A 57671-nucleotide genomic window follows, 5' to 3' on the forward strand; every position below is an offset into this window, starting at 1 on the left:
TGATGTACAAGCATTGGGATGAGTGGGTTACAACCGCCCCGCATCCTTTCGTCGCCGAGTTTGACGGCAATGGTATCAGCAACGTAAGAGATATCCTCGAAGGACTTCCCTACGAAAGCCCGATGAAGCCTTTCGGCGGCATCGAGCAACTGGTATGGAGCCCCACATCGGATAAAGTGGCTTTCACCTGCCGCATGAAAACCGGACTGGCATATGCCATCTCCACCGACTCGGACATTTACGAATACGATGTACAGAAAGGCGGCTTCATCAACCTTTGCAAAAAGGATGCGAAAGCCTCCAACGGGCAAGCTGAAATGGCAGGCTACGACACCAATCCGCAATATTCTCCGGACGGCAAATACATCGCATGGCAGAGTATGGAGCGAGACGGCTATGAGGCAGACCTCAACCGCTTGTGTGTAATGGACCGTACCACCGGAGAGAAACGTTTCATCAGTCAGGGATTCCCGTCCAATGTAGACGCTTTCTTATGGAACAAAGATTCGCAAAGCATCTTCTTCTTGGGCGTATGGCAAGGCAGAACCCAAATCTACAATACCAACCTGAAAGACGATTGGATATACCAACTGACCAACGGTATGTACGACTATGCTTCGATGGCCTTATGCGGCAACAGCATGATTGCCAAACGTCACTCCATGTCTGCGGGCGACGAAATCTTTTCCATCGGACAATTGGACAGCAAACCTTTCCCCGTCTGCATATTCCGTACGGATGTGTGCAACAATTACAACAGCACCGATTCCGTAAAAGAGATTTATCCCGTAACGCAACTCACCTTCGAGAACAAGCAAATCTACGACCAACTGGAAATGGGCAAAGTGGAAGGACGCTGGATGAAAACCACCGACGGCAAGCAGATGTTGACATGGGTTATCTATCCGCCCCACTTCGACCCCAACAAGAAGTATCCTACCCTACTCTTCTGCGAAGGCGGTCCTCAAAGCCCCGTCAGCCAGTTCTGGAGTTATCGTTGGAATTTCCAGATTATGGCTGCCAACGACTATATCATCGTGGCTCCCAACCGTCGCGGTCTTCCGGGCTTCGGCGTAGAATGGAATGAAGCCATCAGCGGTGATTACGGCGGTCAATGTATGAGAGATTATTTCACCGCCATTGATGAAATGTCCAAAGAACCGTTTGTAGACAAAGACCGTTTGGGTTGTGTAGGCGCCAGCTTTGGCGGCTTCTCCGTTTACTGGCTTGCCGGACATCACGACAAACGCTTCAAGGCGTTTATCGCTCACGACGGTATCTTCAATATGGAAATGCAATATCTGGAAACAGAAGAAAAATGGTTTGCCAACTGGGATATGGGCGGTGCATACTGGGAAAAGAACAACGCTACAGCCCAACGTACATTTGCCAACTCTCCCCACCTTTTTGTAGACAAATGGGATACTCCTATCCTCTGCATCCACGGTGAAAAGGATTTCCGTATTCTTGCCAACCAAGCTATGGCAGCTTTTGATGCCGCCATTATGCGCGGTGTTCCCGCCGAATTGCTTATCTATCCCGATGAGAACCATTGGGTGCTGAAACCGCAAAACGGTATTCTGTGGCAGCGCACATTCTTTGAATGGCTGGACAAATGGCTGAAGCCGGCTAAATAACAAAGATAAAAGAGAACATAAAAAAGGAAGTTAACATCATCGCAACAATGATGTTAACTTCCTTTTTCTATGATGTTAACTTAGTGTAAGCTATCCTGTTAACTTCATATCTGCCATAATGTTAACAAGATATTATTCCACCTGTCAAACCAAGATACCCAATATCGGAAACGTCGCCCCCTGCATTGCAAAACAGATGCCAAAAACAGCCGCACTTACAATCCAAAGGATAACCAAAGTCCATTTCAGTCCGGAAGCCATGGGCTGCCACTTAAATAGCTGGCTGAATATTGCCCAAACAAGGCTTACCAATGGAATACCCACCAACAGAATACCCGCAATATACATGACGATAGCTGATAACGGAGAAGTAGGCAACACCACATCAAAAGTAGGGAACATCGAAATAAGCGCAGCCCCGCCGCCGATAGCCACCATTATAGCCGCAAAAAGCAAAGCGACAAATACCACTCCGAATACAAATAACAACGGGCTGCAGATGATAGCGAATATCACCAAACAGATTTTGAAAAACCAACCGGCAACCATAACCAATGCATCACCCAACTTCTGCAAGACAGTACGGGGTTTATCAGATTTCACATAATCGTTCACACCATTGGCAACCTTTTCAAAACCGTCAGTCACGGTTTTTCCTATATTCTCCACTGTAACAGCTTCGCCGCGCATATTCAGTTTCTCGGCAGCCGTACGCGCTTCGGGGATAACCAACCAGCAAACAATATAAACCGGTATTAACGTTCCCACTCCACAAATCAATACAACCAGCAATAACAGACGTAACAGAGTCACATCCCATCCCAAATACGCTGCCATACCACTGATAACACCACCCAGTAACTTATCATCCGGATTACGGTAAAGACGACGATGTGTTGTAGTACGGGTTGTGTTTCCGGTGCCGGCAAAAGGCTCATTATCGTTCTCCGCTTCCATATCTTCCGGTTTTCCCATACGGGTAATCACCTCTTCCACATCAGCGATGGTAATCACTTGAGAACCTGCAATAAGTTTCTCCGCAAAGAGTTCGGAAATACGACGTTCAATGTCATCGATTATCTCGTCCGCACCGGCTTCCTTACGGAAATGAATCTTTAAATTACTTAAATAATTATCCAAAAGGCGGTAGGCATCTTCATCAATATGAAAAACAGTGCCACCTAAATTTACCGTTAATGTCTTCTTCATTGTTGTATGTTTTTTACTTTTTCATTTATTACTTATATATAGCTATCAGCAACTAATTATTGGCAATATGGTTGACCGTGTCACTTAATTCCTGCCAAGATACTTCCAATTCGCCCAAAAAGACCTCGCCTTTCTCTGTAAGCTTGTAGTATTTACGCGGCGGCCCCTGTGTAGACTCTATCCATTCGTAACTCAACAAATCATCGTTCTTCAAGCGGGTGAGTAACGGATAAAGCGTACCCTCTACCACAATCAGTCGTGCCTCTTTCAGCTTCTGTATAATATCCGAAGCATAAGCCGGTTCCTTATGGAGCAATAGCATGATGCAATATTCAAGCATGCCCTTGCGCATTTGCGACTTTACATTATTAACGTCCATAATCCATATATTATTAAATTATTTTACTAAGTACAACAAAGATGCCATACCTACATCCTTTGCATGGCACAAATATATGTATTATATTAGTACTATGTATTACAAAGTACTTTATATTTATATTAATTAACAATAAAGTCGTATTTTGTACCCATAACACCTAAGGTTTATACCTTTTATATCTTAAGTTTATACTACTAATTCACAAAGCATACTATATTTGTATCCGATTAACAATATAAACGCCACAAATATGTTTACTATCAGAAAAGCAACAAGTGCTGATTGTGAGTTGATTCACAAACTTGCCTGGCAGATATTTCCCGAAACTTATAAGGAAATACTTTCAAAAGAGCAAATCGAATACATGATGGAATGGATGTACTCTGTAGAGAATATCCGCAAACAAATGGAAGAAGAAGGGCATGTGTACCTTATAGCCTATGAAGAGTGTGAAGCGGCAGGATATGTATCCGTACAACCGGAGGGCAAGGACCTGTTTCATCTGCAAAAGATTTATGTACTCCCCTATTATCAAGGAGCACACTGCGGAAGTTTCCTGTTTCGTGAAGCTATAAAATACATCAAGGAAGTACACCCGGAGCCATGTATGCTGGAATTAAACGTAAACCGCAATAATAAGGCAATGCACTTTTACGAACACATGGGAATGAGAAAACTGAGAGAAGGGGATTTCCCGATAGGAAACGGATATTATATGAATGACTATATAATGGGAAAGGAAATTTGAATTTAATGAAGAATAAAGAATGAGGGATGAAGAATAAAGAATGAGGAACAAAAAATTCTTCATTCTTCATTCCTCATTCTTCATTTAAATAAGTTTTCTCATTTATTTTGCCACTCTCTCCAGCCACTTAACCATCGAGAGCATTACAATCATAGAAGCACCTGTGGCACCCACAAAGACTAACCAGCATGCCCAAATTGGAACGGTAGTATAAAGAATACCGCCAATGAAAAGCAACGAGTTGCCTACTGCAGTTGCAGCCAGCCAACAGCCCTGCATCAAACCTTGCAAATGAGGAGGAGCCACCTTCGACACGAAAGACAAGCCCAACGGTGAGATAAACAATTCGGCAACCGTAAGGATGAAGTACAAGCCAATCATAATCCACGGGGTTACACGGATAGCATTAATTTCGGCCGCACTCATTGTACTCAGCGCATCTTTGGCGGGCAGAGTGAATGAGAATACCATCAGGAACACATAAGCCAATGCCGCAATACCCATACCGATAGCAATCTTCATCGGAGTAGAAGGTTCCTTGCCGTTTTTCTTCAACGAACCGAACAACCACATGATAAACGGAGTGAGGAATACCACAAAGAACGGATTTACACATTGGAATATTTCAGCACCCTTGATACGGGTAAATCCGAGGTCGATATCGATTACACTCAAATCCACATAGTCGCGCGCAAAGTAAGTCAGCGAATAACCATTCTGATGGAATGACAACCAGAAGAAGATTACTACACCGAATACAGCGAACAAAGCATAGATACGTTGCTTGATTTCTGCTGCACTCATCTTGATTTCTTCCTTACTTACAGTAGCACTTTGTTCTGTGGCAGCTACCACTTTCTTTGCCGGGTCGGGGAAACGGTTCTTATTGACCAGATAGATTACCAATGAAATCAACATGGCAACAATAGCTGCCATGAAAGCATATTGGAAACCACGGTTAAACACATCCAGATAGTTGTTGACAAATGCGCCCATATCAGTCACATGGCTGCCGTTGAGTGTAACTTTATCTGCCAACGACGCAAGATTTTCCATTGCCTGAGGAGCCATCTTATCACCTTCCTTAAGGAATTGGTGACAAAGTTCGGGCAAAGTGGCATCATAGTCGAAGTTATTGACCTTCAACCACCAGTTACGCACACCGATAGCAATCCACGGAGCAAAGAAACCGCCGATATTAATAAACATATAGAAAATCTGGAAACCGGAGTCGCGCAAGCTTGAATACTTGGGGTCATCGTACATCTGACCTACCAGTGCTTGAAGATTACCTTTGAACAAACCGTTACCGAAAGCAATTACCAAAAGTCCGAAACAGGTCAATCCCAAGTAAAGCGCCATACTGGGAACCGGCGTAGGAGTAGGAATGGCAATAATCAAATAGCCGACAGCCATCATCACCAAACCGGCAAGAATAGTGCCTTTAAAGTTTTTAGTTTTGTCAGCTATAATACCGCCTGCCAATGCCAAGATATAGATGGATGCATAGAATGCGGAATAAATATATCCGGTAGTCGTTTCAGACAACCCGAACTTAGCCGAGATAAACAATGTAAGGATTGCCATCATAATATAGAAGCCGAAACGCTCTCCCATATTAGCCAAAGCGGCAGCAATCAAACCATTAGGGTGTTTGCTAAACATAAAAATAAGTTTTTGTAAATTAGTAATTAGTATTAGTTTATTTATATTTTTTGCAAATATATGCTTTTCATCGAGATTTTCGGTAAGAAAACAGAATATCTCTTACCCGAACCGAGCTTTTATGACTCAAAAAGAGTACAAACCTCGGCGCGTACTTCCTTTATCAAATCTTTCGGATTCAACTTAAGCTGCAATCCGCGTTGTCCGGCACTGATATAGATATGGGAGAATTGCAGGCAAGTCTCGTGAATATAAGTGGGAAAAGGCTTTTTCATACCGATAGGTGAACAACCGCCGCGAATATACCCCGTCAGCGGAAGCAGCTCCTTCATAGGGATGAGGTCACACTTCTTGTTTCCGGAGATCTTAGCCGCCAATTTCAGGTCGACTTCATGCTCTCCGGGAATGACGCACACGAAATAGCCGGTCTTGTCACCATGCAATATCAGTGTTTTGAAGACCTGTTCTATATCCTCTCCCAAGCTGGCGGCAACGTGTATGGCACTCAAATCTTTCTCATCCACTTCGTAGGGGATGAGTTCGTAGGCTATCTTTGCCTTATCAAGCAGCCGGGCTGCATTCGTTTTATTAATCTTGGATTCTTTCATTGCAAATCAGGACTCTTTTATTACAAATCATGAAGCTCTTCTTTCAGAAACTTCGGCGTATATCCCCTCGTACTCTTCGCTACTTCCTCAGGCGTGCCGCAGGAGAGAAGTTCTCCCCCGCCCTTACCTCCTTCGGGACCCATGTCGATAATATAGTCCGCCATTTTGATAACATCAAGATTATGCTCGATAACGATAACCGTATTACCCTTATCGACCAGTTTATTCAATACGTTCATCAAAACGCGAATATCCTCAAAATGTAGTCCGGTAGTAGGTTCGTCAAGAATATAAAGTGTCTTGCCCGTATCCCGTTTGGAAAGTTCGGTAGCCAATTTCACACGCTGGCTCTCTCCACCGGAGAGTGTGGTAGAAGATTGTCCCAACTTGATATACCCCAAGCCAACCTCTTGTATAACCTTAATCTTATTCAATATCTGAGGTACGTTTTCAAAAAACTCCACTGCACGGTTTATTGTCATATCCAGCACATCGGCAATGGATTTCCCTTTAAAGCGCACTTCCAACGTCTCTCGATTGTAACGCTTGCCGTGGCAAACCTCACAAGGAACATAGACATCGGGCAGGAAGTTCATTTCAATGGTTTTGTAACCATTACCCTGACAGGCTTCACAACGTCCGCCACTGACATTGAACGAGAAACGTCCCGCTTTGTAGCCGCGGATTTTGGCTTCGGGCAAGCCTACAAACAAGTTACGGATATCGGAAAAGACCCCCGTATAGGTAGCCGGATTGGAACGGGGGGTTCGTCCTAATGGTGACTGGTCTACATTCACCACCTTATCTATATACTCCAATCCTTCGATACTGCCGTACTCCAAAGGATCTTGAAGAGAACGATAAAACTTCTGTGAAAGAATAGGCTGAAGCGTTTCATTAATCAATGTAGACTTCCCGCTACCCGACACGCCCGTTACACAAATCAGCTTGCCAAGCGGGAACTCTACATCCACATTCTTCAGATTATTGCCTTTTGCACCACGCAGCCAAAGACTATGTCCATTGCCTTTCCGGCGTTCGGCAGGAATTTCAATGGCACGTTCACCGTTCAAATATTGAGAAGTCAGCGTATGCGTTTGCAGCATCTTCTGCGGAGTTCCGGCAAACACGACCTCACCACCCAACCTGCCCGCTTTGGGTCCCATATCTATAACATAATCCGCAGCGAGCATCATGTCTTTATCATGCTCCACCACGATAACGGAATTACCCATATCACGCAATTCTTTCAGCGAATGGATGAGCCGCTGATTATCACGTTGATGCAATCCGATGCTCGGCTCGTCCAGAATATAGAGCACATTTACCAACTGCGAACCTATCTGCGTAGCCAACCGGATACGCTGGCTTTCACCACCGGAAAGACTGACAGCGCTACGGTCCAATGACAAATAATCCAATCCCACATCCAACAAGAACTTCAGGCGGGTACGGATTTCTTTCAATATTTCTACAGCAATCTGTTGTTGCTTATTGCTAAGATATTGGTCTACATTCATCAACCAGTCATATAACTCGTTGATATCCATTGTGGAGAGTTCGTAGATATTTTTATCATGAATGCGAAACGACAAGGCTTCCTTATTCAACTTTGCGCCATGACACTCAGGACAGACAGCCGTTTTGGCAAACTGCTCCGCCCACTTCTGTGCCGTGGCAGACGCATCCTTTTCCTGTAACATCTGGATGTACTTCACCACTCCCTCAAAAGTAACAAAGTAGTCGGAAGATGTACCGATAAGCGAACTCTTTATCTTTATACGCTCGTCCGAACCGTACAGTATTTCATCAATGGCATCGTCCGGAAGTTCCTTGACAGGGGTTTTCAGCGTAGCTTCGTATTTCTCCAACAATGCGGTAATCTGCCAAAAAATCATGCTGTTTTTGGATTTTCCCAAAGGAATGATGGCTCCCTCTCCGATGGACAGTTCGCGGTCGGGGATAATCTTGTCTATATCAATCTGGCTCACCACACCCAGACCTTTACACTTGGAACAAGCCCCCTGCGGGGAGTTGAAAGAGAAGTTATGGGGAGCGGGGTCACGATAGGACAACCCGGTTACAGGGCACATCAGGCGCTTGCTGTAATGACGAACACTCTCACTTTGGGCATCAAGAATCATCAGCAATCCGTCACCCTGACGCATGGCAGTGGCAACGCTGTTCTTCAAGCGGGTGTCATCCTTATCCGTTACCACCAGCTTGTCAATGACCACCTCCACATCGTGGCTCTTGTAACGGTCCAGTTTCATGCCGGGCATTGCTTCGCGCACCTCACCGTCCACACGGACATGGAGATAACCTTTTTTGCGAATTTGCTCGAACAATTCCTTGTAATGACCCTTACGACTACGCACCAACGGAGCAAGAATGTAAATACGTTTCCCTTTATAATCATTCAGAATAAGCTCAAGAATCTGTTCTTCGGTGTATTTCACCATTTTTTCACCGGAAAGATAAGAATAAGCTTCACCGGCGCGGGCATACAGCAGACGAAGATAATCGTATATCTCCGTTGTCGTACCTACGGTAGAACGTGGATTTTTATTGGTTGTCTTTTGCTCTATGGAAATCACAGGGCTCAATCCTGTAATTTTATCCACATCAGGGCGTTCCAAGTTGCCCAAGAAGTTACGGGCATAGGCTGAAAATGTTTCAATATAACGGCGCTGGCCTTCGGCAAATATCGTATCGAATGCGAGAGATGACTTGCCGCTTCCACTCAACCCGGTGATAACAGTCAGGCTGTTGCGGGGGATTTCAGCATCAATGTCTTTCAAATTATGTACACGCGCTCCGTATACATTGATATATTCTGTTTCTTCTTGCATACTTTAATTAATGAATTTGTGCAAAAATAACGGTTTCCCACCGAATATCAGTCGAAAAGATGTATTTTTCAGTTTTGAAATGCACAATATTATTTCTTAACGCAATCCTTTGGTTAAAATAGGACAATATTGCTAACTTTGCAGCTACTTTGGGAAATTGTAAACATAAACCAACGATTACTGAATGAAAACAATCAACCGTATTTTTTGCTCCCTACTGTTTGCCGGCGCATGCAGTTTCGGTGTAAATGCACAAGAAAACCAGTCATATTTTCTGCATACAATAGAAAAAGGTCAAAGCTTATATTCCATTGCCAGCATGTACAACATCAGCCAAGCGGATATAGTACAACTAAATCCCGGCAGCGATGACAAAATATATGTGGGACGCACCTTGCGCATTCCGCGTACGGATGCCAATTCGCAAAAGGAAACTTTTCATACCATAGCTCCCGGTGAGACTCTATATCGCCTGACCGTGAAATATAACGTATCCGCCAAAGCCATATGCGATGCCAATCCCGGACTGAGTGCCGAAAACTTCCGCATCGGGCAGGTAATTCAGATACCTTCTTCTACGGACGCGACAACCGCCACCGAAAACGCACAGGAACTTTCCGACACATCTGCAGGGACTGTATCTGTTCAAGCTCCGGTACAATCACGTTGCCGCGATATGCATAAGGTAAAACGCAAAGAAACGGTATTCAGCATCAGCCGCGAATATGGCATCACTGAGGCCGAACTCATTGCCGCCAATCCGGAGTTGCGGGGTGAGAATAAAATAAAGAAGGGATCATTCCTCTGTATCCCCTATCCATCTTCCCAAACGCAGCAAAGCACACACCCCCAAACTGTGCCAAGCAACAGCGAACTATTCAGTGAAAACAAAAAGAGCAACGAGCGCATCAATGTTATCAAAGCTGCCGTTATCCTTCCGTTCCTACCCGACGGGGCAAGTAAAAGCGAATCCGCAAAAATGGTGGAATATTATGAAGGTTTCCTCATGGCGGTAGACAGCTTGAAGCGTACAGGCACTTCCATCGACCTTTATACTTACAGTACCGGTCCTGCCACATCATCCCTGAACGCCATACTTGGAAAAAACGAGATGAAGGATATGGATATTATTTTCGGTCCGCTACACCAGCAACACATCAAGCCGCTGGCCGACTTTGCCGACAAGCATGATATACGTCTGGTCATACCGTTTACATCCAAAGACAATACCGTATTCCGTAATCCGTCGGTGTACCAAATCAATACGCCCCAATCCTATCTCTATTCAGAAGTGTACGACCACTTTGTCCGCCAGTTCCCTAATGCCAATGTCATCTTCATCGAAGCCAGCCAAGGCACTAAAGACAAAGCGGACTTTATAAAAGGGCTGAAGGAGGAACTGCGCAACCGCTCCATACCGATGAAATCTTTGAAAGAAGATGCTACCGTAGAATCATTGAAAGCCGTACTGCGTGACGACCGCGAAAATATCTTCATCCCCACTTCCGGAAGTAACGTCACACTGATTAAGATACTTCCGCAGTTGACGTTATTGGTACGCGAAAAGCCCGACAACCGCGTACATCTGTTCGGCTACCCGGAATGGCAGACTTACACAAAAGATCATCTTGAAGCCTTCTTTGAACTCGATACATATTTCTATTCATCTTTCTATACGAACAATCTGTTGCCGGCAGCTATCAACTTCACCAAGAGTTATCGCAAATGGTATGGAAAAGAAATGGATGAGCGTTATCCCAAATTCGGCATGTTAGGTTTCGATACAGGTTATTTCTTCCTCAAAGGGTTGTCCCGATACGGTTCCGGATTTGAAAAGAACTTGAACGGAATGGACCTCGTTCCCATTCAGACCGGATTCAAGTTCCAGCGCGTAAATAACTGGGGCGGATTTATCAACCGGAAAGTATTCTTTGTGCATTTCACCAAAAACTTTGAATTGATAAAGCTCGATTTTGATTAAAGAGACGGCACTACAGCCATTAGGTCATAGCAATTCGCAATTTTAGGAAAATGAAACTAAAAACAATTATAGGAACAGCACTCTTGGCAGGTATGTGTGCCTTGCCGGCAAGCGCACAGGTGGGCGAACAACGCCATAACTTTTCTGTGGGCATCAACGGCGGTATCAACCTGAATAGTGTAAGTTTCTCTCCCAGAGTCCGCCAAAGCAATCTGATGGGCATCAACGGAGGACTGACAGCCCGTTATATTTCCGAGAAGTACTTCAGTATGATATGCGGTGCGCAAATAGAACTTAACTTCTCCCAGCATGGCTGGGATGAATTTTACCAGGACTATCCCGAACTGCAATACACACGCAAGATGAACTATGTAGAAATTCCTTTCCTTGCGCATCTGGCATTCGGAAAAGACAGGGGGCTGCAATTCTTTATTCATGCCGGGCCGCAGATTGGCTTCTTCTTAGGAGACAGTTATACAATAAGCGGTGACTGGGACAATGATACGGGAATAACCGTTGAGCAACACGACAAAGCTGTAGATAACAAGTTTGACTATGGTATTACGGGCGGGGCCGGTATAGAGCTTCGTACCAAAGCTGGAAACTTTTTGGTAGAAGGCAGATATTATTATGCTTTGTCCGACTTTTACAGTAGTACTAAGAAAGACTATTTCTCCCGTTCAGCCCATGGAGTTATCACGGCTAAAATCACTTATTTATTCGATTTAAGAAAATAACGGTTCAGTTGTAGTTCTTGGGGGATTAACATTTTCTAATTCCCCTTTATGTATACACATTCGCTAATCTGAAGAGGAAGTGATGTACATCATAATTCATTTTGATATACATCAAAACGGATTATGATATACATCAAAACAGGGAATATTCTTGGATTTCAGTTTGCGCCTGTACCCCTTCCACCCTTCCGAATCCTCCTGTTTATACGGGATAGCGGGTGGAACCCGCTTTTTACTTCCCCAATGACACATCTCAGCTCTCTAAACCACACACTTCAGCTCCCTAAACCACGAGCATTTGTCCTGCAAACCACAGGCATTTGAGGAGCTGAGGTGTGTGGTTTAGGGAGCTGAGATGCGTCATTGGAATTGCCGGAATATGCAGTCTGTGATATGGGGTTCCACCCGCTATCCCGTATAAACAGGAGGATTCGGAAGGGTGAAAGGGGGTGGCATGAAAGCAACACGGCTTCTGCCAACAATTGCAATTGATTTGTTTGTGCCACAAGACAAAGCTCGAACTTTTATTACACTAAACAAAATCTCCACGAATTCTCTACCGCTCCGTTTTTTACCAAGCTCTCAAGTTTTCAAACTGAGCCAAAATAACGACAGGTCTGATAAATAAAAGAGGTGTCAAAATGTAAAAGTCCTATCATTAGCTTCGCTCAAAACATCTTTTGATTTTTACGCTAAGGTATAATCTGTCATTCAGAGGAGCTTGCGACGAAGAATCTCCTCTCTAATGTATGCAGAGAAGAGATTCTTCACTGCGTTCAGAATGACAGAATGATAGGACTTCTATATTTTGACAACCCCTTTATTATTTCAATCTCCGCTTCTTATCGAAACAGACTCATTATCTCAATCTATCCGCAGCTTTCACCATCAGTTCGTCACGATAGATAGCACGGAAAGCCAAATAATTCAGTATGATACATACGGCAGGTAAACATAAAGCCCAACCCAACTGGAAACTCATTGCATTCAAATCGCCTTTCAAGATAAACATGAATACAAAGAAAGCAATGTAATAGCCTATCAGTAAAAGACTGCCGAATATCGTCATACGAACTTGCAGCATACGGTTACGGAACAGGAATATAGTGCATAGCGCAATGATTGCACTCAATAAAAGAATACCAAACAAACCCCATGTAGACTGAAAACTCCCGTCGGCCAAAGTTACCCCCAGTGGTTTGAAAACATGAGCGGATATCCCATCCGAACCAATGAACTCTCCCACCGGCAAGCAGATAGCCACAACCAGCAGAATTGCTACTAACAATAAATAAACGGATTGAATACGTTGTATCATTACTGCAATTTCTCTTTTTCCTTAGAAGGATTACGATAATATACCTTACCTTCAAGATACTCCTGAGTAGCAATCAATGTAGGTTTCGGTAATTTCTCATAGTAACGGGAAATCTCAATCTGTTCGCGATTCTCGAATACTTCTTCAAGATTGTCATTATAAGAAGCAAACTCAGCCAGCTTCTTAGAAAGATCATTCTTGATTTCAACACTGATTTGATTGGCACGCTTACCAATAATCGCTACTGTTTCATATACATTACCGGTATCCTCACACAACTCCATCATATCGCGGGTCACCGTAGTAACAGGAGCATTTGTCTTTCTGTAATCCATAAATTTCTATCTAAATTAATTTTATTCTATAACGATGATAATCTCTCTTTCTATCAGTCTTTCAAAATCTTCTGCGCTTCCTTGAAAATGCGATCGGCATCTTTCATGTATTTGCTTTCAGGAAATTCATTTTTAAAAGCATAGTATTCATCTACCGTCTCGCGATAACGTTCGGCTCTCTTATCCTCCACACTATACACTGCCATTTCATATTTGGCACGCAGGATAAGAATAGACAAATCTTCACGCATATTGGTATAAGGGTAATCCTTCAACGCATTTTGTGCAGTGATAACGCAAGACTCATAGTTATTTCCCAAATAATTTCCTAAATTATAATAGAGTTTGGCCGAAAGATATTCTTTCATAACCAGCTTGTCCTGCAATGCGAAAATCATGCTTTGAGCCTCATCTTTTTTTGAACTGTTCGGGAAATATTCAAGAAACATCTGCAATTGCTGAATTGCATTATATGTACTGGACTGGTCCAAACGGGGTTCCGGTGTATCCAAATACAACGCCTTTCCTGCATGGAAACGCGCCAATTCAGAAAACGTACCACGCGGATACACATTGTAATATTGGGTAAATGTCTGTGCGGCAGTCTGATAATCATTCTGGTTATAATAGCTCATACCCAGCATATAAAGTGATTCTTCCGCTTTATCAGTACCTTTAAGAATAGCAATCAATTCATTCAGCAAAGTTGCAGCACGATTGTACTGGCCTTTTGCAAAGTAATTCTTTGCCGCTTCGTACTTGTATTCGTAGTCTGTGCTTTTCAGCAACTTGTTGTATTCTCCACATGAGGAGAGCAGCAGTGCTGCAAGCAAAGTTATAAGGATGTTCTTCTTCATTACTTTTATTCAAATAATGCGCAAAGATAGAGGTTCGCATCGAATTAAACAACGATACGCACCTTAATTTTTCAAAAACAAAGACGAAGGGAGAAAGATAATCGATGAATAGGGAAAGAAAAAAATAATAGAGTGACAGAAGGGTAAAGTGATGCAAGATAATAAGATGACAGAGCAACAGAGTGATGAGGTACTGAAATTATACCCTATCACTCTGTTATTTTTCTTCCTTTTTACAGTTTATATAAATCGCTTGCAGCGAGTAAATCCACCTTTTTCTCCGTCAATACCCGGATACAGTTTTCCATATCATTGGGACGGATAATAACATTGGCAGTCTGTCCGTTGGCAAAAGAGTACATATATTCAATAAATACACCTTCATCAGACAGGCAACGAAGCACTTTTGCCAATGAACCCGGAACATTGGGACAGCTGATTCCCACCACATCTGTTACGTTTACGGCAAAATGATTGTCCTTTAAAGCCTTATACGCTTTATCCGGTTCGGAGACGATGCCGCGAAGAATACCGAAATCGGCATTCTCGGCTATGCAGAGAGCAGAAAGATTAACACCTTCTTGGGCAAGAACTTCCGTTACCTCCGTAAGGCGACCGGACTTATTTTCCAAAAAAATAGAAAGTTGTTTTGCTACCATAAGTTTACTATTTGAGGATTTACAATTTACGATTATCTATTACGCGTTTCGCTTTACCTACACTGCGTTCAATACTGCGTGGCTCTACCAAACGGACGTCTACGCCCAAGCCCAATACACTCTGCAAACGTGCAGTAAGTTTCTTCTTCAAAGCCAGCATCTTGTTAATCTCATCGGAGTAATATTCCGGACGGACTTCCACTTGCAGTTCCATGGTATCCGTATTATTCTTACGGTCGACAAGCAACAAATAATGCGGTTCAAATTCAGGCATTTCAAGAATAACAGATTCAATCTGTGTGGGGAATACATTCACACCGCGTATAATGAGCATATCATCACTACGCCCGAGAATACGATCCATACGTACCAGTGTACGTCCGCAAGCACATTTTTCATAGTGCAAAGCCGTAAGGTCTTTGGTGCGATAACGCAGCAACGGCATACCTTCTTTGGTTAGGTGAGTAAATACCAGTTCGCCTGTTTCACCCGGTGCAACCGGTTCAAGCGTTTTCGGGTCTACTATCTCCGGGAAGTAATGATCTTCATTAAGATGTGTACCATTTTGGCATTCGCATTCGTATCCCACACCCGGACCCGCTATTTCGCTCAATCCGTAAATATCATAAGCCTTTATACCCAACTTCGTTTCAATATCCCGACGCATATTCTCCGTCCACGGCTCTGCACCGAATGCCCCGACTTTCAACTTGAACTCTTCACGCGGAAAGCCCGAATCTTTAATGGCATCCGCCAGATACAGCGCATAAGAGGGCGTGCAGCAGAGTACTGTCGAACCGAAATCATGCATCAACGTAATTTGCTTCTCCGTATTACCGCTGGACATAGGAATAACAGAAGCGCCGATATTCTCGGCACCGGCATGAGCGCCTAATCCACCGGTAAAAAGCCCATATCCGTAAGACACTTGAAAAATATCCGAGCTGCCTGCGCCATAAGCTGTAAAAGCACGTGACAAACATTCCGACCAAGCTGAAAGGTCTTTACGCGTATATCCCACCACGGTAGGCTTTCCGGTCGTACCGGAAGATGCATGGATACGCACTATCTGACTCATAGGAACGGCACAAAGCCCGAAAGGATAATTGTCCCGTAAATCGTATTTCGTAGTAAAAGGAAGTTTCACAATGTCGTCAATGCTGTTGATGTCATCGGGAGTAATTCCCAGTTCCTGCATTTTCTTGCGGTAGAAAGGAGTATCATGATATACACGTTCCACTGTCTTTTTAAGACGAATGCTCTGAATTTTACGAAGGCTTTCGCGATCCATGCATTCGATACTTTCGTTCCAAATCATGTTTTTGTTGTATTACATTAATGGTTGTTATTAATTTGATACCGCAAAGATATGTTTTACTTACGAATTCACAAATTTTCGATGTAACTTTCCTATCTTTGCCCTACAATTCTGATGAAATGAACAAATTCGAGTTAACATCCGCCTATCAGCCCACCGGCGACCAGCCGGAAGCAATTGCGCAGCTTACCGAAGGTGTGCGTGAAGGAGTCCCTGCACAGACATTACTGGGTGTGACAGGTTCCGGAAAAACATTTACCATTGCCAATGTCATAGCCAACATCAACAAACCTACGCTCATATTGAGCCATAACAAGACGTTGGCAGCGCAACTATACAGTGAATTCAAAGGATTCTTTCCAAACAACGCGGTAGAATATTACGTATCCTATTATGATTATTATCAACCCGAAGCCTATCTTCCTTCTTCAGACACTTATATAGAGAAAGACCTCGCCATCAATGACGAAATTGACAAACTTCGGCTTGCCGCCACTTCCGCCCTGCTTTCCGGACGCAAGGACGTGGTAGTGGTATCTTCCGTATCGTGCATCTACGGTATGGGAAATCCGGCGGATTTTTATAATAACGTCATTGACGTGCAACAAGGGAAAAATTACAGCCGCAACGTATTCCTGCGCCGGCTTGTAGACAGTCTTTATGTCCGCAACGACATCGACTTGAACCGCGGTAATTTTCGCGTAAAGGGTGATACCGTAGACATTTACCTTGCCTATGCCGACAACCTTCTGCGCATAGTTTTTTGGGGAGATGAAGTAGACAGTATTGAAGAAGTGGACCCTATAAGCGGAGTTACAATCGCCCGGTTCGATGCCTACAAAATATATCCCGCTAACCTCTTTATGACGACCAAAGAAGCCACCCTGCGGGCTATCCACGAGATAGAGGACGACTTGCACAAACAGGTGCAGTGGTTTGAAAACGAGGGACGTCCTTTTGAAGCCAAACGCTTGCAGGAGCGGGTCACCTATGACATGGAAATGCTACGCGAACTGGGTCACTGTTCGGGCATTGAGAACTATTCGCGCTATTTTGACGGACGTGAGGCGGGTACTCGCCCTTACTGTCTACTGGATTTTTTCCCCGATGATTTCCTGATTGTCATTGACGAGAGCCATGTCAGTGTTCCGCAAATACGTGCCATGTATGGCGGTGACCGCGCCCGAAAGACCAATCTTGTAGAATACGGTTTCCGGCTTCCCGCCGCAATGGACAATCGCCCGTTGAAATTTGAGGAATTTGAATCAATGGCCAAGCAAGTGATATACGTCAGTGCCACCCCCGCCGACTACGAACTGATGCAATCCGAAGGTATTGTAGTGGAACAGGTGATTCGCCCCACCGGTTTGCTGGACCCTATTATCGAAGTGCGTCCCAGCCATAACCAGATAGACGACCTGATGGAAGAAATCCAATTGCGCATAGAACGCAATGAACGTACGCTCGTCACCACTCTGACCAAACGTATGGCGGAAGAGCTGACAGAATATCTTCTCAATAACAGCGTAAAGTGTAATTACATACACAGTGATGTAGACACGCTGGAACGCGTAAAAATTATGAGTGATTTACGTGAAGGTGAATATGATGTGCTTGTCGGTGTCAATCTTTTGCGTGAAGGACTGGACTTGCCGGAAGTTTCTCTTGTGGCTATCTTGGACGCGGACAAGGAAGGATTTCTCCGTTCTCACCGTTCGTTGACTCAGACAGCCGGACGTGCCGCCCGTAACGTCAACGGTATGGTTATCATGTATGCCGACAGAATTACGGACAGTATGCAGCTCACCATTGACGAAACCAACCGCCGCCGCGAAAAACAATTGAAGTACAACGAAGAACATGGCATTACTCCCCAGCAAATAAAGAAAGCAAAGAATCTCAATGTATTTGCCGGTACGGAAGGACTCGCCGAAAGCGGAGCGGGTAAAGAAAAATCTTCCGCAACCACTCCCCGTCCCTATGTGGAACAAGACAGTACCGCTACACTCGCTGCAGACCCGATTGTTCAGTACATGAGTCGCGCCCAACTTGAAAAGAGTATTGAGCGTACCAAAAAACTCATGCAGGAAGCCGCCAAGAAACTCGACTTCATTGAAGCCGCTCAATATCGTGATGAAGTGCTGAAAATGGAAAACCTTCTGAAAGAAAAAACAGAATAGAGCCTAAAAAGCCGGTCTGCATCAAACTGTTTGATGTTGTTTTTGTTACTCTTTGTATATAAATCATTTAACAAATAAAATTATGAATACAAAAAGAGGAACGGTAGCATTAACAGCCTTAGCTGCCCTGTTTTCATTAGGCATACAACAAGCGGGCGCATGTACGCGCGCTACTTACATCGGACCGGACAATATGGTTATCACAGGCCGTACGATGGACTGGAAAGAGGATATCATGAGTAACCTCTACGTATTTCCTCGGGGAATGGAAAGAGCCGGATACAATAAAGGTGAAACAGTGAAATGGACCTCCAAGTATGGCAGTGTCATCGCAACAGGTTATGACATAGGTACGTGCGACGGCATGAACGAAAGAGGACTGGTAGCCAGTTTGCTGTTCCTGCCGGAGTCCGTATACGACCGTCCCGGAGATACCCGTCCGGTAATGGGCATCGGCATTTGGACGCAATATGTACTTGACAACTTCGCCACTGTACGCGAAGCTGTAGACGAACTGAAAAAAGAGACCTTCCGCATTGATGCTCCCCAAATGCCTAACGGCTCGGCTTCCACCCTCCATCTGGCTATTACAGACGAGACGGGAAATACCGCTATTCTGGAATATCTGGACGGAAAACTGAGTATTCACGAGGGTAAAGAATATCAGGTAATGACCAATTCACCCAAGTATGAAAATCAATTAGCTATAAACGACTATTGGAAAGAAGTCGGCGGATTACAGATGCTGCCCGGAACCAATCGTTCCAGTGACCGCTTTGTACGCGCATCATTCTACATCCATGCCATTCCGCAGACGGCAGACGCAAAGATTGCAGTGCCCAGTGTATTGAGCGTGATGCGTACCGTATCCGTTCCGTTTGGAATCACTACACCGGACAAGCCCCACATATCTTCTACCCGTTGGCGTTCGGTCTCCAATCAGAAAGACAAAGTCTATTATTTCGAATCGACCCTCACTCCTAACCTGTTCTGGCTTGATTTGAAGAAAATAAATTTCAACCCTAAAGCCACAGTAAAAAAACTCTCGCTGACCAACGGAGAAATATATGCCGGAGATGCCGTAAAAGATTTGAAAGACAGCCCCTCTTTCACATTCCTGTTCCAGACACCCATTCTTTGATAAGAGCGTATAAATCTTTATTGAAAATACATATTTAAAGGGCTGCACCGTACGGACAAAAGGGTGCAGCCCTTTTTTGCATACCTGTTTTTCACGTTATCCTTAAGCCTTTCTCATGATTTTTATGTATGTTTGTAGTCAAACTTCAAAGCTGCATATCCAATGGAACTATTAGTATATAAAGCCTCAGCCGGTTCGGGAAAGACCTTCACACTGGCTGTGGAATACATCAAACTTCTGATTATCAATCCCCGTGCCTACCGTCAGATACTTGCCGTAACCTTTACCAACAAAGCTACGGCGGAAATGAAAGAGCGCATTTTAACACAACTGTACGGCATTTGGAAGGAGGACCCTGCATCGGACGCTTATCTGAAACGCATCAAAGAGGATTTGAATCCCTCTCCCCCCCCTGACAAAGAACTGCGCCAACGGGCTGGAATGGCATTGCAATATATGCTGCACGATTACAGCCGTTTCCGTGTAGAGACAATCGATTCGTTTTTCCAGTCCGTCATGCGCAACCTTGCCCGCGAACTGGAACTCTGCCCAAACCTTAACATCGAACTGAATAACGCCGATGTGCTGAGTGACGCTGTCGACAGTATGATTGAAAAACTGACTCCCTCTTCGCCCGTACTTGCTTGGCTGTTGGATTACATCAATGAGCGCATTGCCGATGACAAGCGTTGGAATGTCTCCAGTGAAGTCAAGAGTTTCGGACGGAATATCTTCGATGAAAGCTATATAGAACGTGGTGAAGGGCTTCGTCTCAAACTTCGTTCTCCAGAAACGATAAAACTCTATCGGGATGTGCTACGCGAAATGGAAACCGACGCATTGGAACAGATGAAAGGCTTCTACGACCAATTTGAAGGCGAGTTGGACGGTCACGCCCTCGTACCCGAAGACTTGAAAGGCGGTGCACGCAGCATAGGCAGCTATTTTCGTAAACTGCGTGACGGGCGACTGACGGACAAGGACGTACTGAACGCTACCTTACAAAACAGCTTGGCAGATGCCAAGAACTGGGCAACAAAAACATCCTCCCGCAAGGATGAGATTATCCGTCTTGCGGAAACCAGCCTGATACCCTTGCTTCAAGATGCGGAAAGACTGCGTCCGCAGAAAAGCCGTACGATAAACAGTTGCCGTCTCTCGTTGCAACATCTCAACAAATTGCAGTTGCTCAATCATATTGATGAAGAAGTGCGCACACTGAACCGCGAACATAATCGGTTTCTGTTGTCAGACACCAACGCCCTGTTACACAAATTAGTGCACGAAGGCGATTCTTCTTTCGTATTCGAAAAAATAGGCGCCAACATCCGCAATGTTATGATAGACGAGTTTCAGGATACAAGCCGTATGCAATGGGATAATTTCCGGCTACTGTTGCTCGAAGGGCTGTCGCAGGGAGCAGACAGTCTGATTGTGGGTGATGTGAAACAGTCCATTTACCGCTGGCGCAACGGTGATTGGGGAATATTGAACAGCTTGGGAAGTAACCAATCCAAATCTCAATTCTGCGACACCAGTCCCCAACTCTCTTTTCCTTTCCCGGTACGCGTGGAAACATTGAAGGTAAACCGCCGAAGTGAAACGAATGTCATCAATTTCAACAACTGTCTTTTTACCGCTGCGGTCGATTACCTGAACTCTTTGCACTTGGAAGAACTGAAAGAAGAATGCTTCCCGCTGAAACGCGCCTATGCCGATGTAGTCCAAGAATCTCCTAAAACAGACAGCAAGGGTTATGTCAAAGTCTCTTTCATAGAGCCTGACAAAGAACAGAACTATACCCAAAAAACTTTATCCGCTTTGGGCGAAGAAGTACAAAGGCTACTCTCGGAAGGTGTGAAGCTGAATGATATTACCATTCTTGTACGCAAAAATAAAAACATACCGCCTATTGCGGACTATTTCAACAAAGAGTTACACCTTCCCGTTGTATCGGATGAAGCGTTCCGCTTGGATGCGTCTCTTGCCATCTGTATGCTGATAGATGCTCTACGCTATCTGTCGAATCCGGAAGAAAAGATAGCGAAAGCTTCGCTAATTACAAATTACAAATTACAAATTACAGGTGGAGATAAGGCAGAACCGGCAGACTGGCACGACATATTAACGGCTGATGCACGAACAGCACTCCCTGCAGAATTCGTCTCCCGTATGGATGAACTACGCCTGATGCCTCTATACGAGCTATTGGAAGAACTGTTTACACTATTCAACATGGGCAGCATCGAAAAGCAAGACGCTTATCTGTTCTCTTTCTTCGATGCAGTGACGGAATATCTGCAAAACAATTCCTCCGACCTCGATGGCTTTATCCGTTATTGGGACGAAACACTTTGCGCCAAGACAATCCCCAGCGGAGAAATGGACGGCATACGCATCTTCTCCATTCATAAGTCCAAAGGATTGGAATTCCATACCGTCCTCATCCCCTTCTGCGACTGGAAACTGGAGAATGAAACATATAACCAGCTCGTGTGGTGCACCGCCCCTGAACCACCTTACAACGCAATAGACCTTGTTCCCGTCAACTACTCTTCTACAATGGCGGAGTCTGTTTACCGTCAGGATTATCTTAACGAACGCTTACAATTATGGGTGGACAATCTAAATCTGCTTTACGTAGCATTTACCCGTGCCGGAAAAAACCTGATATTATGGAGCAAGAAAGACCAGAAAGGCACAATGGCAGAACTTCTTTCCGCCGCACTGCCTCAAGTTGCCCAAGCGGGTGAAGGCAGTTGGGATGAAGAAGAGAGCATTTATGAAAGTGGAGAGGTATATCCGTCGGAAGAAGAGAATGACAACAGCCAAGCCCTGAACAAGCTTGCACAGAAGCCCGTTAAACTTCCGGTGCATATGGAAAGTATGCGCCACGACATCGAGTTCCGCCAGTCCAACCGTTCCGCCGACTTCATAGCCGGAGTAGACGAAGCCAAGTCCAGCCGGCGTTTCATCAATCGGGGACGTCTGTTGCACACTTTATTCTCTGCCATCGAAACGGAAGAGGATATTGACGATGCCATCAGCCGTCTGGTATTCGAGGGTATCATAGGGCGCACCGAAACAGAAGAGGAAATACGGGAACTGACCCTCAGGGCGTTCTCGCAACCGCAAATCAAGGATTGGTATTCGGGTAGTTGGCAGTTATTCAATGAATGCGACATTATTTGGCAGGAAAACGGAGAACTGCGCAACCGCCGTCCGGACCGCGTGATGATGCGTGGCGGAACAATCGTGGTTGTAGACTTCAAGTTCGGCAAACCCAACAAAAAATATAACAAACAGGTACAAGGATACATAGATTTACTCATCCGTATGGGGTATGATGCAAATACTATCAGCGGGTATCTGTGGTATGTAGAAGAAGAAATAATAGAGAAAGTATGAAAACGTTCCTTCAATTAGTAGCCCAAGACCTATATTCCAAAATAGGAAACGATCTGTCACGCACAGCTATCGTATTTCCCAACAAACGCGCCAGCCTGTTCTTTAATGAATATCTGGCTGCCCAAAGCGATCGCCCGTTATGGTCTCCCGCATATGTCAACATCAGCGAACTGTTCCGCCAGCTTTCGCCCTTGAAACCGGGTGATCCTATCCGACTGGTGTGCGAGCTGTATAAAGTATTCCGTGAAGAGACTCATAGCGAAGAACCGTTGGATGACTTCTATTTTTGGGGAGAACTGCTTATCAGCGATTTCGATGACGTTGACAAAAACCTTGTAGATGCCGGCAAACTGTTCAGCAACCTGCAGGAGTTGAAGAATATCATGGACAACTACGACTTCCTCGATAAAGAGCAGGAAGAAGCCATACAACAATTCTTTCAAAACTTCTCCATCGACAAGCGCACGCAGCTCAAAGAGAAGTTTATCTCCCTTTGGGACAAGTTAGGAGATATTTACAGGAATTACCGGAAGAATCTCTCCGAACTGGGTATCGCTTATGAAGGTATGATGTACCGCCATGTCATAGAACAGCTTGACACAGACCGGTTGCGTTATGACCGCTACGTATTCGTCGGCTTCAATGTGCTGAATAAAGTAGAAACCCGCTTCTTCCGGCTTCTGCAAGATGCGGGAAAAGCCATGTTTTACTGGGATTATGACATATTCTACACCCGTCTGCCCCACGAACAGCAACCTCCATACATCCACGAGGCAGGCGAATTTATTCTGCGCAACTTAAAGCTGTTTCCCAACCAGCTGCCCGAAACAGCCTTTGACGTCTTGCGGCATCCCAAGAAAATCCGTTTCATCTCTGCTCCGACAGAAAATGCACAAGCCCGCTACCTGCCCAAATGGGTGCGTACTGTCATGAAAAACGACACCGAGACGAGTAAGGAGAAAGAAAACGCCATTGTATTGTGCAACGAATCACTGTTATTGCCCGTACTGCACTCTATCCCCCCGGAAGTGGAAAACGTCAATATAACTATGGGATTCCCATTGGCGCAGACACCTATATACAGTTACATCAACGCTCTTATGGAGTTGCAGACCACGGGATACCGCAGAGATACGGGACGCTATACATACGAAACAGTACTTGCCGTATTGAAACATCCCTATACCCGGCAACTGTCTACCATCTCCGAAGACTTGGAGAAACAACTCACTAAAAACAACCGCTTCTATCCTCTTCCATCGGAACTTAAGAAGGATGCTTTTCTTGAACAGATATTCACCCCGCAAAGCGGCATCTCTTCCATCTGCCGTTACCTCACCGAACTGCTGCGCGAGGTAGCCGTCGTTTACCGTCAGGAAAAGGACAAAGAAGATATTTTCAACCAACTTTACCGGGAATCACTATTCAAGAGCTACACTCTCGTCAACCGCTTGCTCAACTTGATAGAAAGTGACGGACTAAACTTGCAGACAGATACCCTGAAACGTCTGATGAACCGTCTGCTCACCTCGACAAACATCCCGTTTCATGGCGAGCCGGCTATCGGTATGCAAGTAATGGGAGTATTGGAAACGCGTAATCTTGACTTCCGCAACCTTATAATGCTGTCCCTTAATGAAGGCCAGCTTCCAAAATCCGGCGGCGACTCGTCTTTCATACCTTATAACCTGCGCAAGGCATTCGGTATGACTACCATTGAGCATAAGAACTCGGTATATGCCTATTATTTCTACCGCTTGATACAGCGTGCGGAAAATATCACCTTATTATATAATACGGCATCCGACGGCTTAAACCGAGGTGAAATGTCACGTTTCATGCTGCAGTTCCTTGTAGAATCTCCACACGACATCTCACGCGAATATTTGGAAGCGGGACAATCTCCCCAACACAGCCGTGAGATAGAAATACGTAAAACAGATGAGGTATTGCTACGGATGTACAACACATACGACATCCGGCGACATCCGAATGCACTCTTTTCTCCTTCGGCGCTCAACACCTACCTCGATTGCCGGTTAAAGTTCTACTACCGCTACGTTGTCGGGCTGAAAGCACCCGATGAAGTCAGTGCAGAAATTGACTCCGCTCTGTTCGGAACCATCTTCCACCGTTCTGCCGAACTGGTCTATCAAGACCTTACTGCCAATGGAAAGGAGATACGCAAGGAGGACTTGGAACAGCTGCTTCGCAATGACGTCAAACTGCAAACTTACGTAGATACCGCCTTCAAAGAAGAGCTTTTTCATGTACCCGCCAACGAACAGCCCGAGTATAACGGCACACAACTTGTCCACTCCAAAGTCATCGCATCCTATTTGCGGCAGCTGCTTCGCAATGACTTGCAGTATGCTCCTTTCCGCATGGAAGCCATGGAACAGAAAGTAACGGAAACCATCGAAGTAAATACCCCCTTAGGAATCCTGCCTTTAAATATTGGCGGAACGATAGACCGTATGGATAGTAAAAACGATACCCTGCGTATTGTGGACTATAAGACAGGCGGTACTCCCAAAACTCCCGAAAATATAGAACAACTGTTCACCCCTGCCGATAACCGCCCGAACTATATTTTCCAGACTTTCCTGTATGCCGCCATCATGTGCCGCAAGCAAACATTAAAAGTGGCTCCATCCCTGCTGTATATTCATCGTGCAGCGTCCGAAAGTTACTCGCCCGTTATAGAAATGGGTGCACCGCGCCAACCTAAAGTACCGGTCTATAATTTTGCATTTTATGAAGATGATTTTCGTGAACGGCTATTGGCACTATTGCAGGAGATATACAATCCTGAAGAGCCTTTCACTCAAACAGAAGACACGAAAAAATGTGAATACTGCGACTTCAAAAGACTATGTAACAAGTAAAGCGATGGGAATGTGTCAAAACAAAAACTCGCTTACTGCTTGTTTCTTTTTAGGCACGGATTACACGGATTTCACAGATTTTCTTTATTCTTTTTCCGTGAAATCCGTGTAATCCGTGCCTAAAAGAAATGTTCAAGTGTATTTTGACACACCCACACCACTTATCACCTTTTTCATTTATTTCTTCAACGGTATGGAGAAGTAGAATGTAGATCCTTCTCCCTTCTTGGATGTGAACCACAGCTTACCGCCATTCTTTACTACAAAGTCCTGACATAACAACAATCCCAATCCGGAACCTTCTTCGTTGTTTGTACCGAAAGTACTGAAATGCGTGTCGGTATGCAGCAATTTCTTCTGCCCCTCTTCGTCAATGCCGCAACCGCTATCCTTTACGCTGACTACTACCACATCTCCTTGTTCCTCCATTTTCACCAGTACTTCGGAATTCTCGTTACTGAATTTAATGGCATTGCTCAACAGATTGCGAATAACAGTTTTCAGCATATCAATATCGGCGCAGACGGGTAACTTCTCCGGCTTCTCTTCGCGAATGGTAATCTTCTTCAAACCGGCTACCATATTGAATACATCAATCACGCTGTCTACCACCTCCACTACATCAATATCCTGATAAACCACACTCAGACTGCCTATTTGACTTTTTGTCCATTTCAACAGATTATCCAGTAATGAGAATACATCTTCCGTTGTCTGGTTTGCCATTGTCAGCAGTTCGTACATTTCACTGCCAATCTTCTCAACAGGCAGATTAAGAATCAGCATATTCAGCACCATTTTGATAGAACCCATCGGAGAACGCAAGTCATGGGCTATTACAGAATACAGCTTGTCGCGTCCGGCAATGGTACGCTGCAACTCTTCCGTCTTCTTCAAAATAATACGTTTGGCTGCCACCAATGAAATCTGGTGAGTTACACGAATTATCAGTTCTTCCTTATTGAAAGGTTTGGATATAAAGTCATTAGCCCCTACTTGGAAACCCTTCACAATATCTGTCGTACTGTTCAGCGCAGTCAAAAAGATGATTGGAATATCTGCCGTGTCGGGATTGGACTTGAGACGCTGTGCGACCTCAAACCCGCTTAAATCCGGCATCATTACGTCCAGCAGCACCAAGTCCGGATGTTCTTTATCCACCTGCTCCAAAGCCTGCTGTCCGTTGTTTGCCGTAGCAATCGCAAACTTCTCATTTGTCAAGAGTACTTTCAACAACAATACGTTGGACATCACATCATCTACGATGAGGATTTTGTACTCAGAAGGATTTATTTCCATGTTCATCTTTATATTATATTTTTCCCGCTATTGATACTATATTTATTCAAGAACGATATCTACTGAAATATTCAATCATATGGCGTAACCCTTCTTCCAATTCAATAGTGGGCTGCCAATCCAATTTGTTTTTTGCCAACGTAATGTCCGGTCTTCGCTGCTTAGGATCATCGTTCGGCAATGGATTGAATATCAATTTCGACTTAGAACCTGTCAGCTTAATAACTTTTTCCGCCAAATCAAGAATAGAGAACTCGTTCGGGTTACCCAAATTGATCGGCCCCACAAATTCATCTTCCGTATTCATCATGCGTACCATTCCTTCTATCAAATCGTCCACATACTGGAAACTACGAGTTTGGGCACCTGAACCGTAAATCGTAATGTCCTCGTTCCGCAATGCCTGAACCACAAAATTAGAAACCACTCGCCCATCGTTAGGCAACATACGCGGACCATATGTATTAAAAATACGTATAATCTTAATGCGTATCCCGTTCTGGCGGTGATGATCCATAAAAAGCGTCTCGGCACAACGCTTGCCTTCATCATAGCAAGAGCGGATTCCGATTGGGTTTACATTCCCCCAATAACTTTCTACTTGAGGATGTACGACAGGATCACCATAGATTTCGCTGGTTGACGCCTGCATAATCTTTGCATTTGTCTTTTTCGCCAGCTCCAACATATTAATAGCTCCCAACACGGAAGTCTTTATAGTCTTTATCGCATCGTGCTGATAATGTATCGGAGATGCGGGGCAAGCCAAATTATAAATCTCATCGACCTCTGCCTTATAAGGAAACTCAACATCATGAAGTACAAACTCAAAATGGGAATTCCCTTTCAAATGCTCTATATTCTCCTCTGAACCGGTAAAAAGATTATCCAAGCATATTACCTTGTGACCGTCCTTAATCAACCGAGTACACAGATGGGAGCCTATAAAGCCGGCACCGCCGCTAACTAATATTTTTTTCATGCAGCACTATATTCTACGTCCGAAGACTATACAACCAGTTTATTCTGTTTATGTGCTGACAAATGTAGGCGATTTGGTTAAATTATGCAAGTTTGCAAAAGAATTATTTTGAATGTTAAGGAATATATTCCGGCTTATTATCAGGAATACTGAAATCTTTATTGGCAAATAAGTCCGCCAACCCTGAAATTTGCTTCAAACGAAGTAATTCGTCACGATCCATTCCTATATTTTTCATTATCCACTGATCGGACATCCCGGCATGATCCAATTCGGCAACAATGTTGCACATTAGTTCGATGTTATGCGTTCCGCGCGCACGATTATGGCGAATGGTGGATGCCATACGGTTAGACAGTTCCTTGTCTATCACTACAACCGGCAACAAACCGTTTTCACGCTGGTAAATCCGCTGGGAAGTCTTCAACACCTGATAACGATGGTATCCGTCCACTAAAATATAATTATCTTTCTCCTTATCATAATAGCAGACGCAAGGCATCGTAAAACCGTCTTCCCAAATAGACAGTTCCAACAATTTCATTTCGGGCGGCGCCACTACATTCGGGTTGTAATCATTAGCTTGTATTTTCTCTATAGGAACTGCTTTCACACCATATACCGGACTCTTATCTACACTCATAACATCATATTTTTGAATTGTTCCATTATTTTGTCTCGTTTGTATATCTCTTCTTTTGTCAGTGCAAATCCCATGTACTTACACGCATGGTCATTCTTCAGGATGCAAATGCACATACGTTTATAGGTAGGTATTTCCCGGAATTCTGCAATATCAATATCGTCCAGATAATCCATACGGACGGGTTTCTTGTTTGTTTTGTAATTGGTATAGTTCACCACTTCGATAGGGATGCCTGCGTCTTGCAGTTTCTTGATAGTATTCTCGCTAAGGCACCCTCCTTTAGTTCGCCAGAATTCGATGCTGACAGTCAGCTTTTTCAAATAGTTGCGCCGGGCTTCTTCGGGTAACGTAGAGAGCAGGAATTGCATAAAACTCTTCCAAGTATACCCCTCAGGTATCCGTACACTCTGCCATCCCATGGCATGGGTTCCACCGTAAATACCCGTAAAATTCACGCCATTGACACGTCCTATCATCTTTCCCCAAGTATTAGGGTCTATCACTTTATACAACGCCAAACTTTCCTGTGCTTCGCAAAGGAACGGACTTGCCACACGCTGACGTTCTATATTGACTCCCGCCTTATAATACAAGTCGTATAAATGATTGTAATCGAAACCAAACTTTCCATTGGCCGTCCAAATGTCCGTCGTTTTCCAATCGTATATGGGGTACGCATTATATATGTCATTACCGATTTTAGAGGTCCACCTGTAATTATGGTACATTTGGTATTTGCGATTTAAATGGATGCTGCGCCAACGGTTAAAGCTCTCCTGCGTACGGATGCCTATAAGGAAACAAGTACGCACCGCATCTTTTCGCAAATGCAACCATTTGGCAAAATGCATTTGGTATTCGTAATCCCACATATTCTCCGTATAGAAAGGGAAAGCCTCCTTTGTATAGGACCCCGGGGGCATCTGGCGTACCCAAAGCTCTTTCATATCCTCATCCCATGGCCGCCAATAGCTTTGATACATAGATGTACAGGTTGTAACTTTGAAAGGCACACATACCCGATAAACCTCTAAGATATCCTTATTGGCTTCTAATATACGATCTACATAGTCTATGGTTACGGTATACTGTATCTCATAGTCCATATGAAACACACATATCTTTCGCTTCAGGTTATTGCACCGGATATAATCTATACACAAGTTCAGCAGTACACCGCTATCCTTACCACCGGAAAAAGACACGCATATAGTATCGAACTCCCTAAAAATCAATCCCAAACGTTCCTGTGCAAGTTCGTATACATTTTTAGATGTGACCATAGTTATCTGTCTTTTTTCATTTTCACATAACGGGTCCAGACTTTCTCCTCCGAAAAGCCCAACTCTTTGAAAAGAGAGCAATGTTCCATGAAAGTAACCGAAGTCAATTCTTTACTCGAATCCGTTTCTGATATGACTTTTTCTAATAACAGTTTTAGTGTATCCTCATTATTACCTTCCACATAATAATTATTGATAACATACTCTTTCTTCTTTTCTTCTACCGGTATAAAACCTATAACGTTCTTTTTGTCTATTGCCACAAACCAGACAAAGTCTTCCGATGTGCGAAATGGATAGTTATAATTCTGTTTCAGTATTTCCGGATTCATCACCAATGGCGCCACGAGCTCGTACAGCCGTCTGTCTGTTCCTTGTAGTTGTGTAATCTGTATCATTGTAGTGTTGTCAGGCCAATTTTTCTTTTAATGTTCAAAGATAAATATTAAACTTTATAAAATGAGCGGCTTTTAAATAGATTTAAGAATTGAGCGTCTATTTGTCACAAATTATTCTATTTTTGAGAATACATCACAACTAACTGTCAATCAGATATATACAAACAACCTATCTCAGTATACGACTGAGGGTATCTAAGTATACGACTGAGGTACCCTAAGTATACGACTGAGACACCCTGAGTGTACGGCTGAAGCCCCCCTCTGTCTGATGTAAGTTTTTTAGGCAATAGATCTCGTACGCACTGAGAATAGGTATATGCAACATTTATTCGAAATTTTCCACATTTTATCACTGTTTTCACCGACTTATTAAAGAATATTCATATATTTGCGCAGTTTTTAAAGAGTATTCCAAAGGTCTTTAAATTTATCCTATTTTTCCAGATTCTTTAAAAAGAATAAACCGCATAAACAAAACAATAATATCGATTATAAACAGTAAAAATTATGATGCTAAACACAAAAAAAAGACCGCTCATAGCTGCGGCTCTACTATTAACATCGTTAGGAATAACCACATCGTGCATCGATAATAGTTATGACTTAAACAAAGATATTGACATGACAGTCAATATAGGTGGCGAACATTTGGCAATTCCCGTAGGATATACGGAGAAAATAACGCTGGATAAAATCATTGAAATTGACGAAGGAGATGATTTGCAGGTATTGGAGAATGGAGAATACCATTTGCTGAAATCGGACAATATTGATGAGACAAATACATCGGTAAAGTTAGTGGACATAAATAAATCAGAGAATAATATTAGTCCAATTAGCATTATTAATGAAAATGAATTCCCTACAGATGCCGACTATACAGCAGAAAATGTAAAAAGTAACGGCTTCATTGATGCAACAGCCACAGAAATAGATCCGGCTGTAATAGAAATCGGTTCTTTGACAGCCATGGATGATGTAAACCTAACCTTGAAATTCAAGCTCGACGGTGCACTAAGCTATAATAAAGCTACAATTAAGACTATGGAAATTGCGTTCCCTGATTTTTTACAATTCAAAGAGCAACTTACCGACAATAAATATACTATAACCAATAAGGAAATTGATAAGAATAACGGTTTAGAGGTTGTATTGCATGTAACCGGATTTACATTTAGTGAAAAATACGGTGACGGGAAAAAAGTTGATGCCGGTACACTCTCGCTTCATGAAGCTGTAAATGTAGAAGCTACTGTTAACGTTACCGAAATCGATCTTTCAAAGAAAGCCTCTTTAAGTATCAAGCCGCAAATCACTCTGGACAAAATGACCGTAAACAGTATGCAAGGTACTGTAAAACCCGATATGAATGTAAAACCCACAGAAGTGGAATTAAGTAATTTACCGGATTTTTTACAAGATGACGATGTTCAACTGGATATTATCAATCCGATTTTCTCATTTAAAGCCAACAACCCCTTAAATACAAATATAGAACTGGATGGAGTTATGACTGGCTATAAGAATGGGACAGTTACTAAAAGCGTAAAAATAGGAAGCGGTAACGGTGGAGAGTCAATTATACTAAAACCAAGTGGACAAAACGAACAAACCATTTCTTTAACACGTATTGCAACCACAATAGAAGGGGTGACTAATGTTGTTGTACCCAATTTAAATGACATAATCGAAACTATCCCCGACAAAATTACCGTCGAATTGGAACCGGCTGTAAAATCCAATGACTATTATAATGTTGGCTTAGGGCAAGACTACATATTAAACAGTAGTTACGACATTGATGTTCCTCTGAGTTTCGGCAGCAATCTGAGAATTGTATACGAAGAGACCATTGACGACTTCGATCTCGACCTTGAAGATGTAGACATCAAAAAAGCGATTCTTTCAATAAACGCAGTCAATACCATTCCTTTAGCAATGGAAATCAAGAACGAGAACGTCAGCGCACTTGATGCGAATGGCAACGTGATAGAAGATATTGATGTAACCGTAGAAGGAACAATCACGGAAAGCAAAGATGGCAAAACTGAAGTTTCAAGCACGTTATCCATCAATCTCAACGCAACGGCAGAAGGTGCCATCAACAAACTGGACGGTTTGAAGCTGAAAGTAACTGCTGTACCGGGACAAGCCACTGATGTTCAGTTATTAAGTTCACAGTGGATGCAACTGAAAGATATGAAGCTGAAAATACCTAATGGCATCAAAGTAGATTTGAATTAAGAAAAATATATTTCATGCGATACAAACTAAAGATTCAACAATCATATATAATGAAACGAATGAGAACAAATGTTTTAGCAATTATACTGTCCGGAGCAGTAGCGACACTTGCAATCAGTGACGCAATGGCACAGACACAGAACAGCCGTTCAACCTATTTTTTGGAAGGAAGCACTTACCGTCATGAACTCAATCCTGCCTTTATGGGCGAACGCGGTTATGTCAGCTTCCCCGGTTTGGGAAATCTTACAATCGGTGCACAGTCCACAGGTGGTGTAGGCGACTTTATCTTCAAGAAAGCCAATGGAGACCTCACCACCTTCATGAATGAAGAAGTCAGCAGCGCCGAATTCATGAAAGGACTGCCTAAAAGACTGAAAGTAGGCGTCAACATAGACGAGTCGATACTCTCCTTAGGCTTTCACGCTTGGGGCGGTTTCAACACATTAGGTATCTCCGTAAAGTCAAACACCAACTTCTTCATGCCCGATGAGCTCTTTAAGTTCATGAAGAACGGAGTAGCCAGCGAAACAGGAAGCAATTACAATGTGAAAAACCTGAATATCGTATCTACCAACTATGCGGAAATCGCTTTCGGCCATGCACGCGAAATCAATGAACGCCTGACAGTAGGCGCCAAAGTCAAGGCTCTCGTGGGATTGGCAAAAGCAACCATGCATATTGATGAGTTGAACATCCTCGCCTCTCAGGACAAATGGACTATCACTCCTAAGAATGCCGAACTCTATATGTCCGCCAAGGGTCTTATAATACCTACCAAAGGTGAAACCGGCAACTATCAGGAAGACGACTATACGCTGGATGCCGACGGAAACAGAACCCAAACATTGAAAGAAGGCACTGACGGACAGATTTCGTATGATGATATGGATTTTGATACAGACAACCTCGGTCCCACAGGCTTCGGTATGGCTATTGATTTGGGAGCAACGTACAAGCTGAACGATGAATGGACATTCTCCGCCTCTCTGCTCGACCTCGGTTTCATATCTTGGAAGAATACAACTAAAGGAACAATGTGCAAGGACTTCACTTTCGACGGTTTCAGTGATATCTCCGTAAAAGACGACGGAACTGATAGTAATCAAAAGCTGGATACCCAAGTAGACGAATTGGTAGACGACCTTGCCGACCTTGCCAAATTTGACAAGGCAGGTGAAGGCATGAAACGTACCACCGCCCTCGCAGCCACCCTGCACTTGGGTGCACAATACACATTGCCCGCTTACGACCGTCTGAGCTTCGGCTTCCTCTCCACTACCCGTATGCAAGGTAAGCACTCATGGACAGAAGCCCGCGTTTCTGCCAATGTAGCTCCTCTCTCTTGGTTTGAAGCATCTGTAAACTATGCCTTGTCCAACTTCGGTTCCGATGCCGGTATCATGTTGAACTTCCACCCGCGCGGCTTCAACTTCTTCATCGGTGCAGACGTCCCCATGTGCAAATACGAACCGGCTTACTTCGCTCCTATCAGCCGTGCGCAAGTCAACGTAAACATGGGTATCAACTTCACTTTCGGCCCCAAGCACAAGCGTAAATACAAAACGGTAGAAACTCAATCACTCTAAATTCATCAACTAAAACAAGAAGAATATGAAAAAAATATATTGTCTGCTGTTTGCCATGTTGCCACTGGCTGCATTTGCAGGTGAAGTAAAAGTCACCAAACCGGCATTGACTTTGGAGAACGATACGCTGACACTGGATTTCAAGTTCAATATGGAAGCCGTGAAAGTCAACAGTACTCAATCCTATGCATTTACTCCGGTACTGTTCGCCGGAAAGAAGTACAAAACCCTGCCGCCCGTTGTTGTAACCGGTAAGAAGAAATTCAAGATGCGCCATAAAGACCGCAAACTTGCCAAGAAAGGCTATTATGATGCACCTTATACCATAATTAAAGGAAAGTCTGCCGACCGCCAAAATTTGGTTAACTACACCGTATGTCTTCCTTATGAAGAATGGATGAACGAGGCGGATATGTGGATATTGCAGGAAGGCAGAAAAGACTGTCTGCTGGATTTACCCGAAATAAAGGTAATAGAACCGGTAGTTATCGTAGAAGAAGAGCCATTGCCACAGAAAGGGGCTATTTGCGAACCTTGTATGAGCATGGTGTCTTACCTTACTCCAACGGAAGAGCCTTTGAAAGTCCGTTCCGAACAAAACACCCTGTACATAGAATATGCAGTAGGCGGCACAGAATTCAAAGCTGATTTCAAGAACAACTCCACAGAGTTGCAAAAGCTGAAAGAAACTCTGAACCCGCTGACCGAAGGCGATTTGGTTACTTTCAAAGCTATCAACGTATGCGGATACGCTTCACCCGACGGCTCAGCCAAGACCAACGACCGCGTGGCTACAAAACGTGCCGACTCCTTCGCTCTTTATCTGAGAGGAAGCTATCACTTCCCTGACAGCATATTGAACGTAACTTCAGCCGGTGAAGATTGGGACAGCCTTATTAAGATGCTCGAAGAAGACAAACCTGCATATGCAGACAAAGCATTGGAAATCATCAACAAATACACCAACCTTGATGTACGTGAAGCCAGACTGAAGACCGGATTGGGAGCCACGACTTATCGCACCATGATAAACGAATATTATTCCCGTTTGCGCCGTCTGTCTATCTCCGTGGATTACGAAATACGTGAAGTCCGCAACTCCGAAGCGGCAACGTTGATTTATACCAATCCCAAGATGCTGAACCTGCAGGAAATGTATGGCGTGGCCAAGAACTTCCAACCGGGCACAAAGGAATATAAGGAAGTTTATGAAATAGCCGCCACTAATTACCCTGCAGACATTGTGGCGAATATCAATGCCGCCTCCGCCAATATCGTTTACGGTGACTTTGACCGTGCCGGACAATACTTGGAAAGAGTAAAAGATGACCCTCGTGCATGGAACAACCTGGGAGTATTGGCATGGCTGTCCGGCGATACGGAAATCGCAAAGGAATGGTTTACCAAAGCCTTGACCGTAGAGCCTGAAAAAGCACAGGAAAACCTGAATAAGATGAAGTAACGTACATCTTGATATAACTCATAAGAGAGTTGCAATAGTGGGATTTTTCCCCTATATTGCAACTCTTTTAGTATAGATATAATAAGACATGAAATACCTGATTCTATTCCTTACATTTGCCAAAATAGGAATGTTTACCATTGGTGGAGGATACGCCATGATACCACTTATTGAGCGAGAGATTGTAAACAAAAAATGGATGACTAAAAACGACTTTATGGAGATGTTCGCATTAACCCAGTCGCTACCGGGAGTGTTTGCGGTCAATATATCCATATTTGTCGGTTACAAACTGCACAAAGTAAAAGGCAGTTTGGTATGCGCTTTGGCTACCATACTACCGTCTTTCGTCATTATGATGCTGATAGCAATGTTCTTTGCCCGTTTTCAAGACAATCAAATTATGATACGCATCTTCAATGGCATTCGCCCGGCGGTGGTAGCCTTAATCGTATTTCCTTGCATTTCCGCAGTGCGTGCCTTGAAACTGAAATACTGGCAACTGGTGCTTCCCGCTATCGCAACATTGCTCATCTGGCAATGCGGACTGTCGCCTGTCTACATTGTTTTGGCAGGAATTGCCGGCGGGCTCATTTACACACTATGGTTAAAAGATAAACTTACAAAACTACAAGCATGATTTATTGGCAGCTAATTTTAGTATATCTAAAAATTGGAATGTTCGGATTCGGAGGTGGCTATGCCATGCTCTCATTAATCCAACACGAAGTAGTAGACCGCTATCACTGGCTCACACTCCAGCAATTTACCGACGTCGTAGCTATTTCACAGATGACACCGGGACCGATTGGTATCAACAGCGCCACATATGTAGGCTATACCGTTACTCAAAGCGCATGGGGAGCTGTTGCCGCCACCGTGGCTGTCTGCCTGCCTTCATTCATATTAGTACTGCTCATATCCTATTTCTTCGTGAAATGCAGAGACAACAAATACATCAAGGCTGCCATGTCGGGACTATTGCCAATGTCTGTTTCACTGATTGCCGCAGCCGCCTTGTTACTGATGAATAAAGAAAACTTCATTGACTACAAAAGCATTCTCATCTTTGCGGCTGCTTTCGGAGTGACTTGGAAGTGGAAGATACATCCTATCCTGCTGATAATACTTGCGGGAATGGCCGGATATATTCTATATTGACAGGTCTTTTACCGCACTTTTCCTGCGACAGACAGCATTTTGCGTGCATAGCACCAAACCACGCAATAAGCAGCCAACGGTACGATAAACGCTATCACCATTGTTGTATAATCGGCTACAAGCCCCATCAACAGAGGACCTACTACCCCGCCTACGGGAGACATCATCAAGAAAGAAGAAGCACGCTTGGTATGGTTGCCCAACCCTCTTAGAGAAAGAGCAAAAATAGTAGGAAACATTATAGCCTCGAAAGCATATCCGCAGAGCAACGCTATCAGTGACACCATACCGACATCAAGCAATACCGCCAAAGTAGTCACTACCGTTCCTGTAGCGCAAACCAACAACATTTTCTCTGCACGTACACGTCCCATAATCCAGCTACCCGCAAAACGTCCCAGCATAAACAAGCCCAATCCGCCAAACGAGAGTACCAGTGAAGCATCACGAGCATTCATCCAGCCCTGCTCTACTACATAATTGATAAAAAAGCTATTAATGGAAATTTCTCCTATTTCGTAGGCAAACAAAGCGAGCAGACCAAAGATAAAAAGTTTGTGTGACCACAGCCCTATCTGATGCCCTTCTTCATCCACCTCTATCCCATGCTCTATTTCGGGTAGCTTTATCCTTGAAAAAACCAGTGCTACTAACAATACAACTATCCCCATACCGACATAAGGCAGAGCCACATTACCCCCACTGCCATTCCCGTCTTCCGAAAACAAAAGCAACCCTGCCAATACAGGAGCGCAAATACATCCCAATCCGTTGAACGATTGTGCAAAATTCAAGCGGCTGGCAGCTGTCTCTTTTGCTCCCAATTCCGTAGCATAAGGATTGGCTGCAGTTTCCAAAAAAGTCAGTCCGCAACCAATGACAAAAAGAGCAAACAAAAACATATTGAACGACAGATAGTACTGTCCGGGAATAAACAATAACGACCCGATACCATACAGCAGTAATCCGAAAACCACCCCTCTGCGATACCCGAAACGGCTTATGAATAAGCCTGCAGGAATAGCCATAACAAAATATCCCATATACATCATTGCTTGGATAAAAGCCGAATGCGCTTTCGTAATATCCAGTAATTCTTGGAAATGTTTGTTCAGCACATCCAAAATGGCATGCGCAAATCCCCATAAAAAGAAGAGAGAAGTAATCAATATAAAAGGAACAAGATATTGTTCCCCCACCAACGGTATTCGTTTCTGTTTCATAATATCTTTTATCTGCCAATAAATGCGGCTGCAAAGATAAACAATAAAAACTTGTCCATAACCTATCCAATTTAAATAATTACCGCCCCCGGATACAGTTATCACAAAAGCATCACGAATAAGCCATATAGAGGCTATCTAAAGCCTTTTTTTTTGCAGAAACAACAAAAAAGCAAAGCTCTGAAATCCTTGAATTTCAGAGCTTTGCTTTAATTTGCTATTTGCTTTCGCGGTGCGTACGGGACTCGAACCCGTGACCCCATGCGTGACAGGCATGTATTCTAACCAACTGAACTAACGCACCAGAATTTCATTCTTTCATCGCTATCTCTCTCGATTGCGGTTGCAAAGGTAGGCGTTTTTTTTTAACCTGCAATAGCTTGAAAGAAAAAAAATCATCTTTTTTTTAACATTGGTTGATTATAAGAGATTTATGTTACCTTTGCATAGACAAAAAAAATAGAAATCATGAAAAATACCCCTATTGAACGTAAATTAATAGATGAAACTATCGAAGATTTTCATATTGCAGACTTTGCAAAAGCTACTATTCGCGAAGTAAAAGCTATCGCAGCTAAGGCAGAAGCTGATTCCGGTGTGGAATTTATAAAAATGGAAATGGGAGTTCCCGGACTGCCACCTTCGGCCGTAGGAGTAAAGGCGGAAATTGAATCTCTGCAAAAAGGGATAGCAAGCCTATATCCGGACATCAACGGTTTGCCGGCATTGAAAGAGGAAGCATCCCGCTTTATCAAAGCATTCATCAACGTAGATGTAGCGCCGGAAGGATGCGTACCGGTAACAGGCTCCATGCAGGGAACTTTTGCCTCATTCCTCACATGCAGCCAATGCGACGGGAAGAAAGATACCATCCTGTTCATCGACCCCGGTTTCCCCGTGCAAAAGCAACAATTAGTTGTAATGGGACAGAAATATGAAACCTTTGATGTGTACGATTACCGTGGTGACAAACTGAAAGAAAAGTTGGAAAGCTATCTCAAAAAAGGCAATATCTCCGCCATTGTTTACTCCAACCCGAATAATCCCAGCTGGATATGTCTGAAAGAAGAGGAACTCCGCATTATCGGTGAGCTTGCCACTCAATATGACGTAATTGTCTTGGAAGACCTTGCCTATTTCGCCATGGATTTCCGTCAGGACCTAAGCAAACCGTTCCAAGCGCCATACCAGCCTTCAGTAGCCCATTACACCGACCATTATGTCTTGCTCATATCCGGTTCCAAAGCATTCAGCTATGCAGGACAACGCATCGGAGTAAGTTGCATCTCGGACAAACTTTATCACCGGGCATATCCGGGACTGACACAACGCTATGGTGGCGGTACGTTCGGCACAGTGTTCATTCACCGCGTCCTGTACGCCCTTTCTTCCGGAACCAGCCACTCGGCGCAATATGCGCTTGCCGCCATGCTGAAAGCTGCCAATGAAGGCGAATACAACTTCTTGGACGAAGTAAAGATATATGGAGAACGCGCACGGCGATTGAAAGAGATTTTCCTGCGTCACGGTTTCCATCTGGTATACGACAACGACCTCGGAGACCCCGTAGCAGACGGATTCTACTTCACTATCGGCTATCCGGGCATGAGCAGCGGCGAGCTTGCCAAAGAGCTGATGTACTACGGCGTAAGCGCCATTTCACTGGTAACCACCGGAAGCCACCAAGAAGGATTACGCGCCTGCACCTCATTCATCCAAGACCATCAATATGCCCAGTTGGATGAACGTATGGCTATTTTTGCAGAAAACCATCCTATAAAATAGACCGTATATGCCTTTTACAGAGAATGAACGTTCAAAACCATGAAGACACTTCATTCTCTGTAAAACCTTAAAAACCCCAAGAAAGACACTTTTCTCGCAAAAAAGAGAAATATAATTTGCTCCTTTATAGAAAAATACTTAATTTGGGGGCATGTATATCAATACGGACATATTCAAAATAGAAACTAACCATATAGTTCCTACACGAGGAAAAGTTCTTATATCCGAACCTTTTTTGTGTGACCATATGTTCGGGCGAGCGGTTATTTTATTAGTAGACCATACACAAGACGGAACAATGGGATTGGTCATGAACAAACCGTTGCCTCTATTTTTGAATGATTTATTAAGCGAAATCGACTGCCGGGAAGATATTCCTATCTATAAAGGCGGTCCCATCAGCACCGACACCCTTTTCTATCTGCACACGCTGGATAACGTAGCAGACTCACTCCCGATAGCCAACGGATTCTATCTGAACGGCGATTTCACCGCCATCAAGCGATTTATGGCGGAAGGAAATTCTATAAAAGGAAAAATACGCTTCTTCCTCGGTTACTCCGGCTGGGAGCCCGGACAATTGAAGCAGGAGATAGAAGAAAATACCTGGCTGGTGGACAAAGCGGATATTCCCTCACTCATGGATGAAAAAGCCAGCAGAAGCCTATGGAAAGACGCGCTTGGCAAACTCGGCGGGAAATATGAAATGTGGTCACGCTTTCCGCAAATCCCCACCCTGAACTGACAGCAACCGACAAACCCGATTGCCGATTACCTTTTATCCGGTTCCGCACTCTCAGGACGAATACGCTGCATCAAAACAACATCCTTAAATTCGCCGCCTGTAAACCACCACTCTTTCAACAGTCCGCACTGCACAAACCCACAAGAGCCGAACAGACGCAGGCTCACGTCATTATCGGCAGCCACATGAACAATCAGTTGCTTCAGAAACAAAAAGCCAAAGGCATAATCACATAAAAGTTTCAAGGCATCGGAAGCATATCCATTCCCTTGATACTCCTTTCGCACCGCAATCCCCACCTCACCGCGGGAGTGCATCGGGGCAAAGTCCGTAACATCAATAGTACCCACCACGGCATCATCCTCGAGACGCACTATCATCATGCGAAGCTGACGGTCGGCAAACATATCGCATTGCGAGTTTTCCATGTATTGCTTCAGCACATACTTGGAATATGGCACAGAGAAGTTCGTGACATCCCACGTCTGCGGGTCATTCTCCATGGCATACATTATCTCCAAATCTTCCGGTTCCATGGCCCGGAGACGTACACGTTCACTTACAAAATAAGAAGGTTTCATTATTCTTTATCTATATGCAGTTCCTTACGCAAACGATTTTCACCCGGCAGGCAGAACAGCGACGCGGTCAGAGCAATCAAAGCGCAAAGCACTCCCTTATTGCTCAGCATCATATAATAAGTGAGAAATCCCGCCAATACCGGCACGGCAAGCAGAGCCAGACGCACTCCGCTCCACAGCGCGTACAAGCGCAGTGCATCCGTAATGGCAACAACATCTATTTTCTTAGCCAGCACCCACGAAAAAAGTTTCAGGGAAACGGGCACTAACGCAGCCGTAAGCAGAATCGTAACAGTCTCCGCAAAATACGTAGCGCGCACATCTCCCGCATAGGCGCCAACCCATTCTCCGCCCGTCTCTCCAAAAGCCACGAGGAATACGGGCAACATCCAGAAATATACAAACACCATCTTCGTGCGGGAAGCAACCCGCTTTATCTTTTCTTCCATACAATCATTTTTTTAAGTTATGTGTCATACCGCGCCCGTAAACGGAGTACGGTTCACAATGCTGCGTCCGAGCGTTACCTCGTCCGCATATTCCAGTTCGTCTCCCACAGAGATACCGCGCGCTATCACAGACAGCTTCACTCCCAACTTTTCCAGTTTGCGATAAATATAAAAGTTGGTCGTATCGCCTTCCATAGTAGTACTGAGGGCAAACACCACTTCCTTAATGCCACCCGCTGCCACCCGCTGCACCAGACTCTCTATTTCCAAGTCACCGGGGCCTATTCCGTCCATCGGCGAAATCACCCCGCCCAGCACATGATACAGTCCGCGGAATTGTTGCGTCGCTTCCACCGCCATCACATCACGTATGTTCTCCACCACGCAAATAACGGAAGAATCACGCTGAGGATTGGAGCAGATACGGCAAGTCTCCGTATCAGAAATATTATGGCACACCTTGCAGTACTTCACTTCATGCTTCAGCGTAACGATGGCATTGCCGAAAGCCTCCACCACCGCCGTATCCTGCCGCAGCAGATGAAGCACCAGCCTCATGGCAGTCTTCCGGCCCACACCCGGCAGTTTGGCAAACTCATTCACCGCTTTCTCCAGTAATATCGAGGGAAATTGTCCGTTCATACTTAAAGTTCTCCTATTGGCGGGCAAAGATAGAGAGAAATCCGCATTATGAACAAAGATTTTTGAAATAAGTGCTACCTTTGCAGGAAGAAACAAATTAAAAAACAGATAACAAAATGGAGATAACAAACGCTGAATTCGTCATCAGCAATACAGACGTAACCAAGTGCCCCGGCGGGACATTCCCCGAATACGCCTTCATCGGACGTTCCAACGTTGGAAAATCCAGCCTCATCAATATGCTGACAGGACGCAAGGGGCTTGCCATGACGTCCGCAACTCCGGGAAAAACCATGCTCATCAACCATTTCCTGATTAACAAGAGCTGGTATATCGTAGACCTTCCGGGCTACGGCTACGCCAAGCGCGGACAGAAAGGACAGGAGCAGATTCAGCGCATCATAGAAACCTACATCCTGCAACGCGAGCAAATGACCAACCTCTTTGTTCTCGTAGACAGCCGCCACGAGCCGCAAGCCATCGACCTTGCCTTCATAGAATGGCTGGGTGAAAACGGAGTGCCTTTTGCCATCGTTTTCACCAAAGCCGACAAGCTGAAAGGCGGCAGGATAAACAGCAACATCCGCCATTATTTGGAGAAACTGCACGAACAATGGGAAGAGCTCCCCCCCTACTTCGTCACGTCTTCCGAAAACCGTATGGGACGCGAAGAACTGTTGGGCTACATCGAACAAATCAACAAGGACATTAACTCCAAACTATAATTATTATAACCGAAATGAAAAGATTTGTTTTTTGGCACATATTCGTTGCCGCATTGCTAATGGCTTCCAATAGCCAAGCACAATCTCTGAAAGATTTATTAAACAAGGAGAACATCGAGAAAGTAGTAAGCACCGTAACCGGAAAAAGCACCGCCGGCATGGAAGGAACATGGGCATATACCGGTTCGGCCATTGAATTCGAATCGGACAACCTACTGCAAAAAGCAGGCGGTTCGGTAGCTGCCGGCGCTGCCGAAAGCAAGCTGAACGAGCAATTGGCAAAGGTGGGCATCAAAGAAGGACAAATGTCTTTCACCTTCAATGCAGACAGCACTTTCACAGCCAAAGTGGGTGCGAAAAGCATAAAAGGGACTTACTCCTATGACGCTTCCACACAGCATGCGAACCTGAAATTCATGAAGCTGATTCCGCTCAGCGCCAAAGTAAACTGTACATCCACCAGTATGGATTTGCTGTTCAATTCGGACAAACTATTAAAGCTGATTACCCTGATTTCCAGCAAGAGCAGCAATGCCACGCTTAAGACAATAGGCTCACTGGCAAACAGCTATGACGGCATGATGCTGGGCTTTGCCTTGAAAAAGGAATAAACACACCAATAGGGTTTTCGGATTGACCCGAATAACCCCTATAACGGAAAAACAAAAATCCCCGTAAGTATCATTACTTACGGGGATTTTTGCTTTTTTTTTTAAAATAAACTTAAATAGGAAAAGAGCGGAAAACGAGACTCGAACTCGCGACCCTAACCTTGGCAAGGTTATGCTCTACCAACTGAGCTATTTCCGCAAATGATGCCCTTCTTACAAAGAGCGTGCCCAGAACAGGACTCGAACCTGCATGCCTCTCGACACACGCACCTGAAACGTGCGCGTCTACCAATTCCGCCACCTGGGCAATCATTAAATCAAAGAAAGAGCGGAAAACGAGACTCGAACTCGCGACCCTAACCTTGGCAAGGTTATGCTCTACCAACTGAGCTATTTCCGCAATATGCTATGTGAAGAGAAGGAGACTCGAACTCCCACGACATAATTGTCACTACCCCCTCAAAGTAGCGCGTCTACCAATTCCGCCACCTCTCCAACATATTCCAAACATTTCACAGACCATTGCCTCTACCCTTGTGCCCAGAACAGGACTCGAACCTGCATGCCTCTCGACACACGCACCTGAAACGTGCGCGTCTACCAATTCCGCCACCTGGGCATTAGGTAATTGCAATCATTAAATCATAGACAAGAGCGGAAAACGAGACTCGAACTCGCGACCCTAACCTTGGCAAGGTTATGCTCTACCAACTGAGCTATTTCCGCGTTTGCGGTTGCAAAGGTAGATATTTTCCTTAAACCTGCAAACATTCTACGCACTTTTTTCACACTTAAAATTGAACATTCCGTCCAATGTGAAAGCAGACTTTTGATTATCAACTCATTCGGTCACGATAATCTTCGTAAGAAAATTGCTTGAACACATCAGCTTTCCCCTCTTTTGTCCACATGGCGATGGCGGGATGATGAATTCCGTTGAACATATTTGTCTTCACCATCGTATAATGTATCATATCTTCAAAAATGATTCTTTCGCCGATTTGCAGTTCATGGTCGAAGCTCCACAAGCCCATGTAGTCGCCGCTCAAGCAAGAATTGCCGCCCAAACGGTAGACGTACGGGCCGCCATCCCCCATTTCAGCACCCCGGACGGCAGGCTGGTAAGGCATCTCCAGGCAGTCGGGCATATGGCAGGTGAAGCTGACATTCAGGATGGCGGTACGGATGCCGCGATTCTCTACAATATCCACTACTTCGGAAGTCAGCACTCCCGTCTGCCAAGTAAACGCAGAGCCGGGCTCCAAGATAATACGCAAATGGGGATAACGCTCTTTCAGTCCGCGTAGCAGACTAACCAGATGTTCTACATCGTAATCCTTGCGCGTCATCAGATGCCCGCCGCCCAGATTCAACCACTTTATTTGCGGAAACCAGCGGGAAAACTTCGCTTCCAGATGCTCCAACGTGCGTTCCAGTTCGTACGAGGACGATTCGCAATGGCAGTGGCAGTGAAATCCGTCGATACCTTGCGGCAGCGCATCGGGAAGTTGTTCGGCCATTACGCCGAAACGAGTGCCGGGAGCACAAGGATTATACAGTTCCGTCTCTACTTCGGAATACTCAGGATTGATGCGTATGCCGCAGGATATGCCCTGTCCGTCTGCCTGAACCATGGGATAGAAACGTTGGAACTGAGCCGACGAATTGAATGTAATATGGCTACTGCACCGCATGATTTCCGGGAAGTCGGCTTCCGTATATGCCGGAGAATACGTATGCGCCTTGCTGCCGAATTCTTCCAACGCCAAGCGCGCCTCGTAAACGGAACTCGCCGTAGAATGCTCTACATACTCACGGAATATGGGAAACGAGCGCCACATGGCAAAGGACTTGAAAGCAAGAATAATCTCTACTCCCGCCCGGTCGGCAACGCTCTTTATCAGTGTGAGGTTCTTCCTCAACAGTTCTTCTTCCATGATATAGCAAGGAGAAGGGAAAAGGCCGAAATCTTTGTCTGTCATCATTATTGTATATCTTTTTTATCACTCATAAATAATTTGAGGAAACCCTAATCAGCGCCTTTCCCAAAAGTCTCCGACGATTTACTAAAACTTCGGGCAAGATTTACTAAATCGTCCTCCCTCTTTTAGTAAATCGCCGAAAACAATTTAGTAGAACGAATTCCGCGATTCGGGACAGTTCCTCAAACTGTAAAGCATATTTATTATCCTATAATCTTGAAACGTGCGAAACGCAAAAGAAGTTGCTTGTCGCCCGCATTTTTAAAGCGAATGGTGGCTTTGGCATTATCACCCTCGCCTTCCACTTTCATCACTTCACCCAAGCCGAAACGTTCATGCTCGATAAGTTGCCCCGGTTGCACCGCACTTCCTCCTGCGGCGGCCGATGAATGGGATGCGGCGGAAGCTGTTCCCATAGAAGGCGTCACCCGTTTTAAGTTGCGGGGAACGGTGGGGGCAATGATTTCCTGCCGGGGACGAGCTTTTTCCTCACGTTTTCCGTACATCATGCCGGAAGAGAAATCCTCTCTGTTCTCCCGGCGGAAAGACGTGGCAGTCTCGTCTATTCTACGGCTCAATCCCGCATCCTGCGGCAATTTGAGGAAACGCACATCTATATCTTTCAGAAAGCGGCTGGGATTTCCAAACTCCATCTTTCCATAACGATAGCGGCTCTTGGCATAAGTAAGGAAACAATGGTCTTCCGCACGGGTTATGGCTACGTAGAACAGGCGGCGTTCTTCTTCCAGCGCCCTCGGAGAGTCTCCCGCCATACCGCTGGGAAACAGTTCTTCTTCCATGCCTACCACAAAGACATTCTTAAATTCCAGTCCTTTGGCGGAATGCACGGTCATCAGGGTTATCTTTTCGTCGTCTCCGTCCTTGTCCGAGTCTTGGTCGGTCAGCAAGGAGACTTCCGAAAGGAAGTCGCTCAGCGTAATGTTTGTATTGCCCTCTTCCTGCCGTTGGGCGCAGAAGTCGCCCATACCGTTTGCAAGCTCTTCGATATTCTCCTTGCGGCTGAGATTTTCGGGAGAATTGTCTTGGCAAACATCATTGATGATGCCTGACTGACGGATTATCTCCGCACCGAGTTCGTAGGCGTTTTTCTCGGCAACGCTCTCTATAAAGCCCGCCATCAAGTTGCGAAAGCCTTGCAGCTTGCCCGCTGTACCTTTATTTATGTTCACTCCGTAAGTCAGCGGTTCGCAGAGTACGGTCCACAGGCTTACGTTGTTGTCAGTAGCGGCAGCGGTGATTTTTCCTACGGTAGTGTCGCCTATCCCGCGTGCCGGATAGTTGATGATACGCTTGAAAGCCTCTTCATCATTCGGATTGACCGTCAGGCGGAAATAGGCGATTACGTCTTTTATTTCCTTGCGCTGATAGAAAGACAGTCCGCCGTAAATGCGATACGGCATACTGCGCTTGCGCATGGCTTCCTCGAAGACACGGCTTTGCGCGTTGGTGCGATAGAGTATGGCAAAGTCGGAATAAGCATAATTCTCCTGCCGGCGCAATTCGGCTATCTTGTTGATTACAATATCGCCCTCTTCCACATCACTGTATGCCTGATACACCCCGATAGCCTCTCCCCTCTCCTTTTCCGAAAAGACTTCCTTGCGAATCTGCCGCTGGTTCTTCTCTATCAGGCTGTTGGCGGCAGATACAATCGTTTGCGTGGAACGGTAGTTTTGCTCCAGTTTAAAGACCTTCGTGCCCGGGTATATTTTTGTAAAATACAGGATGTTGTCAATGTCCGCCCCCCGGAAGGAATAGATGCTTTGCGCATCATCGCCCACCACACAGACGTGCTGGTGTTCTTTCGCCAACTGGAGCACAATGCTGTGCTGGGCAAAGTTGGTGTCTTGATACTCATCCACCAAGATATAGCGAAACTGCGACTGATAGCGGGCAAGCACCTCCGGATGGTCGCGGAAAAGCAGGAAAGTATAGAACAGCAAATCATCGAAGTCCATAGCATCCGCCTGTCGGCAACGTTCCCAATAGCGGCGGTAAATATCGCGCAGGGCGGGCACTTTGGCGGCGCAGTCGCCTTCGTAGGCTTCCTTGTTGTTGGCATAGCCCGCAGGAGACACCAAGTGGTTCTTGGCATTGGAGATACGGGATTGCACCATGCCCGGCTTGTACACCTTTTCATCCAGCCCCATTTCCTTGATGATAGAGCGCAGCAGGCTTTTGCTGTCCGCCGTATCGTAAATGGTGAATTTCGGGGTAAATCCTATCTGCGCGGCTTCCGCATGCAGGATGCGCAAGAATATGGAGTGGAACGTTCCCATCCAAAGATGACGGGCACGCTCTATGCCTACTTGCCGGGCGATGCGCTCTTTCATTTCACGTGCCGCCTTATTGGTAAAGGTAAGTGCAAGAATGTTCCACGGCTGGTAATCGTTCTCCAGCAGATAGGCTATCTTGTAGGTCAGCACACGGGTTTTTCCCGAACCTGCACCGGCTATCACCAGTGACGGGCCTTCGTTATAGAGCACCGCAGCACGCTGTCCCTCATTCAGTTCTTGTATGTAATCGGACATATTCCTAATCATCTAACGGGTAAAGTTTGGGTACAAAGATAAAAAAAGGTTCGGACACCAGCGAACAATTCCATGGGTTATCACGTTAGTATAGTAAAGTTTCAAAACTAAATAATTGAACTTATGAATACGTTATTAATGTCTTTAATGATAATGATTATGACACATGAAATGCCAAAACTTCCTTACGCAAACAATGCGCTGGAACCTGTAATCAGTCAGCAAACAATAGATTACCATTATGGTAAACATCTACAAACGTACGTGAACAATCTGAACAACCTTGTTCCGGGTACGGAGTATGAAAACAAAGATTTGGTCACTATCGTAGCTACCGCACCCGACGGTGCCATATTCAATAATGCCGGACAAGTGCTGAACCATACATTATACTTCCTGCAATTCTCTCCGAAGCCGTCTCAAAGCGAACCCGCCGGTAAACTGGCGGAAGCTATCAAACGTGATTTCGGCAGCTTCGAAAACTTCAAGAAAGAATTTAATGCAGCATCAGTCGGGTTATTCGGCTCGGGCTGGGCATGGTTGTCGGTAGATAAGAACGGGAAGCTGCATATCACCAAAGAAGCGAACGGAAGTAATCCCGTACGTTCGGGGCTGACCCCGCTACTGGGCTTCGACGTTTGGGAACACGCTTACTACCTTGATTATCAAAACAAACGCGCCGACCACGTCAACGCCCTCTGGAGTATAGTGGACTGGGATGCGGTAGGAAAGCGAATGAAATAAGCAACCCCTTATAAAACCCTGTTGAAGGGGATATGTTAAAACGAATTTAAGCTATCACTCTGTCATTCAGAGGAGCTTGCGACGAAGAATCTCTTCTCTCATATGTAAGGAGAAGAGATTCTTCACTTCGTTCTGAATGACAGGGTGATAGCTTAAATTCGTAATGACACATCCCCCTTTTCTTAATATATCTATATGCCGGACAGGAATAGAGCCGGTCAAAACTTGCCGTATTCCCTATACTCAAGTGTGGCAGGCAAGGTGAAATAGAAAGTGGAACCTTCGCCTTTCTTGGACTCCACGCCGATGCCGCCCCCATAATGTTCCACTATGGACTTGCTGATGGAGAGTCCCAACCCCGTTCCGCGAATATTGTAGTTCATCTTTACAAAACGCTCAAAGATGGCACGACGGCCTTCCTCGTCAATGCCGCATCCCGTATCGGCCACATAGAAGTAGAAGTTCCGGTTGCTCAGTCTTCTGCAACCTACTTTTACACTACCTTGCTCGGTAAACTTCAGTGCATTCCGTATCAAGTTACCGATTACCTGCCTGAAGCGTACCCGGTCAATCATCAAACGGCATTGGGGTAGCTTTTCCACAAACTCCGCCTGAATACAGGAAGAACGGGTATGCGTATTTTCCACAATACAAGTCTCCTGAATCAATGCGTTCACATCCACCTCACCATCATTATATTCCATTGTGTTGGCTTCAATCTTAGAATAGTCCAGCAAATCATTCACCAGTTGCAGCAAGACGTCTTTGTTCTCATTAATCTCTTTCAGAAACTCCATACGCTCTTCTTTGCCCAAATTATCGGTTTCGGCAAGAACAGTGGTAAAACCGACAATCGCATTCAGAGGAGTACGTATCTCATGGGTCATATTGGCTATAAACGCATTTTGCAACTGACGGCTCTCTTCCGCAACTTCATTCATGCGCCTTAAAGTCTTCACACTTTTTGATTTACTGATAGAGACAATAATCATGATAAGCAAGAGTAAAAGAACTATCACTGCAAGGCAGATTACCAATATTTCATTTTTCTGATAGAAGTCACTCCCTAAATCTGCAAGAATTGCAGCAAATATCGGTTTCATAGCAAATTCGTTTGTATATTTTGTTTGTATATAAGAATGCAAATGTATGCGCATACAAATATAGAAAAGAAAATACAATTATCAGACCGCACAACGCATATTTTTGCAAACGAAAGAGGTCGTAATCCCATAAAAATGAGACTACGACCCCTAACTATCTTATTCAGTCCGCCTTACGGCGTCTGCTTCATTGCTTAGTCTTCTATTGCCGCCTGTGCCGCCGCAAGCCTTGCTATGGGCACGCGGAATGGAGAACAACTGACGTAATTCAAACCTACCTTGTGGCAGAATTTGACAGATGAAGGCTCACCGCCATGTTCACCGCAAATACCGCACTTCAAGTCCGGACGGATAGCTCGGCCCTTTTCGGTAGCCATACGTACCAACTGTCCTACTCCATTCTGGTCGAGCACTTGGAACGGGTCTACTTTCAGAATCTTCTTTTCCAGATAAATCGGCAGGAAAGAAGCAATATCGTCGCGTGAGTAACCGAAAGTCATCTGCGTCAAGTCATTCGTACCGAATGAGAAGAACTCTGCAGAAGAGGCGATGCGGTCGGCTGTAAGAGCTGCACGCGGAATTTCAATCATTGTACCTACTTTGAACTCGATGCTGTCACCTACTTCGGCAAACAGTTTGGCTGCTTCGGCACGGATAACTTCTTCTTGCTGCTTGAACTCGTACAGGATACCCGTCAGCGGAACCATGATTTCAGGATGTGTCTCAACGCCTTCTTTCTTCAGTTCCAAAGCCGCACCGAGGATGGCACGGGTCTGCATCTGAGTGATTTCCGGATAAGTATTACCCAAACGGCAACCACGGTGGCCCAACATCGGATTATGTTCGCAAAGAGCTTCTACACGCTGCTGGATGTACTGCAAGCTTACGCCCATAGTATCTGCCATTTCCTGTTGTCCCTTCAAATCGTGGGGAACGAATTCGTGCAAAGGCGGATCGAGCAAACGAACAGTCACCGGACAACCTGCCATAGCTTTGAAGATACCCTTGAAGTCTGCCTGCTGGTACGGCAAAATCTTAGCCAATGCCTTGCGGCGTCCTTCTGCATTTTCTGCCAGAATCATCTCGCGCATGGCTTTGATTTTTTCACCCTCGAAGAACATATGTTCCGTACGGCAAAGACCTATACCAACCGCTCCGAAATTACGTGCCACCTGCGCGTCGTGCGGAGTATCCGCATTGGTACGTACCTGAAGCTTCGTATATTTGTCAGCCAACTGCATCAATTCGGCAAAATCACCGGAAAGCTCGGCTGCCTTCGTTTCTACTTTTCCTTTGTAAACCTCACCTGTACTGCCGTTCAAGGAAATGAAGTCGCCTTCTTTCAAAGTAATGCCGTCCACTTCTATTGTACGGGTTTTATAATCGATGTTCAACGCTCCGGCTCCGGATACGCAGCACTTACCCATGCCGCGTGCCACAACAGCCGCGTGCGAAGTCATACCGCCACGTGCAGTCAGAATACCTTCGGCAACGGCCATACCCGCCAAGTCTTCCGGAGAAGTTTCGATACGTACCATTACCACACGTTTACCCGCAGCATGCCATTCGGCAGCATCGTCCGCAAAGAATACAATCTGACCGCAAGCCGCACCCGGAGAAGCCGGAAGACCGCGAGTGAGAACTTTAGCCTGCTTCAAAGCGGCTTTATCGAATACGGGATGGAGCAATTCGTCCAGTTTGTTAGGTTCGCAACGCAACAAGGCTGTCTTTTCATCAATCATGCCTTGATGCAACAGATCTGTGGCAATCTTCACCATAGCCGCGCCGGTACGTTTACCGTTACGTGTCTGGAGGAACCAGAGTTTACCTTCTTGCACAGTGAACTCCATATCCTGCATATCTTTATAATGGTTTTCCAGTTTAGTCTGCAAAGCATCCAGTTCCTTATAAATTTCGGGCATGGCTTCTTCCATGGAAGGATATTTGGCTGCACGCTCTTCTTCGCTTACGCCGGCAAGTTCAGCCCAACGTTTGGAACCGATAATGGTAATCTGCTGCGGAGTGCGGATACCAGCTACAACATCTTCACCTTGTGCATTAATCAAGTATTCTCCATTGAAAAGGTCTTCGCCCGTAGCGGCGTCACGGCTAAAGCAAACTCCCGTAGCCGAAGTGTCGCCCATATTACCGAACACCATTGCCTGAACGCTAACGGCTGTACCCCACTCATCAGGAATTCCTTCCATCTTACGATAAAGAATGGCACGTTCGTTCATCCATGAATTGAATACGGCGCAGATAGCTCCCCACAGCTGTTCGTAAGCACAAGTCGGGAAGTCTTTTCCTGTCTGTTCCTTAACGGCAGCCTTGAATCTCTTGACAAGTTCCTTGAGGTCTTCCACTTCCAGTTCGTTATCCAGTTTCACGCCTTTCGCATGTTTCACATCTTCTATAATGGCTTCGAAGGGGTCAACATCTTCTTTGTTCACCGGTTTCATGCCCAGCACCACATCACCGTACATCTGTACAAAACGACGGTATGAGTCCCATGCAAAGCGGGCATTGCCTGTCTTGCGAATCAGACCTTCTACCACTTCGTCGTTCAAACCGAGGTTAAGAATAGTATCCATCATACCCGGCATGGAAGCACGCGCACCCGAACGTACGGAAACCAACAACGGGTTTTCCACGTCACCAAATTTGGAACGCATCAGCGTTTCTACGTGTGCAATGGCATTTTCCACTTCCTGCTTCAACAAGGCAACGACCTTGTCCTGCCCCATTTCATAATATTCTGTACAAACTTCAGTCGTAATTGTAAAGCCCGGAGGAACCGGAACTCCGATAAGGTTCATCTCTGCCAAGTTAGCGCCCTTACCCCCCAAAAGGTTTCTCATGCCGGCTTTTCCTTCTGCCCGGCCGTTACCAAAGGTATAAACTCTTTTTTTGTCCATAATATAAATTTAAAGTTTTTGATTGTGATTTTTCATTTTTCTGTTCGCAAATCTAAGTATATTTCACAGACTAGAAAACTTTTTGAGAAAAAACTTTAATGCAAAATGCAATTTCGACATTGCAATATTTAATATTTCAATTCATAGAGAGAAATCCCGAAAAAATACCTATTTTTGCCACAGAATTTATTATACTGGTGTAAAAGTGGCAAGAAAGAGAAAAGAACTCCCCCTCTTAGAGAAGGTGGAAATTACGGATGTGGCTGCCGAAGGAAAAGCCATCGCAAAAGTCAATGATTTGGTAATTTTCGTACCATATGTCGTTCCGGGTGACATAGTAGACCTGCAAATTAAGAGAAAAAAGCATCATTATGCTGAAGCGGAAGCGGTGAAGTTCCACCAATACTCGCCGGTAAGAGCTGTCCCATTTTGCCAACATTACGGTGTATGCGGCGGTTGCAAATGGCAAGTGCTCCCCTATTCAGAACAAATAAAATACAAGCAAAAACAAGTAACGGACAACCTTACCCGCATCGGGAAAATAGAACTTCCGGAAATATCACCGATACTCGGCTCCGAGAAAACCGAGTTCTATCGGAATAAACTTGAATTCACTTTTTCCAACAAACGCTGGCTGACAACAGAAGAAGTACGGCAAAATGTGGTGTACGAACAAATGAATGCAGTGGGTTTCCATATTCCCAATGCGTTCGATAAGGTTTTGGCCATAGAGAAATGCTGGTTGCAGGATGATATATCCAACCGCATCCGTAATGCGGTACGCGACTATGCCTACGAACACAACTATTCGTTCATCAACCTGCGCACACAGGAAGGAATGCTGCGCAATATGATTGTGCGTACCTCCAGCACCGGTGAACTAATGGTTATCCTCATCTGCAAGATTGAGAAAGACGAGGAAATGGCGTTGTTCAAACAGTTGTTGCAGTACGTAGCGGATACTTTCCCCGAAATTACGTCTTTACTATATATTATTAATAATAAATGCAACGACACCATTACCGACCTTGACGTACATACGTTCAAAGGCAAAGACCACATTTTTGAGGAAATGGAAGGTCTGCGTTTCAAAGTAGGTCCGAAGTCTTTCTATCAGACCAATTCCGAACAGGCATACAATCTGTACAAAGTAGCCCGCAATTTTGCAGGGCTCACCGGTAACGAACTGGTATACGACCTTTATACCGGTACGGGAACCATCGCCAATTTCGTATCCAAACAGGCGCGTCAGGTTATCGGAATTGAATACGTGCCCGAAGCCATTGAAGATGCCAAGGTCAATGCGGAAATCAACGGCATCAAGAACACATTATTCTTTGCCGGTGATATGAAGGATATGCTAACGCAGGATTTCATTAATGAATACGGGCGTCCGGATGTAATCATCACCGACCCTCCCCGTGCAGGTATGCATCAGGATGTGGTGGATGTTATCTTGTTTGCAGAGCCGAAACGCATTGTGTACGTCAGCTGCAACCCGGCCACTCAGGCAAGGGACTTGCAGTTGCTTGATGTGAAATACAAAGTAAAAGCCGTACAGCCGGTAGATATGTTCCCGCATACCCATCATGTGGAGAACGTAGTACTGCTTGAACTCAGAAGTGAAACCAATCATTAATTACAAATAATTATCCTCGTGGCAAAAGAAAGAAATATGGCAAAAGCCCGCACACAATATACGGACTATATGGTAAATGCGCCAATGGAACTAATGGAATTTCTGGCCGCCAAAATGCCGGATGCCAGCCGTACCAAGTTAAAATCATTATTGAGCAAGCGCATCGTGTATGTGGACAGTGTCATCACCACACAGTACAACTTCCCTCTGAAGCCGGGCATGAAGGTACAAATCAGCCGCGAAAAGGGGCGTAAAGAATTTAGCAACAAACTGCTGAAAATTGTGTATGAAGATGCCTATATCATTGTTGTCGAAAAGATGCAAGGTCTGCTGTCTGTCAATACGGAAAGGCAGAAAGAGCGTACAGCTTATACTATATTGAACGAATATGTTCAGCGGTCGGGCAGACAACACCGTGTGTACATAGTTCATCGTCTGGACCGTGATACTTCGGGACTGATGATGTTTGCCAAAGACGAAAAGACGCAAAATACCTTGCGCGACAACTGGCATAACATTGTGACTGACAGACGCTATGTAGCTGTTGTTGCAGGGGAAATGGAAAACAATGCCGGCATGGTAAGGTCTTGGCTTACCGACCGCAAACTTTATGTATATTCCAATCCTACGGACGATGGCGGCAAGGAAGCTATCACCCACTACCGCACCATTAAACGCGCCAACGGGTTCTCACTCGTAGAGCTGAACTTGGAAACAGGACGCAAGAACCAGATTCGTGTGCATATGCAGGATTTGGGACACCCCATTATCGGTGACGGACGGTATGGGCTGGAAGAAATCAATCCTATCGGGCGATTGGCATTACATGCCTTCAAGCTTTGCTTCTATCACCCTGTAACCGGAGAGTTGATGCAGTTTGAAACACCGTATCCGGGGGAGTTCAAGAAGTTGTTTCTAAAGAAATAGAAAAGGTACAAGCTAAAAGTTATCTCAAGATAAAGCTTATAACATATATAATACTGTCATTCAGAGCGAAGCGAAGAATCCATTCTCTAATTTATGTGAGAATGGATTCTTCGCTTCGCTCTGAATGACAGTATTATATTAATAATCAGAATATTAAAATCCCACTCTGCGCAAGACTAAAGTTCTACCTTCAAAGCCATCCAAGTAATCTTCATAATACTCATAATACCAACCTGATAAAGATGCTCTATCAGCCCAAGACCCTGCTATGCAAGCTTTATCATTGGCTCCAAAGTCTAAAATAATGGTACCGGAAGGCGCATCCCAATATTCCTCATCTTCAAAATACCAACGAAAATCTCCATAATCTCCGCCTTCTATACGGAAACTGCCACTTCGATTCTCATTAAATATAAAGGAAGCATCTCTACTCCCTACTGTACCATTCCAAGTACCAGACAACCAATATTCGATATCATCATCCGTATCACAGGAACTTAATCCCACGACCAGCATACAGAGAAAGAAAACCTTTATATATTTCATCATAACTTTTTATTTAAGCAATGTCAAATCCGTCAGCGTAACTACTTCACCATCCAGTTTTCCTGAAAGATAATGATCACGTACCCATACATTCTCAAAATATTTCACTTCATTGGCAGGGAAAATCAAGATTAAAGTTTCCTTTGAGTTATCGGCCCATTTCCAAGTAAACATTCTTTCCGTAGTCTTTGTTTCCGAACCGTTGACAACTTTAATCACTTCTTTTGAAGTCAGATTATTTTTATTCTCAAATTGTAGCTGATAAGTACAAGTTCCGTCTTCGGTTTCATATTTCTCAGTCCAAGTTTTCCCGCAGAGTTTCTCATCGCTGTTCTCTATTGTAGTATAATAATTGTCATCCCCGCACGAAGCCAGTCCCATAGTCATTACACACAACAGCATTATTTTCGCAAAATTTAAAATCTTCATGATTATCAAGTTTAGTTAATATTTACAGGCAAAGTTACTACAAAAAAGTGAAATGCGGAAAGATATAGTGATAGAATTGAGTTACAAGGGTTTTAGTTAAAGTGGCGATAATTCGTGAAGCCATTACAATCCTTGCCGAAGCCAAATCTTGACGCCGCAACGTTACTTGTTCGTAACCATGTCCGAAAATGCGACAAACGGGTACGAATGGCGAAACAAGACACTATGTTATAGTGAGTTACCCACAACTCACGTAACAAATACGGTTACGGAAAAAAGATTGCGCCGTTCCTCCCCGTTTTGCGTACCGACACCGGACTCTTCACCAACTAATTTTGAAATCCAAAAATTAAGAACGATGAAGAGTACATTTTCAGTAATCTACTACCTCAAGCGTCAGGTAGTGAAAAAGGACGGGACGGTTCCCGTCATGGGACGCATCACGGTGGACGGCAGCCAGACGCAGTTCAGTTGCAAGTTGAGTGTCGATCCGAAGCTGTGGGACACCAAAGGGGGACGTGTCACGGGCAGAAGCGCGGCGGCACTCGAAACGAACCGTATGCTTGACAAGATGCGGGTGCGCATCAACAGACACTATCAGGAAATCATGGAGCGTGACAACTTCGTCACGGCGGAGAAGGTAAAGAACGCCTTTCTCGGACTGGAACACCGCTACCACACGCTGATGCAGGTGTTCCGTCGGCACAACGAGAACTATGAGAAACAGGTGGAAGCAGGCATGAAAGCAAAAGGTACACTGGAAAAGTACCGTGTCGTTTACAAGCACCTGCAAGAGTTCCTCGACATCCGCTACCATGTGAAGGACATCGCCCTAAAAGAGCTTACTCCCGCTTTCATCTCCGACTTCGAGATGTTCCTGCGCACGGACAAGCACTGCTGCACCAATACCGTGTGGCTGTACGTCTGCCCGCTACGGACAATGGTGTTCATAGCCATCAACAACGAGTGGCTGACACGCGACCCGTTCCGCGAGTATGAAATCAAGAAGGAGGAAACGACACGCAGTTTCCTGACCAAAGACGAAATACGCCTGCTGATGGAGGGGAAACTGAAAAACGCCAA

46 protein-coding genes and 7 tRNA genes (2 of these 53 only partly in view) are annotated in these 57671 nt (G+C 44.8%); 21 read left to right on the forward strand and 32 right to left on the reverse strand.

What is annotated here, in order from left to right; translation table 11 throughout:
- Positions 1-1637, forward strand: the 3' portion of a protein-coding gene (locus tag DW121_RS14010) for an alpha/beta hydrolase family protein (protein WP_233555818.1). 568 nt of this gene lie to the left of the window's left edge; only the last 1637 of its 2205 coding nucleotides appear in the window; its start codon lies beyond the left edge, outside the window; the stop codon is at positions 1635-1637.
- A 144-nt stretch (positions 1638-1781) separates the two neighbouring features.
- On the opposite strand, the gene DW121_RS14015 is transcribed toward DW121_RS14010, so the two are convergent.
- Together DW121_RS14015 and DW121_RS14020 are read right to left on the reverse strand one after the other, a co-directional pair.
- Positions 1782-2846: a PspC domain-containing protein gene (locus DW121_RS14015; RefSeq protein ID WP_117711765.1), complete on the reverse strand. Its 1065-nt coding sequence runs from the start codon at positions 2844-2846 to the stop codon at positions 1782-1784.
- Between the two features lie 52 nt (positions 2847-2898).
- Positions 2899-3225: a PadR family transcriptional regulator gene (locus DW121_RS14020; protein ID WP_117711766.1), complete on the reverse strand. Its 327-nt coding sequence runs from the start codon at positions 3223-3225 to the stop codon at positions 2899-2901.
- A 253-nt stretch (positions 3226-3478) separates the two neighbouring features.
- Here DW121_RS14020 and DW121_RS14025 point away from each other — a divergent pair, with 253 nt between their 5' ends.
- Positions 3479-3976, forward strand: coding sequence for a GNAT family N-acetyltransferase (locus DW121_RS14025; protein ID WP_117711767.1), 498 nt, complete (start codon positions 3479-3481; stop codon positions 3974-3976).
- A 102-nt stretch (positions 3977-4078) separates the two neighbouring features.
- On the opposite strand, the gene DW121_RS14030 is transcribed toward DW121_RS14025, so the two are convergent.
- The 3 genes from DW121_RS14030 to uvrA form a co-directional block, all read right to left on the reverse strand.
- Entirely contained in the window at positions 4079-5641 is a 1563-nt protein-coding gene (locus DW121_RS14030) for a peptide MFS transporter (protein ID WP_117711768.1), read from the reverse strand.
- Positions 5642-5760: 119 nt separating this feature from the next.
- Positions 5761-6249 (reverse strand): Cys-tRNA(Pro) deacylase, encoded by a 489-nt coding sequence (gene ybaK, locus DW121_RS14035; protein ID WP_118324159.1) that lies wholly within the window; start codon positions 6247-6249, stop codon positions 5761-5763.
- Between the two features lie 20 nt (positions 6250-6269).
- A complete protein-coding gene (uvrA, locus tag DW121_RS14040) occupies positions 6270-9101 on the reverse strand; it encodes an excinuclease ABC subunit UvrA (protein ID WP_118324161.1) in 2832 nt (943 codons plus the stop codon).
- A gap of 184 nt (positions 9102-9285) precedes the next feature.
- On the opposite strand from uvrA, the gene DW121_RS14045 reads away from it, so the two are divergent.
- Both DW121_RS14045 and DW121_RS14050 read left to right on the forward strand, forming a co-directional pair.
- Positions 9286-11082 carry a LysM peptidoglycan-binding domain-containing protein gene (locus tag DW121_RS14045; RefSeq protein ID WP_118324163.1) on the forward strand — a complete coding sequence of 599 codons (1797 nt, stop codon included), beginning with the start codon at positions 9286-9288 and terminating at the stop codon, positions 11080-11082.
- A 50-nt stretch (positions 11083-11132) separates the two neighbouring features.
- Positions 11133-11819, forward strand: a complete 687-nt coding sequence (locus DW121_RS14050) for a porin family protein (protein ID WP_117711772.1) — start codon at positions 11133-11135, stop codon at positions 11817-11819.
- Between the two features lie 859 nt (positions 11820-12678).
- On the opposite strand, the gene DW121_RS14055 is transcribed toward DW121_RS14050, so the two are convergent.
- The 5 genes from DW121_RS14055 to DW121_RS14075 all read right to left on the reverse strand — a co-directional run bounded on the left by DW121_RS14055 (position 12679) and on the right by DW121_RS14075 (position 16306).
- Positions 12679-13137, reverse strand: coding sequence for a DUF4293 domain-containing protein (locus tag DW121_RS14055; protein WP_117711773.1), 459 nt, complete (start codon positions 13135-13137; stop codon positions 12679-12681).
- Complete coding sequence (locus DW121_RS14060) at positions 13137-13472, reverse strand: DNA-directed RNA polymerase subunit omega (protein ID WP_009121057.1); 336 nt, start codon at positions 13470-13472, stop codon at positions 13137-13139. Before DW121_RS14060 ends, DW121_RS14055 begins: the two co-directional genes overlap by 1 nt.
- A 53-nt stretch (positions 13473-13525) precedes the next feature.
- Positions 13526-14329 (reverse strand): outer membrane protein assembly factor BamD, encoded by an 804-nt coding sequence (locus DW121_RS14065; protein WP_117711774.1) that lies wholly within the window; start codon positions 14327-14329, stop codon positions 13526-13528.
- A 233-nt stretch (positions 14330-14562) separates the two neighbouring features.
- A complete protein-coding gene (locus DW121_RS14070) occupies positions 14563-14988 on the reverse strand; it encodes an amino acid-binding protein (RefSeq protein WP_117711775.1) in 426 nt (141 codons plus the stop codon).
- Between the two features lie 19 nt (positions 14989-15007).
- A complete protein-coding gene (locus tag DW121_RS14075; protein WP_118324165.1) occupies positions 15008-16306 on the reverse strand; it encodes a phenylacetate--CoA ligase family protein in 1299 nt (432 codons plus the stop codon).
- 119 nt (positions 16307-16425) lie between these two features.
- Between DW121_RS14075 and uvrB the strand changes: the two genes are divergently transcribed.
- From uvrB to DW121_RS14095, 4 genes are all read left to right on the forward strand, one after another.
- A complete protein-coding gene (uvrB, locus tag DW121_RS14080) occupies positions 16426-18486 on the forward strand; it encodes an excinuclease ABC subunit UvrB (protein ID WP_118324167.1) in 2061 nt (686 codons plus the stop codon).
- 82 nt (positions 18487-18568) lie between these two features.
- Positions 18569-19627 (forward strand): linear amide C-N hydrolase, encoded by a 1059-nt coding sequence (locus DW121_RS14085; RefSeq protein WP_117711778.1) that lies wholly within the window; start codon positions 18569-18571, stop codon positions 19625-19627.
- Between the two features lie 162 nt (positions 19628-19789).
- Positions 19790-23035: a UvrD-helicase domain-containing protein gene (locus tag DW121_RS14090; protein ID WP_118324169.1), complete on the forward strand. Its 3246-nt coding sequence runs from the start codon at positions 19790-19792 to the stop codon at positions 23033-23035.
- Positions 23032-25923: a PD-(D/E)XK nuclease family protein gene (locus tag DW121_RS14095; protein WP_118324171.1), complete on the forward strand. Its 2892-nt coding sequence runs from the start codon at positions 23032-23034 to the stop codon at positions 25921-25923. The genes DW121_RS14090 and DW121_RS14095 overlap by 4 nt, the downstream gene beginning before the upstream one ends.
- Positions 25924-26100: 177 nt before the next feature.
- Here DW121_RS14095 and DW121_RS14100 read toward each other — a convergent pair whose 3' ends face one another.
- The 5 genes from DW121_RS14100 to DW121_RS14120 all read right to left on the reverse strand — a co-directional run bounded on the left by DW121_RS14100 (position 26101) and on the right by DW121_RS14120 (position 30531).
- Positions 26101-27228, reverse strand: coding sequence for a response regulator (locus tag DW121_RS14100; RefSeq protein ID WP_117711784.1), 1128 nt, complete (start codon positions 27226-27228; stop codon positions 26101-26103).
- A gap of 40 nt (positions 27229-27268) precedes the next feature.
- Positions 27269-28204 (reverse strand): UDP-glucuronic acid decarboxylase family protein, encoded by a 936-nt coding sequence (locus DW121_RS14105; RefSeq protein ID WP_117711786.1) that lies wholly within the window; start codon positions 28202-28204, stop codon positions 27269-27271.
- A 115-nt stretch (positions 28205-28319) separates the two neighbouring features.
- Positions 28320-28847 carry an IbrB-like domain-containing protein gene (locus tag DW121_RS14110; protein ID WP_117711788.1) on the reverse strand — a complete coding sequence of 176 codons (528 nt, stop codon included), beginning with the start codon at positions 28845-28847 and terminating at the stop codon, positions 28320-28322.
- Positions 28844-30133, reverse strand: a complete 1290-nt coding sequence (locus tag DW121_RS14115; protein ID WP_118324173.1) for a DUF3440 domain-containing protein — start codon at positions 30131-30133, stop codon at positions 28844-28846. The genes DW121_RS14110 and DW121_RS14115 overlap by 4 nt, the downstream gene beginning before the upstream one ends.
- A 2-nt stretch (positions 30134-30135) precedes the next feature.
- A complete protein-coding gene (locus DW121_RS14120; protein ID WP_117711792.1) occupies positions 30136-30531 on the reverse strand; it encodes a hypothetical protein in 396 nt (131 codons plus the stop codon).
- 510 nt (positions 30532-31041) lie between these two features.
- Here DW121_RS14120 and DW121_RS14125 point away from each other — a divergent pair.
- The 5 genes from DW121_RS14125 to DW121_RS14145 all read left to right on the forward strand — a co-directional run bounded on the left by DW121_RS14125 (position 31042) and on the right by DW121_RS14145 (position 36990).
- A complete protein-coding gene (locus DW121_RS14125) occupies positions 31042-32778 on the forward strand; it encodes a hypothetical protein (RefSeq protein ID WP_187120044.1) in 1737 nt (578 codons plus the stop codon).
- Positions 32779-32792: 14 nt separating this feature from the next.
- Positions 32793-34367: a DUF5723 family protein gene (locus tag DW121_RS14130; protein WP_118324177.1), complete on the forward strand. Its 1575-nt coding sequence runs from the start codon at positions 32793-32795 to the stop codon at positions 34365-34367.
- 25 nt (positions 34368-34392) lie between these two features.
- Positions 34393-35829, forward strand: coding sequence for a DUF3868 domain-containing protein (locus DW121_RS14135; protein WP_117711798.1), 1437 nt, complete (start codon positions 34393-34395; stop codon positions 35827-35829).
- A gap of 88 nt (positions 35830-35917) precedes the next feature.
- Positions 35918-36469, forward strand: a complete 552-nt coding sequence (locus DW121_RS14140; RefSeq protein WP_117711800.1) for a chromate transporter — start codon at positions 35918-35920, stop codon at positions 36467-36469.
- Complete coding sequence (locus tag DW121_RS14145) at positions 36466-36990, forward strand: chromate transporter (protein ID WP_118324179.1); 525 nt, start codon at positions 36466-36468, stop codon at positions 36988-36990. Before DW121_RS14140 ends, DW121_RS14145 begins: the two co-directional genes overlap by 4 nt.
- Positions 36991-36998: 8 nt before the next feature.
- On the opposite strand, the gene DW121_RS14150 is transcribed toward DW121_RS14145, so the two are convergent.
- Both DW121_RS14150 and DW121_RS14155 read right to left on the reverse strand, forming a co-directional pair.
- A complete protein-coding gene (locus tag DW121_RS14150) occupies positions 36999-38213 on the reverse strand; it encodes a sugar MFS transporter (RefSeq protein WP_117711805.1) in 1215 nt (404 codons plus the stop codon).
- 230 nt (positions 38214-38443) lie between these two features.
- Positions 38444-38517 (reverse strand) — tRNA-Asp (locus DW121_RS14155).
- Between the two features lie 164 nt (positions 38518-38681).
- Between DW121_RS14155 and DW121_RS14160 the strand changes: the two genes are divergently transcribed.
- Together DW121_RS14160 and DW121_RS14165 are read left to right on the forward strand one after the other, a co-directional pair.
- The gene (locus tag DW121_RS14160) at positions 38682-39998 is read left to right on the forward strand and encodes a pyridoxal phosphate-dependent aminotransferase (protein ID WP_117711830.1); all 1317 of its coding nucleotides are present in this window, start codon (positions 38682-38684) and stop codon (positions 39996-39998) included.
- Between the two features lie 151 nt (positions 39999-40149).
- A complete protein-coding gene (locus tag DW121_RS14165) occupies positions 40150-40743 on the forward strand; it encodes a YqgE/AlgH family protein (RefSeq protein WP_117711831.1) in 594 nt (197 codons plus the stop codon).
- Between the two features lie 26 nt (positions 40744-40769).
- Here the strand turns inward: DW121_RS14165 and DW121_RS14170 are convergent, their stop codons facing one another.
- Genes DW121_RS14170 through recR form a run of 3 tightly spaced genes read right to left on the reverse strand, consistent with a single transcriptional unit; the run spans position 40770 to position 42415 of the window.
- Positions 40770-41324, reverse strand: a complete 555-nt coding sequence (locus DW121_RS14170) for a GNAT family N-acetyltransferase (RefSeq protein ID WP_117711834.1) — start codon at positions 41322-41324, stop codon at positions 40770-40772.
- On the reverse strand, positions 41324-41773 hold the full coding sequence (locus tag DW121_RS14175; RefSeq protein WP_117711836.1) for a hypothetical protein: 450 nt from the start codon (positions 41771-41773) through the stop codon (positions 41324-41326). The genes DW121_RS14170 and DW121_RS14175 overlap by 1 nt, the downstream gene beginning before the upstream one ends.
- A 24-nt stretch (positions 41774-41797) precedes the next feature.
- Positions 41798-42415, reverse strand: coding sequence for a recombination mediator RecR (gene recR / locus DW121_RS14180; protein WP_117711838.1), 618 nt, complete (start codon positions 42413-42415; stop codon positions 41798-41800).
- Between the two features lie 116 nt (positions 42416-42531).
- Between recR and yihA the strand changes: the two genes are divergently transcribed.
- The gene (gene yihA / locus DW121_RS14185) at positions 42532-43140 is read left to right on the forward strand and encodes a ribosome biogenesis GTP-binding protein YihA/YsxC (RefSeq protein WP_117711840.1); all 609 of its coding nucleotides are present in this window, start codon (positions 42532-42534) and stop codon (positions 43138-43140) included.
- Between the two features lie 14 nt (positions 43141-43154).
- Positions 43155-43751, forward strand: coding sequence for a DUF4923 family protein (locus DW121_RS14190; RefSeq protein ID WP_117711842.1), 597 nt, complete (start codon positions 43155-43157; stop codon positions 43749-43751).
- Positions 43752-43877: 126 nt separating this feature from the next.
- Here the strand turns inward: DW121_RS14190 and DW121_RS14195 are convergent.
- The 8 genes from DW121_RS14195 to DW121_RS14235 all read right to left on the reverse strand — a co-directional run bounded on the left by DW121_RS14195 (position 43878) and on the right by DW121_RS14235 (position 48285).
- A tRNA-Gly gene (locus DW121_RS14195) sits at positions 43878-43950 on the reverse strand.
- A 26-nt stretch (positions 43951-43976) separates the two neighbouring features.
- Positions 43977-44058: transfer RNA gene (locus tag DW121_RS14200), tRNA-Leu, on the reverse strand.
- Positions 44059-44078: 20 nt separating this feature from the next.
- Positions 44079-44151, reverse strand: a tRNA-Gly gene (locus tag DW121_RS14205).
- Positions 44152-44162: 11 nt separating this feature from the next.
- Positions 44163-44246 (reverse strand) — tRNA-Leu (locus DW121_RS14210).
- A gap of 42 nt (positions 44247-44288) precedes the next feature.
- Positions 44289-44370 (reverse strand) — tRNA-Leu (locus DW121_RS14215).
- A gap of 34 nt (positions 44371-44404) precedes the next feature.
- Positions 44405-44477 (reverse strand) — tRNA-Gly (locus DW121_RS14220).
- A gap of 110 nt (positions 44478-44587) precedes the next feature.
- Complete coding sequence (gene nspC, locus DW121_RS14230; RefSeq protein ID WP_117712010.1) at positions 44588-45733, reverse strand: carboxynorspermidine decarboxylase; 1146 nt, start codon at positions 45731-45733, stop codon at positions 44588-44590.
- Between the two features lie 203 nt (positions 45734-45936).
- The gene (locus DW121_RS14235; RefSeq protein WP_118324181.1) at positions 45937-48285 is read right to left on the reverse strand and encodes an ATP-dependent helicase; all 2349 of its coding nucleotides are present in this window, start codon (positions 48283-48285) and stop codon (positions 45937-45939) included.
- A gap of 123 nt (positions 48286-48408) precedes the next feature.
- Here DW121_RS14235 and DW121_RS14240 point away from each other — a divergent pair, with 123 nt between their 5' ends.
- Positions 48409-49029, forward strand: coding sequence for a superoxide dismutase (locus DW121_RS14240; protein ID WP_287052674.1), 621 nt, complete (start codon positions 48409-48411; stop codon positions 49027-49029).
- Between the two features lie 218 nt (positions 49030-49247).
- On the opposite strand, the gene DW121_RS14245 is transcribed toward DW121_RS14240, so the two are convergent.
- Positions 49248-50132: a sensor histidine kinase gene (locus DW121_RS14245; protein WP_117712012.1), complete on the reverse strand. Its 885-nt coding sequence runs from the start codon at positions 50130-50132 to the stop codon at positions 49248-49250.
- 194 nt (positions 50133-50326) lie between these two features.
- The gene (ppdK, locus tag DW121_RS14250; protein WP_117711848.1) at positions 50327-53047 is read right to left on the reverse strand and encodes a pyruvate, phosphate dikinase; all 2721 of its coding nucleotides are present in this window, start codon (positions 53045-53047) and stop codon (positions 50327-50329) included.
- A gap of 205 nt (positions 53048-53252) precedes the next feature.
- On the opposite strand from ppdK, the gene rlmD reads away from it, so the two are divergent.
- Together rlmD and DW121_RS14260 are read left to right on the forward strand one after the other, a co-directional pair.
- Positions 53253-54686 carry a 23S rRNA (uracil(1939)-C(5))-methyltransferase RlmD gene (gene rlmD / locus DW121_RS14255; RefSeq protein ID WP_118324183.1) on the forward strand — a complete coding sequence of 478 codons (1434 nt, stop codon included), beginning with the start codon at positions 53253-53255 and terminating at the stop codon, positions 54684-54686.
- An 18-nt stretch (positions 54687-54704) separates the two neighbouring features.
- Positions 54705-55613, forward strand: coding sequence for an RluA family pseudouridine synthase (locus DW121_RS14260; RefSeq protein ID WP_117711852.1), 909 nt, complete (start codon positions 54705-54707; stop codon positions 55611-55613).
- 153 nt (positions 55614-55766) lie between these two features.
- Here the strand turns inward: DW121_RS14260 and DW121_RS14265 are convergent, their stop codons facing one another.
- Positions 55767-56162, reverse strand: a complete 396-nt coding sequence (locus tag DW121_RS14265) for a hypothetical protein (RefSeq protein WP_117711854.1) — start codon at positions 56160-56162, stop codon at positions 55767-55769.
- Between the two features lie 6 nt (positions 56163-56168).
- Positions 56169-56588: a hypothetical protein gene (locus DW121_RS14270; RefSeq protein WP_117711856.1), complete on the reverse strand. Its 420-nt coding sequence runs from the start codon at positions 56586-56588 to the stop codon at positions 56169-56171.
- Between the two features lie 358 nt (positions 56589-56946).
- On the opposite strand from DW121_RS14270, the gene DW121_RS14275 reads away from it, so the two are divergent.
- Positions 56947-57671, forward strand: partial view of a site-specific integrase gene (locus DW121_RS14275; RefSeq protein WP_002561011.1) — the 5' portion only. Its footprint extends 511 nt past the window's final position; 725 of the gene's 1236 nt are visible here — the first part of the coding sequence; the start codon lies at positions 56947-56949; the stop codon falls past the right edge of the window.

The sequence above is a fragment of the Bacteroides sp. AM10-21B genome, assembly GCF_003472565.1.
GTDB classification, from domain to species: domain Bacteria; phylum Bacteroidota; class Bacteroidia; order Bacteroidales; family Bacteroidaceae; genus Bacteroides; species Bacteroides propionicigenes.

Coding starts and splice junctions, on each gene's coding strand:
- DW121_RS14015 (WP_117711765.1), bottom strand. CDS start 2,846: ATGAAGAAGACATTAACGGTAAATTTAGGTGGCACTGTTTTTCATATT.
- DW121_RS14020 (WP_117711766.1), bottom strand. CDS start 3,225: ATGGACGTTAATAATGTAAAGTCGCAAATGCGCAAGGGCATGCTTGAA.
- DW121_RS14025 (WP_117711767.1), top strand. CDS start 3,479: ATGTTTACTATCAGAAAAGCAACAAGTGCTGATTGTGAGTTGATTCAC.
- DW121_RS14030 (WP_117711768.1), bottom strand. CDS start 5,641: ATGTTTAGCAAACACCCTAATGGTTTGATTGCTGCCGCTTTGGCTAAT.
- ybaK (WP_118324159.1), bottom strand. CDS start 6,249: ATGAAAGAATCCAAGATTAATAAAACGAATGCAGCCCGGCTGCTTGAT.
- uvrA (WP_118324161.1), bottom strand. CDS start 9,101: ATGCAAGAAGAAACAGAATATATCAATGTATACGGAGCGCGTGTACAT.
- DW121_RS14045 (WP_118324163.1), top strand. CDS start 9,286: ATGAAAACAATCAACCGTATTTTTTGCTCCCTACTGTTTGCCGGCGCA.
- DW121_RS14050 (WP_117711772.1), top strand. CDS start 11,133: ATGAAACTAAAAACAATTATAGGAACAGCACTCTTGGCAGGTATGTGT.
- DW121_RS14055 (WP_117711773.1), bottom strand. CDS start 13,137: ATGATACAACGTATTCAATCCGTTTATTTATTGTTAGTAGCAATTCTG.
- DW121_RS14060 (WP_009121057.1), bottom strand. CDS start 13,472: ATGGATTACAGAAAGACAAATGCTCCTGTTACTACGGTGACCCGCGAT.
- DW121_RS14065 (WP_117711774.1), bottom strand. CDS start 14,329: ATGAAGAAGAACATCCTTATAACTTTGCTTGCAGCACTGCTGCTCTCC.
- DW121_RS14070 (WP_117711775.1), bottom strand. CDS start 14,988: ATGGTAGCAAAACAACTTTCTATTTTTTTGGAAAATAAGTCCGGTCGC.
- DW121_RS14075 (WP_118324165.1), bottom strand. CDS start 16,306: ATGATTTGGAACGAAAGTATCGAATGCATGGATCGCGAAAGCCTTCGT.
- uvrB (WP_118324167.1), top strand. CDS start 16,426: ATGAACAAATTCGAGTTAACATCCGCCTATCAGCCCACCGGCGACCAG.
- DW121_RS14085 (WP_117711778.1), top strand. CDS start 18,569: ATGAATACAAAAAGAGGAACGGTAGCATTAACAGCCTTAGCTGCCCTG.
- DW121_RS14090 (WP_118324169.1), top strand. CDS start 19,790: ATGGAACTATTAGTATATAAAGCCTCAGCCGGTTCGGGAAAGACCTTC.
- DW121_RS14095 (WP_118324171.1), top strand. CDS start 23,032: ATGAAAACGTTCCTTCAATTAGTAGCCCAAGACCTATATTCCAAAATA.
- DW121_RS14100 (WP_117711784.1), bottom strand. CDS start 27,228: ATGAACATGGAAATAAATCCTTCTGAGTACAAAATCCTCATCGTAGAT.
- DW121_RS14105 (WP_117711786.1), bottom strand. CDS start 28,204: ATGAAAAAAATATTAGTTAGCGGCGGTGCCGGCTTTATAGGCTCCCAT.
- DW121_RS14110 (WP_117711788.1), bottom strand. CDS start 28,847: ATGAGTGTAGATAAGAGTCCGGTATATGGTGTGAAAGCAGTTCCTATA.
- DW121_RS14115 (WP_118324173.1), bottom strand. CDS start 30,133: ATGGTCACATCTAAAAATGTATACGAACTTGCACAGGAACGTTTGGGA.
- DW121_RS14120 (WP_117711792.1), bottom strand. CDS start 30,531: ATGATACAGATTACACAACTACAAGGAACAGACAGACGGCTGTACGAG.
- DW121_RS14125 (WP_187120044.1), top strand. CDS start 31,042: ATGATGCTAAACACAAAAAAAAGACCGCTCATAGCTGCGGCTCTACTA.
- DW121_RS14130 (WP_118324177.1), top strand. CDS start 32,793: ATGCGATACAAACTAAAGATTCAACAATCATATATAATGAAACGAATG.
- DW121_RS14135 (WP_117711798.1), top strand. CDS start 34,393: ATGAAAAAAATATATTGTCTGCTGTTTGCCATGTTGCCACTGGCTGCA.
- DW121_RS14140 (WP_117711800.1), top strand. CDS start 35,918: ATGAAATACCTGATTCTATTCCTTACATTTGCCAAAATAGGAATGTTT.
- DW121_RS14145 (WP_118324179.1), top strand. CDS start 36,466: ATGATTTATTGGCAGCTAATTTTAGTATATCTAAAAATTGGAATGTTC.
- DW121_RS14150 (WP_117711805.1), bottom strand. CDS start 38,213: ATGAAACAGAAACGAATACCGTTGGTGGGGGAACAATATCTTGTTCCT.
- DW121_RS14160 (WP_117711830.1), top strand. CDS start 38,682: ATGAAAAATACCCCTATTGAACGTAAATTAATAGATGAAACTATCGAA.
- DW121_RS14165 (WP_117711831.1), top strand. CDS start 40,150: ATGTATATCAATACGGACATATTCAAAATAGAAACTAACCATATAGTT.
- DW121_RS14170 (WP_117711834.1), bottom strand. CDS start 41,324: ATGAAACCTTCTTATTTTGTAAGTGAACGTGTACGTCTCCGGGCCATG.
- DW121_RS14175 (WP_117711836.1), bottom strand. CDS start 41,773: ATGGAAGAAAAGATAAAGCGGGTTGCTTCCCGCACGAAGATGGTGTTT.
- recR (WP_117711838.1), bottom strand. CDS start 42,415: ATGAACGGACAATTTCCCTCGATATTACTGGAGAAAGCGGTGAATGAG.
- yihA (WP_117711840.1), top strand. CDS start 42,532: ATGGAGATAACAAACGCTGAATTCGTCATCAGCAATACAGACGTAACC.
- DW121_RS14190 (WP_117711842.1), top strand. CDS start 43,155: ATGAAAAGATTTGTTTTTTGGCACATATTCGTTGCCGCATTGCTAATG.
- nspC (WP_117712010.1), bottom strand. CDS start 45,733: ATGACAGACAAAGATTTCGGCCTTTTCCCTTCTCCTTGCTATATCATG.
- DW121_RS14235 (WP_118324181.1), bottom strand. CDS start 48,285: ATGTCCGATTACATACAAGAACTGAATGAGGGACAGCGTGCTGCGGTG.
- DW121_RS14240 (WP_287052674.1), top strand. CDS start 48,409: ATGAATACGTTATTAATGTCTTTAATGATAATGATTATGACACATGAA.
- DW121_RS14245 (WP_117712012.1), bottom strand. CDS start 50,132: ATGAAACCGATATTTGCTGCAATTCTTGCAGATTTAGGGAGTGACTTC.
- ppdK (WP_117711848.1), bottom strand. CDS start 53,047: ATGGACAAAAAAAGAGTTTATACCTTTGGTAACGGCCGGGCAGAAGGA.
- DW121_RS14265 (WP_117711854.1), bottom strand. CDS start 56,162: ATGATGAAATATATAAAGGTTTTCTTTCTCTGTATGCTGGTCGTGGGA.
- DW121_RS14270 (WP_117711856.1), bottom strand. CDS start 56,588: ATGAAGATTTTAAATTTTGCGAAAATAATGCTGTTGTGTGTAATGACT.